Source organism: Gordonia sp. 852002-51296_SCH5728562-b, assembly GCF_001665475.1.
GTDB lineage: Bacteria > Actinomycetota > Actinomycetes > Mycobacteriales > Mycobacteriaceae > Gordonia > Gordonia sputi.
On sequence record NZ_LZMI01000105.1, the window covers coordinates 1 to 57,671 of the forward strand.

52 protein-coding genes, 1 tRNA gene and 1 pseudogene (1 of these 54 running past the window's edge) are annotated in these 57,671 nt (G+C 65.0%); 28 read left to right on the plus strand and 26 right to left on the minus strand.

All coding sequences use genetic code 11. The features are described from left to right. On the minus strand, window positions 1-188 hold a 188-nt coding region (locus A5766_RS24740; protein WP_197501541.1), incomplete at its 3' end, for a hypothetical protein. A 9-nt stretch (window positions 189-197) separates the two neighbouring features. Here A5766_RS24740 and A5766_RS17895 point away from each other — a divergent pair. From A5766_RS17895 to A5766_RS17905, 3 genes and pseudogenes are all read left to right on the plus strand, one after another. Next, window positions 198-1,247: pseudogene (locus A5766_RS17895) on the plus strand (HAD-IC family P-type ATPase); the annotation flags it as partial. A gap of 137 nt (window positions 1,248-1,384) precedes the next feature. Next, entirely contained in the window at window positions 1,385-3,595 is a 2,211-nt protein-coding gene (locus tag A5766_RS17900; protein WP_156527509.1) for an FUSC family protein, read from the plus strand. 77 nt (window positions 3,596-3,672) lie between these two features. Further along, entirely contained in the window at window positions 3,673-4,026 is a 354-nt protein-coding gene (locus tag A5766_RS17905; RefSeq protein ID WP_064905765.1) for a VOC family protein, read from the plus strand. Between the two features lie 106 nt (window positions 4,027-4,132). Here A5766_RS17905 and A5766_RS17910 read toward each other — a convergent pair whose 3' ends face one another. Beyond that, window positions 4,133-4,657, minus strand: coding sequence for an ester cyclase (locus A5766_RS17910; protein WP_064905806.1), 525 nt, complete (start codon window positions 4,655-4,657; stop codon window positions 4,133-4,135). Between the two features lie 59 nt (window positions 4,658-4,716). Between A5766_RS17910 and A5766_RS17915 the strand changes: the two genes are divergently transcribed. After that, a complete protein-coding gene (locus tag A5766_RS17915) occupies window positions 4,717-5,355 on the plus strand; it encodes a TetR/AcrR family transcriptional regulator (protein WP_064905766.1) in 639 nt (212 codons plus the stop codon). A gap of 41 nt (window positions 5,356-5,396) precedes the next feature. Here A5766_RS17915 and A5766_RS17920 read toward each other — a convergent pair. Beyond that, window positions 5,397-5,467: transfer RNA gene (locus tag A5766_RS17920), tRNA-Gly, on the minus strand. 166 nt (window positions 5,468-5,633) lie between these two features. Here A5766_RS17920 and A5766_RS17925 point away from each other — a divergent pair. The 5 genes from A5766_RS17925 (at window position 5,634) to A5766_RS17945 (ending at window position 10,857) form a co-directional block, all read left to right on the plus strand. Continuing rightward, window positions 5,634-6,404 (plus strand): SDR family NAD(P)-dependent oxidoreductase, encoded by a 771-nt coding sequence (locus A5766_RS17925; protein ID WP_064905768.1) that lies wholly within the window; start codon window positions 5,634-5,636, stop codon window positions 6,402-6,404. 54 nt (window positions 6,405-6,458) lie between these two features. Beyond that, window positions 6,459-7,028, plus strand: coding sequence for a hypothetical protein (locus A5766_RS17930; protein WP_156527510.1), 570 nt, complete (start codon window positions 6,459-6,461; stop codon window positions 7,026-7,028). A 99-nt stretch (window positions 7,029-7,127) separates the two neighbouring features. Further along, window positions 7,128-7,706 (plus strand): dCTP deaminase, encoded by a 579-nt coding sequence (gene dcd, locus A5766_RS17935; RefSeq protein ID WP_064905772.1) that lies wholly within the window; start codon window positions 7,128-7,130, stop codon window positions 7,704-7,706. A gap of 160 nt (window positions 7,707-7,866) precedes the next feature. After that, window positions 7,867-9,288, plus strand: a complete 1,422-nt coding sequence (locus A5766_RS17940; protein ID WP_064905774.1) for a UDP-glucose dehydrogenase family protein — start codon at window positions 7,867-7,869, stop codon at window positions 9,286-9,288. A 120-nt stretch (window positions 9,289-9,408) separates the two neighbouring features. After that, on the plus strand, window positions 9,409-10,857 hold the full coding sequence (locus A5766_RS17945) for a hypothetical protein (RefSeq protein WP_231894712.1): 1,449 nt from the start codon (window positions 9,409-9,411) through the stop codon (window positions 10,855-10,857). On the opposite strand, the gene A5766_RS17950 is transcribed toward A5766_RS17945, so the two are convergent. Then, window positions 10,822-11,688: a MerR family transcriptional regulator gene (locus A5766_RS17950; RefSeq protein WP_064863694.1), complete on the minus strand. Its 867-nt coding sequence runs from the start codon at window positions 11,686-11,688 to the stop codon at window positions 10,822-10,824. The genes A5766_RS17945 and A5766_RS17950 overlap by 36 nt on opposite strands. A gap of 16 nt (window positions 11,689-11,704) precedes the next feature. Continuing rightward, entirely contained in the window at window positions 11,705-12,283 is a 579-nt protein-coding gene (locus A5766_RS17955; protein WP_064905776.1) for a TetR/AcrR family transcriptional regulator, read from the minus strand. 87 nt (window positions 12,284-12,370) lie between these two features. On the opposite strand from A5766_RS17955, the gene A5766_RS17960 reads away from it, so the two are divergent. Then, window positions 12,371-13,936 carry an MFS transporter gene (locus tag A5766_RS17960; RefSeq protein WP_064905778.1) on the plus strand — a complete coding sequence of 522 codons (1,566 nt, stop codon included), beginning with the start codon at window positions 12,371-12,373 and terminating at the stop codon, window positions 13,934-13,936. On the opposite strand, the gene A5766_RS17965 is transcribed toward A5766_RS17960, so the two are convergent. The 5 genes from A5766_RS17965 to A5766_RS17985 all read right to left on the minus strand — a co-directional run bounded on the left by A5766_RS17965 (window position 13,898) and on the right by A5766_RS17985 (window position 22,316). Further along, window positions 13,898-15,037 carry a PDR/VanB family oxidoreductase gene (locus A5766_RS17965; protein WP_064863688.1) on the minus strand — a complete coding sequence of 380 codons (1,140 nt, stop codon included), beginning with the start codon at window positions 15,035-15,037 and terminating at the stop codon, window positions 13,898-13,900. The genes A5766_RS17960 and A5766_RS17965 overlap by 39 nt on opposite strands. A gap of 18 nt (window positions 15,038-15,055) precedes the next feature. Further along, a complete protein-coding gene (locus A5766_RS17970; protein WP_064905780.1) occupies window positions 15,056-16,003 on the minus strand; it encodes a metal-dependent hydrolase in 948 nt (315 codons plus the stop codon). A gap of 26 nt (window positions 16,004-16,029) precedes the next feature. Beyond that, window positions 16,030-17,031, minus strand: coding sequence for an alpha/beta fold hydrolase (locus tag A5766_RS17975; RefSeq protein ID WP_064905783.1), 1,002 nt, complete (start codon window positions 17,029-17,031; stop codon window positions 16,030-16,032). Between the two features lie 178 nt (window positions 17,032-17,209). Continuing rightward, window positions 17,210-18,463, minus strand: coding sequence for a pyridoxal phosphate-dependent aminotransferase (locus A5766_RS17980; RefSeq protein ID WP_039854185.1), 1,254 nt, complete (start codon window positions 18,461-18,463; stop codon window positions 17,210-17,212). A 202-nt stretch (window positions 18,464-18,665) separates the two neighbouring features. Next, complete coding sequence (locus A5766_RS17985) at window positions 18,666-22,316, minus strand: (Fe-S)-binding protein (protein ID WP_064905786.1); 3,651 nt, start codon at window positions 22,314-22,316, stop codon at window positions 18,666-18,668. A gap of 764 nt (window positions 22,317-23,080) precedes the next feature. On the opposite strand from A5766_RS17985, the gene A5766_RS17990 reads away from it, so the two are divergent. After that, entirely contained in the window at window positions 23,081-24,742 is a 1,662-nt protein-coding gene (locus A5766_RS17990) for a glycosyltransferase family 2 protein (protein WP_064905788.1), read from the plus strand. A 118-nt stretch (window positions 24,743-24,860) separates the two neighbouring features. Here A5766_RS17990 and A5766_RS24495 read toward each other — a convergent pair whose 3' ends face one another. Together A5766_RS24495 and A5766_RS18000 are read right to left on the minus strand one after the other, a co-directional pair. Beyond that, window positions 24,861-25,019, minus strand: a complete 159-nt coding sequence (locus tag A5766_RS24495; protein WP_156527511.1) for a hypothetical protein — start codon at window positions 25,017-25,019, stop codon at window positions 24,861-24,863. A 646-nt stretch (window positions 25,020-25,665) separates the two neighbouring features. Then, complete coding sequence (locus A5766_RS18000; RefSeq protein WP_231894713.1) at window positions 25,666-26,655, minus strand: glycoside hydrolase family 26 protein; 990 nt, start codon at window positions 26,653-26,655, stop codon at window positions 25,666-25,668. A gap of 49 nt (window positions 26,656-26,704) precedes the next feature. Between A5766_RS18000 and A5766_RS18005 the strand changes: the two genes are divergently transcribed. Continuing rightward, window positions 26,705-27,964 carry a glycoside hydrolase family 26 protein gene (locus tag A5766_RS18005; RefSeq protein WP_231894714.1) on the plus strand — a complete coding sequence of 420 codons (1,260 nt, stop codon included), beginning with the start codon at window positions 26,705-26,707 and terminating at the stop codon, window positions 27,962-27,964. A 51-nt stretch (window positions 27,965-28,015) separates the two neighbouring features. Here the strand turns inward: A5766_RS18005 and A5766_RS18010 are convergent, their stop codons facing one another. Continuing rightward, window positions 28,016-29,410 (minus strand): WS/DGAT/MGAT family O-acyltransferase, encoded by a 1,395-nt coding sequence (locus A5766_RS18010; RefSeq protein ID WP_039854211.1) that lies wholly within the window; start codon window positions 29,408-29,410, stop codon window positions 28,016-28,018. A 198-nt stretch (window positions 29,411-29,608) separates the two neighbouring features. Here A5766_RS18010 and A5766_RS18015 point away from each other — a divergent pair, with 198 nt between their 5' ends. Further along, window positions 29,609-30,181 (plus strand): SanA/YdcF family protein, encoded by a 573-nt coding sequence (locus tag A5766_RS18015; RefSeq protein WP_005201952.1) that lies wholly within the window; start codon window positions 29,609-29,611, stop codon window positions 30,179-30,181. 106 nt (window positions 30,182-30,287) lie between these two features. Here A5766_RS18015 and A5766_RS18020 read toward each other — a convergent pair whose 3' ends face one another. Together A5766_RS18020 and A5766_RS18025 are read right to left on the minus strand one after the other, a co-directional pair. Further along, window positions 30,288-31,529 carry an acyltransferase gene (locus A5766_RS18020; RefSeq protein ID WP_005201951.1) on the minus strand — a complete coding sequence of 414 codons (1,242 nt, stop codon included), beginning with the start codon at window positions 31,527-31,529 and terminating at the stop codon, window positions 30,288-30,290. A gap of 220 nt (window positions 31,530-31,749) precedes the next feature. After that, window positions 31,750-33,918 carry an acyltransferase family protein gene (locus tag A5766_RS18025; RefSeq protein ID WP_005201950.1) on the minus strand — a complete coding sequence of 723 codons (2,169 nt, stop codon included), beginning with the start codon at window positions 33,916-33,918 and terminating at the stop codon, window positions 31,750-31,752. Between the two features lie 150 nt (window positions 33,919-34,068). On the opposite strand from A5766_RS18025, the gene A5766_RS18030 reads away from it, so the two are divergent. Beyond that, complete coding sequence (locus tag A5766_RS18030; RefSeq protein WP_005201949.1) at window positions 34,069-35,439, plus strand: styrene monooxygenase/indole monooxygenase family protein; 1,371 nt, start codon at window positions 34,069-34,071, stop codon at window positions 35,437-35,439. A 98-nt stretch (window positions 35,440-35,537) separates the two neighbouring features. Here the strand turns inward: A5766_RS18030 and A5766_RS18035 are convergent, their stop codons facing one another. Next, window positions 35,538-36,566, minus strand: coding sequence for an alpha/beta hydrolase family protein (locus tag A5766_RS18035; protein ID WP_005201948.1), 1,029 nt, complete (start codon window positions 36,564-36,566; stop codon window positions 35,538-35,540). A 176-nt stretch (window positions 36,567-36,742) separates the two neighbouring features. Here A5766_RS18035 and A5766_RS18040 point away from each other — a divergent pair, with 176 nt between their 5' ends. Then, entirely contained in the window at window positions 36,743-37,735 is a 993-nt protein-coding gene (locus A5766_RS18040) for an oxidoreductase (RefSeq protein WP_005201947.1), read from the plus strand. Here the strand turns inward: A5766_RS18040 and A5766_RS18045 are convergent. From A5766_RS18045 to A5766_RS25365, 3 genes are all read right to left on the minus strand, one after another. After that, on the minus strand, window positions 37,711-38,232 hold the full coding sequence (locus A5766_RS18045) for a hypothetical protein (RefSeq protein ID WP_005201946.1): 522 nt from the start codon (window positions 38,230-38,232) through the stop codon (window positions 37,711-37,713). The two genes, A5766_RS18040 and A5766_RS18045, sit on opposite strands and share 25 nt — an antisense overlap. Window positions 38,233-38,344: 112 nt before the next feature. Beyond that, the gene (locus tag A5766_RS25360; protein WP_269449457.1) at window positions 38,345-39,142 is read right to left on the minus strand and encodes an amidase family protein; all 798 of its coding nucleotides are present in this window, start codon (window positions 39,140-39,142) and stop codon (window positions 38,345-38,347) included. Further along, window positions 39,124-39,810, minus strand: coding sequence for an amidase family protein (locus A5766_RS25365; RefSeq protein ID WP_267626580.1), 687 nt, complete (start codon window positions 39,808-39,810; stop codon window positions 39,124-39,126). The genes A5766_RS25360 and A5766_RS25365 overlap by 19 nt, the downstream gene beginning before the upstream one ends. Before the next feature lie 530 nt (window positions 39,811-40,340). Here A5766_RS25365 and A5766_RS18055 point away from each other — a divergent pair. The 4 genes from A5766_RS18055 (at window position 40,341) to A5766_RS18065 (ending at window position 44,210) form a co-directional block, all read left to right on the plus strand. Then, window positions 40,341-41,318, plus strand: coding sequence for an APC family permease (locus A5766_RS18055; RefSeq protein WP_231894716.1), 978 nt, complete (start codon window positions 40,341-40,343; stop codon window positions 41,316-41,318). Window positions 41,319-41,396: 78 nt separating this feature from the next. Continuing rightward, a complete protein-coding gene (locus tag A5766_RS25155) occupies window positions 41,397-41,795 on the plus strand; it encodes a hypothetical protein (protein ID WP_005201942.1) in 399 nt (132 codons plus the stop codon). 5 nt (window positions 41,796-41,800) lie between these two features. Next, window positions 41,801-42,532 (plus strand): IclR family transcriptional regulator, encoded by a 732-nt coding sequence (locus A5766_RS18060; protein ID WP_231894717.1) that lies wholly within the window; start codon window positions 41,801-41,803, stop codon window positions 42,530-42,532. Between the two features lie 157 nt (window positions 42,533-42,689). Further along, complete coding sequence (locus tag A5766_RS18065) at window positions 42,690-44,210, plus strand: catalase (protein ID WP_064905791.1); 1,521 nt, start codon at window positions 42,690-42,692, stop codon at window positions 44,208-44,210. Window positions 44,211-44,377: 167 nt separating this feature from the next. On the opposite strand, the gene A5766_RS18070 is transcribed toward A5766_RS18065, so the two are convergent. Further along, the gene (locus A5766_RS18070; protein WP_005201939.1) at window positions 44,378-45,424 is read right to left on the minus strand and encodes an alpha/beta fold hydrolase; all 1,047 of its coding nucleotides are present in this window, start codon (window positions 45,422-45,424) and stop codon (window positions 44,378-44,380) included. Between the two features lie 185 nt (window positions 45,425-45,609). On the opposite strand from A5766_RS18070, the gene A5766_RS18075 reads away from it, so the two are divergent. The 3 genes from A5766_RS18075 to A5766_RS18085 are packed head-to-tail and all read left to right on the plus strand — an operon-like array spanning window position 45,610 to window position 47,145. Beyond that, on the plus strand, window positions 45,610-46,266 hold the full coding sequence (locus A5766_RS18075) for a nitroreductase family protein (protein WP_039854205.1): 657 nt from the start codon (window positions 45,610-45,612) through the stop codon (window positions 46,264-46,266). Window positions 46,267-46,312: 46 nt separating this feature from the next. Then, complete coding sequence (locus A5766_RS18080; protein ID WP_005201937.1) at window positions 46,313-46,693, plus strand: DUF427 domain-containing protein; 381 nt, start codon at window positions 46,313-46,315, stop codon at window positions 46,691-46,693. A 17-nt stretch (window positions 46,694-46,710) separates the two neighbouring features. Further along, entirely contained in the window at window positions 46,711-47,145 is a 435-nt protein-coding gene (locus tag A5766_RS18085) for a nuclear transport factor 2 family protein (protein WP_005201936.1), read from the plus strand. Window positions 47,146-47,213: 68 nt separating this feature from the next. Here A5766_RS18085 and A5766_RS18090 read toward each other — a convergent pair whose 3' ends face one another. Further along, entirely contained in the window at window positions 47,214-48,992 is a 1,779-nt protein-coding gene (locus tag A5766_RS18090) for a glycoside hydrolase family 15 protein (protein ID WP_005201935.1), read from the minus strand. On the opposite strand from A5766_RS18090, the gene A5766_RS18095 reads away from it, so the two are divergent. Continuing rightward, complete coding sequence (locus A5766_RS18095; protein ID WP_082933524.1) at window positions 48,991-50,514, plus strand: glucose-6-phosphate dehydrogenase; 1,524 nt, start codon at window positions 48,991-48,993, stop codon at window positions 50,512-50,514. The genes A5766_RS18090 and A5766_RS18095 overlap by 2 nt on opposite strands. A gap of 12 nt (window positions 50,515-50,526) precedes the next feature. Continuing rightward, entirely contained in the window at window positions 50,527-51,015 is a 489-nt protein-coding gene (locus A5766_RS18100; protein WP_005201933.1) for an SRPBCC family protein, read from the plus strand. On the opposite strand, the gene A5766_RS18105 is transcribed toward A5766_RS18100, so the two are convergent. Further along, a complete protein-coding gene (locus tag A5766_RS18105) occupies window positions 51,003-51,380 on the minus strand; it encodes a hypothetical protein (protein WP_005201932.1) in 378 nt (125 codons plus the stop codon). The two genes, A5766_RS18100 and A5766_RS18105, sit on opposite strands and share 13 nt — an antisense overlap. Before the next feature lie 304 nt (window positions 51,381-51,684). On the opposite strand from A5766_RS18105, the gene A5766_RS18110 reads away from it, so the two are divergent. Further along, a complete protein-coding gene (locus A5766_RS18110; RefSeq protein ID WP_005201931.1) occupies window positions 51,685-53,169 on the plus strand; it encodes an MFS transporter in 1,485 nt (494 codons plus the stop codon). A 116-nt stretch (window positions 53,170-53,285) separates the two neighbouring features. Next, complete coding sequence (locus A5766_RS18115) at window positions 53,286-54,161, plus strand: hypothetical protein (RefSeq protein ID WP_156527512.1); 876 nt, start codon at window positions 53,286-53,288, stop codon at window positions 54,159-54,161. Between the two features lie 42 nt (window positions 54,162-54,203). Here the strand turns inward: A5766_RS18115 and A5766_RS18120 are convergent, their stop codons facing one another. Then, the gene (locus A5766_RS18120) at window positions 54,204-54,521 is read right to left on the minus strand and encodes a DoxX family protein (RefSeq protein WP_231894718.1); all 318 of its coding nucleotides are present in this window, start codon (window positions 54,519-54,521) and stop codon (window positions 54,204-54,206) included. A gap of 134 nt (window positions 54,522-54,655) precedes the next feature. Between A5766_RS18120 and A5766_RS18125 the strand changes: the two genes are divergently transcribed. Both A5766_RS18125 and A5766_RS18130 read left to right on the plus strand, forming a co-directional pair. After that, complete coding sequence (locus A5766_RS18125) at window positions 54,656-55,141, plus strand: MarR family winged helix-turn-helix transcriptional regulator (RefSeq protein WP_231894719.1); 486 nt, start codon at window positions 54,656-54,658, stop codon at window positions 55,139-55,141. 70 nt (window positions 55,142-55,211) lie between these two features. Then, window positions 55,212-56,042 (plus strand): SDR family NAD(P)-dependent oxidoreductase, encoded by an 831-nt coding sequence (locus A5766_RS18130; protein WP_064905797.1) that lies wholly within the window; start codon window positions 55,212-55,214, stop codon window positions 56,040-56,042. 128 nt (window positions 56,043-56,170) lie between these two features. Here the strand turns inward: A5766_RS18130 and A5766_RS18135 are convergent, their stop codons facing one another. The 3 genes from A5766_RS18135 to A5766_RS18145 form a co-directional block, all read right to left on the minus strand. Continuing rightward, entirely contained in the window at window positions 56,171-57,040 is an 870-nt protein-coding gene (locus A5766_RS18135) for an immunity 49 family protein (RefSeq protein ID WP_064905799.1), read from the minus strand. A 9-nt stretch (window positions 57,041-57,049) separates the two neighbouring features. Next, window positions 57,050-57,304: a hypothetical protein gene (locus A5766_RS24745; protein ID WP_064905801.1), complete on the minus strand. Its 255-nt coding sequence runs from the start codon at window positions 57,302-57,304 to the stop codon at window positions 57,050-57,052. 115 nt (window positions 57,305-57,419) lie between these two features. Then, window positions 57,420-57,671, minus strand: the 3' portion of a protein-coding gene (locus A5766_RS18145) for a hypothetical protein (RefSeq protein WP_156527513.1). Its footprint extends 810 nt past the window's final position; only the last 252 of its 1,062 coding nucleotides appear in the window; its start codon lies off the right edge, out of view — the gene reads right to left on this strand; its stop codon occupies window positions 57,420-57,422.

The following is a 57,671-nucleotide window of genomic DNA, read 5'->3' on the forward strand; positions in this document are numbered from 1 at the left end:
AACTCTTCGTCGTCGAGTCGGTCGAGTTCGGTCCCGGTGATGCTGCCACCCGACGTCATACCGAGGTCGGCGACGACCTTGTCGGCCACCACCACGTTGTCACCGGTGGCCACCTTGACCGTGATGTGCAGGTTGTCGAGATCTTGAAGTGATTGTGCCGCCGATGTTTTCGGTTGGTCCAGGAACACGAGGAAACCGACAAGGGTCAGCTCACGTTCGTCGTCGTCGCCGACCTCGGTATGACGTCGGGTGGCAGCATCACCGGGACCGAACTCGACCGACTCGACGACGAAGAGTTCACCCGAGCGGCCCGGGAGCGCACAGTGTTCGCTCGAGTCACACCGGAGCAGAAGGCTCGGATCGTCAGTGCGCTGCAGACGCACGGACAGTCCGTCGCCTTCCTCGGCGACGGGGTCAACGACGCCCTGGCCCTGCATCGCGCCGACGTCGGCATCTCGGTCGACAGCGCCACCGATGTCGCCAAGGATTCCGCGGATGTGGTTCTGCTGGAGAAGGACCTCGGGGTGCTCGCGCGGGGTGTTGCCGAGGGACGACGCACCTTCGCCAACACGATCAAGTACGTACAGATGAGCGCGTCGAGCAACTTCGGCAACATGTTCAGCGCGGCGGGCGCCTCTGCGGTGCTGCCGTTCCTGCCGATGATGCCGAGCCAGATCCTGCTGAACAACCTGCTCTACGACTCGAGCCAGCTCGCGATCCCCAGCGACCGGGTCGACGCCGAAGCGCTGCGGTCGCCGTCGCACTGGGATATCGCCGCGATCCGGCGGTTCATGGTGTTCTTCGGTCCGATCAGTTCGCTGTTCGACTTTCTGACCTTTGCCGCGCTGATCAAGATCTTCCACGCTCAGGCCACCGAGTTCCACACCGCATGGTTCGTGGAATCGTTGGCGACTCAGATACTGATCGTGTTCGCGATCCGCACTCGTCGTATTCCTTTCTTCCGCAGCCGTCCGTCGCCGCTGTTGATCGCGGCGGTCGGGATCGTGCTGGTGATCGGGGTTGTGCTGCCGTTCACCCCGTTGGCCAGGCCACTCGGTTTCGTGGCGCTACCGGCGTCGTTCTACGTGTTCCTGCTCGTGATGGTGATCGGTTATCTCATCGTCGTGGAACTCGCGAAACACGTGTACTACTCGACCGCGACGTTCCGACCACAGCTGCCGCCGCGCTGGCGTGGGCTTCAGCACCGCCTGGAACGCCGTTCCTCACGCTTCACCGCTGTGGTCTGACCGAGCGTGGGTGCGACCGGGAGTGGGTGTGAGCGGGAGTGGCACCACGAAAGCACTTGCGAAAGAATGTCATTCGGCGCAGCCCGCGGTTCCCGCAACATAGAATCCGAGAGCAAAAGCAGGACCTCGGAGTGGATGTGCAGAATTCACGATCGTCGATAATCAAATCATTCCGGGTGTACGACCCGGGCCACACCTGGCTGATCTATGCCACGTCGACGACGATCGCGACGGCGTTGGGGATTCTGGTTGCCCACTTCGTCATCGTGGCCACCCACGGACCCGACATTCTGCTGGTGACAGGCGGAATCATCGGCATGGTCGCCTTCGGAGCGACCGGTGACGTCACCGCGAAAGCCCGCTGGCTGACGTCGGTGACCGTCATCGTCCCGGGGCTGGCCGCAGCGGCTCTGGGCGTCGTCCTGACGCATCATTCTCCCGCTGAGATCGTCGTGTCGATACCCATGGCCGGATTCTGTATCTGGGTACGACGATTCGGTTGGCGCGGCCTGGCCGTCGGCGGTGTCACCTTCTTCGCCTACCTGATGGCGATCTTGGCCATGCGAGAACCCGGCGCGAACCTGCAGCAGATTCTTCTTGTCGTCGGAGGTGCACTCATCTGCGGTGTGTTGCTGCGGACTGTGATGCTGATCGCGTTCCCGGCTCGCCGACTCAAGCTGCACCTGCGGCAGTTTCGAGCGTCGTGCGCCGAAGCGCTCGAGCGGTCCCAACGACCCGGAACCGACGCCGAGATCCTCGTGCCGGTGAATCACCTGCCCGACCTCACCCTTGCCATGGCCGGGTGGCTGCAACAGTTCGACGTCGCATCGCTCGGAGTCGACCCGAACACGCTGCGCCGCAGCATGTTCGACGCACAAAGCGCAACCGAGCTGGCATGCGAACAGTTGCAGTCTCTGACGAAATCGGGTGTCGATCCGCATTCGGATCCCGCGCTCGCCGGTGTCCTCGATGCGCTGATGACCGTCGTTCGCGGCAAGCCGTCCAGCAACGACGCCGCGGCCGCGGAACCTACGGCACGCTCGGCGATCACCACGGTCGACCCGTCGACTCCACTAGGCCTTGCAACGCTTTTCGTCTCCCGCGCGCTGCTGGCACAACTCGACCTCGACGACGCCGCGCGCGGGGATGCCGACCGTGATGACCTCAGCCCGCCGGAACCCGACGTGTCCGACGCCGATGTTTCTGATGCCGATGTTTCTGATGCCGAGGTGTCGAATACCGATGCGTCCACTACCGAAGGGGCCTTCACCGACGACCACGTCACCAATAGCACTGCGGCCGTGATGCGTTGGTGGGACCACCTGCGGCCCACCTCGCGGATGGCGATTCAGGTGATGGCGGCGACCGCCATCGCAGCGGGCGTGGGACAGGCGATCGCGGCGGGACGCTGGTACTGGGCGGTGATGACGACGTTCATCGTCTTCATGACTGCCGCCACCCGGGCCGACGTGCTGACCAAATCGTCGTGGCGCGTTGTCGGGACCCTGGTGGGGGTGGCGTTTGGTGCGGTGGTGGCAATCCTGCTGGTCGGTCATCCGCTCCCGCTGTCCATCCTCTTCTTGGTTTGTGTGTTCTTCGGCTATTACTACCAGGGCGCCAACAACGGTATGCCCACCATCTTTTTCACGATCCAGTTCGCGGTCATCTACGCTCTCCTGGGCTTCCACAACTGGACGCTCGCCTTCGTTCGACTCGACGAAACCATCGCGGGTGCGATCGTCGGCGTGGTGTGCGCTTACATCGTCACGTCGCAGCGATCCGACGGTGCTGTGGCCGCCAGCGTCGACAAATACTTTGCGGCACTTGATCATCTGATCGTGTCGTGCGGTGAGGCGCAGACGTCCGCGCATCAGTCGAAGCCCGTCGTCGACGCGGCGATCGCCCTCGACAACGCGCATCACGCGGTCCGCTCGACGCTGTCGAACATGGCGGCGGCGATGCTCGTCGGTCTCGGTGCACGACGCCGCGCTCGTTCACTACAACTCGGGCGCCTCACTCGAAGTGCACACGTGCTGGCGCAGACATCGAGTGCACTGTCGGCTGACCCGTCGCTGGTGTACACCGGGCACGACGCCGAGGTGGTGAGAGCCGCGGTCACCCGGCTGCGAACCGACGCCGAGGACCTCCATCAGATCTTTCTGGAACAACCCGTGACACACGCCGAACGAGGTGAATCGTTGGCGCGGTTGCTCAGTGGCGTCGACGCCCGACCGGATACCGCCCGCGGCGCAGGTGTCGCCGCGTCGGTGCGCCTGGACCATCTCCTCCGTACGCTTCCGGCTACCGTCGCCGCTCCCGTCGCGTCTACTGCTCCGAGCCGACAATGACACCCACACACCGATGACTTCTGCGGCACCACAAGGTCTATCCACGCGTCAGACACAACGACGAACGGACGCAGACCATGAGCATCGCCCATCTACTCGGCGTCGTTCCCGTCAGCGACATCGATCGCGCAGGCGACTGGTACACGCGGCTTTTCGGGACGACTTTCACCAACAACCCCATGCCCTCACTGGTTGAATGGCAGGTGGTCGACGGCGGTTGGGTGCAGGTCCACCTTGACGCCGATCGCGCGGGCAGCGCGCTACTCAACTTTGCGGTCGACGACCTCGACGCACATCGGGTCGAACTGGCCGACCGCGGCTTGGCCACCGGCGACGTCGTCGAGGCAAACAAAGGTGTGCGACTGTCGGAGATCACCGACCCTGATGGCAACACCATCCGGCTCATCGGCGGCTTCCGCGTCGACTACTGACGCAGGGTTCGTGTCGAATCGGGCGACGAGCCCTTCGACACGCTCGCAAGCTCTCTGCCCAGGGACCGCCGAGCGTATCGAGACTCCTGAGCGATGCGGATCTCGTTCAGCGCGAGCTGGATTCGGTGCGCTGCGCTGCGCGCTTCGCTTGGGCGCACTGCCAGAGGTAGCGAGGTGACGGGGGGAACCAGCCCAGTTGCTGTCCCATCCCGAGGTCGTCACGGTTGGCCCAGTGTTCGGCGCACAGCCCGTCGCGCATGCGGAACCAGTGGGTCTGGGTTACCGCGAAGGTCTTGTCGGTCGGCGCGAACACCTGCTCCACGCGGCCGGCGGCGTCGTAGACGACGAACGGTCCGCGGTGTGTGCCGGACATCGTCGCGTGGACGACCACCAATTCGCAGTCGACGACGGCGACATGCGGTTCATGACGCAGATCCGGGAAGGCGGCCCGCAACCAGAGCGCGGACGCCCAGAACGCTTCCGGACCCACGCCGCGACAGTTCGGTGGCTCCGCGTGCGCCTCCCGATTCACCGCATCGGGATGCATCGTCGCGTCGAACGCTGCCCGGTCGCCGGCACCCATGTCGGTCACTGCGCGAACGGCGACCACAGCTGGTTCCTGAATACTCATCACGACCTTCGACTTTCGATACATAATGACTGTATTGAAAACCTAGTATTGATTACAGGGTGACTGGAGTCAATAGAAGGCGAGGCTACGACGCGTCGGGGCGACGCGACCAGGCCCGTGCCCGACGGCGTCAGATCGTTCTGTCCGCCACAGAGTTGTTCGAGCGCAACGGTTTCGGAGTCACGGTCGCCGACATCGCAGACGCCGGCGATGTCTCCCCCGAAACCATCTACAAGTCGTTCGGCGGTAAGGCTGGACTCATCAAGGTCGCCTTCGACCAGGCATTGGCCGGCGACGACCTAGAAGTCGAGGTGGCCGACCGGCCGGAGACCCGGGCCGTCGAGACCGAACCCGACCCCCGCCGCAAGCTCGAGTTGTACGTGGCGGCAGCGGTGCCGCGGATGGTCCGTGCCGGACGCCTGATGCTTGCGATTCGCGACGGCGCGCGCACCGATCCAGCACTACGCGAGCTGTGGACGACTGCGCTACAGCAGCGACTGTTCGGGATGACCAAATTCGCCGAGCACCTCGCCGACTCCGGCAGCCTGCGGGCCGGGGTCACCGTCGAACACGCACGGGACACGCTCTGGACTTTGATCGCGCCGGAACTCTATGAACTGCTTGTTGTGATGCGTGGCTGGACGATCCCCGACTACCGGGACTGGATGGTCCGCGCGATGATCGCCGAACTGGTCTGAGCCCAACTGCTTCGGGCTAAGTGGCATCGCGGGTGTATGAGAGCCGATGACGGGAATCGAACCCGCGTATTCAGCTTGGGAAGCTGATGTTCTGCCATTGAACTACATCGGCGTGCGAGGTCTGCTCGCGAACGACAGCCTAGCAAACCCAGGCCCCGATGACGGTGACCGGCCGCGATGTCGCGGCTATCCTCGCGACCAGGCTCGCGCATGCACCAGCGCGACGCTGCCTGCTACATACAGCTACAACAGTCACACGACGACGGGGGAGACTAGTCATGGAGTACCGCAACCGCACAGCGTTGATCACCGGGGCGAGCGGAGGTATCGGCGAGCAGTTCGCCCGCGCACTCGCGGCGCGTGGTGCCGACCTGATCCTGGTCGCCCGCAGCGAGGACAAGCTGGTCGCGCTCGCCGACGAGTTGGCATCACGCCACGGTGTCCGCGCCGAGGTCATCCCCGCCGACCTCTCCATACCAGGCGCAGCCGACAAGGTGGTCGCCGAAGCCGATGGCCGTGGACTGCGTGTCGACATCCTGGTCAACAACGCGGGCTTCGGCACGTTCGGATACCTTGCCGACGCCGACCCGTCGCGCATCCGCGACGAGGTACAGCTCAACGTCGGCGCACTCACCGACTTCACGACGATCTACCTCAAGCGCATGGCCGACGCAAGCACGGGAGCGATCGTGAACATCGCCAGTAATGCTGCGTTCCAACCGGTTCCGAGCATGGCGGTGTACGCGGCCACCAAGGCATACGTGCTGTCGCTGAGCGAGGCGCTCTGGTCGGAGGGCAAGCGCAAGGGCGTCCACGTCCTCGCCGTCTGTCCCGGAGCCACCGACACCGAGTTCTTCGACGTTGCAGGCGACGGCTCTGCGATGAAGTCGCGGCGCACCACCGAGCAGGTCGTCGACACCGCGTTCAAGGCGCTCGACGCCGGAAAGCCAAGCGTCGTCGACGGTCTCGTCAATCGGATCGGCGCGTACGGTGCACGGTTCGCTCCGCGTCGGCTTGTGCTCGCGATCGCCGAGCGCGCCGTGAGCTGAGCAAGTAGTCCATTACCGGCGCCAACCCGCGGCGGACGGAGTAAACCGATTGCCATGCGATCGATTTGGGGAATGCTGGCCGCGGTGTCTGTTCTCGTCCTCGCGGGCTGCGCCACGGATTCGGGCACCGCGACGACCACCAGCCAGCACAAGTCGAGCGTCTCGGCCGTCACGGTGACGGTAACCTCATCGGCGCAGACGCCCACGGCGACGGTTACCGCACCGCCGCAGACGCCCACGGCTGCCCCGGTCAACGAGGGCGCCCAGTGCGGCCCGATCGGGGCGACGGCAGTATTCGCGGACGGCTCGACGGCCTACTGCTCACGTCTCGCGGGTACCGATAACACGGTGTGGTCCAGTGTTCAGGGCGTCGCACCCAATCCGAACCTGCCTCAAACCACCACTTCAGGGCCGTCGATAGGCGACCAGTGCATCGGGGCGGACGTCGGCCGGACAGCCGTCGACGCCAACGGCAACGCCATCATCTGCACCAACTATCAGTGGCAACTCAACACAGGGCAGACGCCCGAGCATCGCTGGGCCGACGACCAGCGGGCGTGGTCTGACTGCATCCAGACCAAGACAACTGAGGAGTGCCGCGCAGAGCTCAATTCCGGGGGTTGAGGCGCCCTGCGTCGCACGGTCCGTCCGGATGACCCGCTGTAAGACTGCAGAACGCCGTCGTCGTACCTGCACCACACACCGTCCGATACGCTCGCAGGCGTGCTGCTCTCCGATCGCGACATCCGCTCCGAGGTCTCCGACGGCAACCTGTCGATCGACCCGTTCGATCCTGCTCTCGTGCAGCCGTCGAGCGTCGACGTCCGGCTCGACAACCTGTTCCGGGTCTTCAACAACACCCGCTACACCCACATCGACCCCGCACAGCGGCAGGACGAGCTGACGACTCTCGTCGAACCCGCAGACGGAGAGCCGTTCGTGCTGCATCCGGGCGAGTTCGTCCTCGGCTCGACGCTGGAGATCTGCAGCCTGCCCGACTACCTGGCAGGCAGGCTGGAGGGCAAGTCGTCACTCGGCAGGCTCGGCCTGCTGACACATTCGACGGCAGGCTTCATCGATCCGGGCTTCTCCGGCCACATCACGCTCGAACTGTCGAACGTCGCCAATCTGCCGATCACGCTCTGGCCCGGAATGAAGATAGGGCAGCTCTGCCTGTTCCGGCTCAGCAGCCCGTCGGAGAATCCCTACGGCAGCGCCGCGGTCGGATCGAAGTACCAGGGCCAGCGCGGCCCGACGCCGTCGAAGGCGTATCTGAACTTCATCCGCGACGCCGACCGCTAGCCAGCGCCGGATGTGACGCGGTGTTGTCCCGCGATTCGCCCGCAGGGTGACGCGGATTTAGTTGTCGTTCAACACCTGAACACGACGTTCATACGCGCGCCTGCGACTGGTCACGTGCTCGTAGCGAATTGGCAGATCGGCCCACGTAGTCACTTCAGGTATGAAGCTGACAGTGATCGGGTGTGGATACCTGGGGGCGACACACGCAGCGTGTATGGCCGAACTCGGACACGACGTGCTCGGCGTCGACGTCAATCCGGAGAAGGTGGCGCGCCTGTCGTCGGGGGAGGTTCCGTTCTTCGAGCCCGGGCTCGCAGACATCCTGCGCCGCAACATCTCTGCGGGCAGACTTTCGTTCACCACAGAGGCCGACGCCGCTGCTGCGCACGGTTCGGTGCACTTCATCGGGGTGGGTACACCGCAGCGTGCGCGTGGGCATGCGGCCGACACGTCGTTTGTCGAAGGCGCGGTGGACGCACTGGTGCCACATCTGCGTGGTGACCACCTGATCGTCGGGAAATCGACTGTGCCAGTGGGTACTGCCGCGTCGTTGGCGCATCGGATCAGTACGTTGACGGCCCCGGATGCCACGGTCGATCTCGCCTGGAACCCCGAGTTCCTGCGCGAGGGCTACGCCGTCGAAGACACACTGCGTCCTGATCGTCTGGTGATCGGCACCGATCCGGACTCCGACGCGCGGGCCGCACGCGCGGTGCTGCGCGACGTGTACCGCACGATCATCGATACTGGGCTGCCGGTCATCGAAACCGACTGGTCCACAGCAGAGTTGGTGAAGGTCTCCGCGAACGCCTTTCTCGCGACGAAGATCTCATTCATCAATGCGATCAGTGAACTCTGCGAGATCGTCGGTGCGGACGTCTCGACGCTCGCCGACGCGATCGGTCACGACAAGCGGATCGGGCGCCGATTCCTCAACGCGGGCCTCGGATTCGGCGGTGGATGTCTGCCCAAGGACATTCGCGCATTCGAGGCGCGCGCCGAAGAACTCGGAGCGCATGGTGCTCTTCGTTTCTTGCGCGAGGTCGACACGATCAACATGCGACGACGATCCGCGATGGTCGACCTCATCGCGCAGGTATGTCCGCGAGAACTGTTGGGCGCCAACATCGCGGTCCTCGGCGCGGCATTCAAGCCGGAAAGTGACGACGTGCGCGATTCACCCGCACTGAGTGTTGCAGGACAATTGGCGCTGCGCGGGGCGTCGGTCACCGTCTTCGACCCGAAGGCGAACGCCAACTCTCGGCGGATGTATCCGATGCTCGGCTATGCCGATTCGGCTGCCGAGGCCGCCCAGGACGCCGACGTCGTCGCGATTGCCACTGAATGGGCACAATTCGTGCATATGGCGCCATCCGAACTCGATCCCGTTGTGCGGTCACGTGTCATCGTCGACGGTCGCCGCTGCCTGGACCCACAGTCGTGGCGGCGGGCGGGATGGTCGTACGCCGCGCTCGGCGGCGCAACGGCGAGCCACGATGGCAGGTTCGGCGCAGATCAGCGGGCTTCGGTCGGTCTCGGCTGTCTGTCCTTCGAAGATGCGACACAAGTGGTCCACCGCTGACGTCATGCTACGTTGAACACTCAGAACTGCGGGGAGTGGTCAAACGAGCGTGCTCAGGTGCACTGAGCGCGACTCACGAGAATGTGCGTGGGGTTTCTCGATGACGGGGACTACCGAACTATGGACGACGGGGTGATCCCGAACGGGGTGATCAATGACGGGCGGGTTGTCGACGCGTCCGTGATCACTCGTGTCTCCGACCACCTCCGACGCCGTCACTCGACGCTCGTCGACTCCTTCGCTGTGGTGAGCGTCACCGAGGATGGCGTCGAGGTGACACTCGTCGACGTCGAGTCCGGCACGGCCTTCGCGAGCAGACGTGCTTCCGGCACAAGCGGAGCCGACCTCGACGCTCTCATCTCCGATCACCTCGTGCGCGCGGGACGCGTCGACGGCCCTGACTCCGACGAGTGGACAGCGGAACTGCGCCTACTGAGCCATAGGGGCCGATACCGCCTCGCCGAGTCCGACGGCACGTTCATTATGGGCGAGCAGTACGTTCGACTGTTCCGTGTCACACGACGCGACGTCGCACAGTCGACGCTCGCCTGCGCCGAGCACGTGCCCGACGCTGTCGCGCAATGCGCCGACTCGACGGGCCGCACGGTCAGCGCGATGGTGTTCGATTCAACGCACACCGTGTGGCCTGGACTCCCGGAATTGCTCGCGCCGGTCACCGACGTCCCGATCGTGGTTCTCGACGACGTCACGCTGGCGCTGCCCGCTGCCGCCGAGCAGGGGTCCACCGCCGCATGTGAGCCCGAACCCGTGGCCCAGACCACCGACCACGTCGAGATCCACCGCGAGTCGGTCGCGGAGGTGGCTGAAGACTCCGTCGCGGACGTCGCTGCCGACCCGGTCGCAGAAGTTCAGGGCGACGCCGTTGCGGAAGTCCCTGGCGACTCGTTTTCAGAAGCCGGCAGGCAGCAGTCACCGCTCGCCCCGCCGCAGCGATCGGTCGACAACGAGTTCGACGTGACCGATCGGATCGAGCCAATCCGGCTCGCATACTCCGATCAGTCGGCGCCCTCCTATCTGCCGACCGCCGGTCTTCAGCACAACGCCGGTCTTCAGCACAACGTCGAAGACTTTTATCAGGCTGACGGCTTCGTTCCGATATCGCCCAGCATCGAGCCTCGCGGCCACGACGCCGCAGCGGTTGACGAGACGGCAGTTGACGAGACAGCGGTCGGTGGGGCAGCGGTTGATGCGCCGACGGGGCGCGGTCGGAAGAAGATCCTGATCGGTGTCGGAGCGCTCGGCGTCGTCGGAGTTGCGGTGGCTGCCACCGCACTTGGGCTCAGCGGCGGTTCCGCGTCGCCCTCGGCGTCGAACCCGGTCACCACGACGCACAGTTCGACGACAACACAGTTGTACGCAGACCTTGCCGACCTCAACGAGGCCCGCGCACCCGCTGCCACCTACGTGCCGCCGCCTCCTCCACCCGCACAGACCGAGGAATCGCGGCGCGCGGAACAACCGCGCCCGCGCAGCAATGCGCGGCCGAAACCCAAACCGCGAGCGGTCATTCCACTACCCGGAGGATTGCCGCCGATCGTCGTTCCCTGATCGCTTTCGTCCCTTGGCGGGCGGGCTCTGACGTTCTCCCCGGAGGTCGAGCGGATCCTGATCGACGGAGTCGTCGGCGATGGCGAGATAGTCGTCGAGCTGACGAGCCATGTCGCGATCGAGTGCGCGGTCGAGGGCGTTGTGCGCGATCGTCGAACCAGCTCTTCTGAATTCGACGAGAAGGTCACGCACCCAATCTGCTTCGGCTGGGGTCTGCGGTATCCAACCGTCCTTGTACTCCTCGGCGATCGTCCCGCGTCCAGCCGAAATGAGTGCCTCCGCAACCGAATCCATCTGCGTACTGAGGTTCTCATGTACGGAGAGAATCGAATTCAGCGTCAGACCGCGGCGGACGAGGCGAGCATATGCGTCGATGGTGTCCTGATCGAGCACGGTGAACGACGTCGGGGGATCTGCCGTCCCTTCGGGCTTGATCAGGCCGAGGTCGATCAATCGCGTGAAGTACGCGGGGTTGCTGTTGTTGAGCAACTCGCGAAGCTCGTCGGCGCTGACCGAGGTCTTCGTCGTGTTCCCCCACGGGGCGGCAACCACCTCGCGAAGTCCGAGTACGTCGGCGAGGTCGTCGCCGCGCTGGATTCCGGTGAGGAATTCGCCGATGTGCCGAATGGTGAATCCGCGACGGAGCAGATCGTTGATCACTCTGAGGCGATCGAGGTGGAGGTCGGTGTAGATCGCGATCCGTCCCCGGCGCAATGGCCTGGGCAATAGTCCGCGATCCTGATATCCGCGGACGTTGCGTGTGGTGGTCCCGGCAACCCGCGCCAGATCGTCGATCCGGTATTCGTTGGTGGCCTTGTCGTCGCTGCTCATCGCGCTCATTCTCGCATCACGAGCTCAGACCGCGGACCACCATGGCCAACACGTGCTCGTAGTTCTCGGTGGGATCGATCGTCGGGGGATGGGTGCCCGCCAGCTCCAACGACACGGCTCCGTGCACGCAGCTCCACACCTGCATCGTCGCCTGGTACGGATCGATCTTCATGAGTAGTCCCGCGTTCTGGCCGTATCTGATGTGGTCGGTCAGCACCGCGAAGGCGTGGTCGGCGACGTCGGAGTCGGGATGGTGCTCGCGCGAGAACATCAGCGAGTACGCGACCGGGTAGCGCCGTGCGAACTCCCGGTACGCCCTGCCGCTGTGCGCCAACCTCTCTCGGGCGTCGTCGTCTGTCACGTCGATCATGCGCGCGAACTCGACGAAGGCGTCGCTGACCAGGGCGTCGAGGAGCCCTTCCTTGCCGTCGAAGTGGTTGTAGACCCCCATGGGTGCGACGCCGGCGTCGGTGGCGACCGCCCGAACGGTGAGTCCGGCGACACCGTCTTGTTCCAGAATTCGACGCCCCGACGCGATGAGATTCGTGCGTACCTCGGTCGCCGGGGTACGACGCGTACCTCGTGTGGAAGCCATATTGACAACCTACTAGAACGGTGTTCTTCTAGATAAGAACGCTGTTCTACAACAGTAGAACAGCAATCCACTTCGAAGGGAAGTCCCATGCGTTCTCGCTGGTTGGCGTTGTGTGCGCTGTGTTTGGCTGAGCTCTTGGTGATGGTCGACAACACGATCGTCAATGTCGCGTTGCCGACGATGTCGCGCGATCTCGGGGCGGGGATCTCGGGCTTGCAGTGGATCGTCGACGCCTACACGCTCGTCTTCGCCGGGCTGCTTCTCACCGGCGGCTACCTCGGCGACCGGTTCGGGCACCGCCGGATGCTCCTGGTGGGTATCGCGGGCTTCGCCGGGGTGTCGGCCCTGGCGGCGTCGTCGAACACACTGGGTCAACTGATCGCCGCGCGTGCCGGCCTTGGGGTGTTCGCGGCGCTGGTCTTTCCCGCGACGCTTGCTCTGATCGTCGCGATCTTCCCGGAAGGGAAGCAACGCGCCACGGCGGTCGGGATCTGGGGCGCGACGTCGGGAATCGCCGTGGCGATCGGGCCGGTGCTTGGAGGGTGGCTGCTCGAGCACTACTCGTGGGCGTCGGTGTTCTGGGTCAGCCTGCCCATCGCGGCCGTGACCGCTATCGCGGTGGTCGCGGTGGTGCCCGGTACGCGACCGGAATCGGTGTCGCGGTTCGACGTCGTCGGCCTGGTGCTGTCGGTCATCGGACTCGGCCTGCTGACCTATTCGGTGATCGAAGGCCCTCACCACGGGTGGACCGACGCACGAACCATCCTGGGACTCGTTGTGGCGATTGCGGTTATCGGACTCTTCGTGTGGCGTGAACTCGTGGTGGCGCACCCGATCCTCGACGTCGCGCTGTTCGCCAACCGCAGGTTCGCTGCAGCAGCGGGAATGGTGGCTGTCGCGTTCTTCTCGCTGTTCGGTTTCATCTTCCTGATCACCCAGTTCTTCCAGGCGGTGAAGGGGTACGGACCGTTCGAAGCGGGCCTGCGCACACTGCCTTTCGCGCTTGTGACCGCGGTCTGCTCCCCGGTAGCCATGGCGCTGGCACACCGATTCGGGCCCCGCTGGGTGGTGACCTCGGGAGCTGTCCTGATGTCGGCAGGCTTTGCGTTGGTGGAGATCTCGTCACGGATGTCGGGCTACTGGGAACTCATCATCTGGTCGATGGCGCTGATGGCGGCGGGTCTCGCCGCTATCACGGGTCCGTGCACGCACGTGATCATGAGCTCGCTGCGACCGGAGCAGGCGGGTGCCGGTAGTGCCGTCAACGACACGACGCGTGAGATCGGTGGAACACTGGGCGTGGCCGTGCTCGGCTCGGTGCTCACCTCGGTGTATGCGTCGTCCGTATCGGAAAGGATTGGCGCACTGGGACTTCCGCGTCACATTGCCGAGATGGCCGAACAGTCGGTGATGGGCGGAGCGGAGGTCGCCGCCCGCGCCCCTGAGTCGATCTCCGGCCGTATGACCATAGCCGTACAGGAGGTCTTCGTCGAAGGGCTGCACAGCGCGGTCTGGGTGGCGGTTGCGGTGACCGCCGTGGCTGCTGTTGCCGCTGCGGTTCTACTGCGCGGCGAAAGTCACTCGCGCGGCGTCGAACTCACGTCGGTTGCGCACTCAGAGGTCGACGGTCAGGTGATCGCCACCAGCGCGTGACACGCAGGTGAGGATGGAGCCCGCTGCGCGCTCCGGCTCGGTCAGGATGTTGTCGCGATGGTCGATTGCCCCCGACAGCGTCCTGATCTTGCATGTGCCGCAGAAACCCTGGCGGCATGAATACGGCACTGACGGAACCTCTTTGCGGAGCGCGCTCAGCAAGGTCTCGTCTGCCGCGACGTCGATCTCCTGCCCGGTCGACGCGATCCTGACGGTGAACGGACGCCCGTTCTCCACCGGCGGCGGACTGAAACGCTCATAGTGCAGCTCGATGTCGGGGCGGTCGTGTAGATGGCGCCGCAACGATTCCAACATCGGTACCGGGCCGCAGCAGTAGACCGCGAGACCTGATGGGGCCCTTCCGGTCTGAGGGTTGATCGGTCCGAGCAATTCCTCCATGCTCGGCAGACCGTGCTCGTCGTCGGTGCGGATCGTGATCTTGTCTCCGAATCGCGCGACCTCGTCGCGGAACGGGATCGAGTCCATGCTGCGACCCGTGTAGATCATCGACCAGTCGAGACCGAGGCGCTCTGCGGCCGCCAGCATGGGCAGGATCGGCGTGATACCGATGCCAGCGGCGACGAAGCGGAGTGAGCGGGCTTGCGATCCGTAGCCGGGCAATGCGATCGGAAAAGCATTGCGCGGCCCCTTGATCTGGATCGTGTCGCCCACGCGCAGGGTGTCGTGTACCTCGACCGAACCGCCTCCACCGTCGGGGATGCGCCGCACGGCGATTCGGTAGGTGTGTCTATCGGCGGGGTCGCCGCAGAGTGAGTACTCGCGCATCCTGCCCGACGGCAGCAGGAGATCGAGATGCGCTCCGGCATGCCACCTTTCGAGGAGCTGATCGTCGAGTCCTGCGAAGGTCAGTGCGACGACGTTCTCGTCCTGCGCGACGACCTCTCGTCCCACAATGCGCAGCGTGGTGACACCGTCGTTCTCGGCGGTCGACCGCAGTGGCGAGAACGGGCGCCAGAACGGCAGCCACGTCTTGGACAGCACGGTGCCGAAGGTCATCAGGGGATCGTGGCGCCATCGTCCGTAGAGATGTGGCGGCACCGAGGTCATCTCGGTGGTGTGCGGGTGTGCCCGTTGATTCATGGCGTGTTCCAGGTGTACTCAGGAAGCGTTTCGTGCTGCGGGCGAGGACGCCAGGTAGGCGACAGCCTGTGCGGTCGAACCGATTTCGTTGGGATGAAAGCCCGGTCTGAAGTAGCTCGCCGTTGCGAAGAGCACGCTGCGGATCGTCGGGAGAACGCCCGCTCGCACGCCCCGCGCGTAGTGGTACTGGCGGTAGAAGTAGTTGTTGTGCTTGATCGCCGGGTCCTGATGGGTGATGAACCGGAATCCGCGGAACAGTAGGAGCAGCAGGGTGGGCAGTGCGATTAGCATTGCCCGGCCGCGTCGGAGGTAGCTGTCACCGAAGTAGACCGCGACGTCGTGGGCGACCGCCCGGTGCTCGACCTCCTCGGCTCCGTGCCAGGTGAACAGGTCCGACATCGTCGGATCGGCACCGACCTCGGTCCACGTGTTGTTGAGCGCGAAATCGCCCAGGATCGCTGTGTAGTGCTCGATGGCTGCGATGAGCCACAGTCGTTCGATGAGGTGCTTCTGTTTGGCCTCTACACTGCCCTTCTCCAAGGGTTCCAACACCTTTCGGAACACCCACTCCATCTGGCGACAGTACGGCCGTGGATCGATTCCGTGATGGTCGAGGAACTCCCAGAGCACGTGGTCGTGTGCCTCCGCGTGCATGGCTTCCTGGCCGATGAAGCCGCGCATCGTCGCAGCCAGCTCCTCGTCACGAACCAGGGGGAGCGCTTCGTTGTAGGTCTGGACAAACCAGCGCTCTCCCTCGGGGAGAAGCAGATTGAGCACGCTGATGAAGTCAGACGCAATCGGATGACCCGGAATCCAGTGCAGCGGAACGTCGCTCCAGTCGAATGCCACGTTACGTGCGTGAAGCTCGACGTCACCGGGATCGGTGTCGTTGTCCTGTGGCGTGGATGGGTGCGGTGCGAATGCGTGTGCTGAGGTGGTGTCCACCTTCTCGGCGTGTGCGTGCATGGTAGAGACTCCTTCGCGATGGCAGGTCAGCGGATAGCGGCGCGGTCGGGGGTGGTCGCGGTGGATGTTCGGGCGGCGATGCGTCGTACGAAGTCGCGGATCGAGTCGGCAACGTAACCGGGGTTGGTCGTCGGGGCCCAGTGCGGGGTCGGTGACTCGAGACGTGTGAGATCGGGCGCGAATCGGTTCGTGTTGCGCAGCAGGTGAGTTCGCACCGCGAAGTCGCGGGTGTTGACCATCTCCAGAACCGGAACGCGAGTCGTGCGCGGGTTGGGTTTGCCGACCTTGCGCACCATGTTGGCTCGGTAATAGCGTGCGCCGGAACGCATGTCGTTCCGCAGCGTGGGCGCGGTGACGATCTGCTCGGCGGGCGTACCGTCCATGAGCTGCAGGAATCGTCGCCACGCGCCCGGTGAGCCGAGTGTCGCGGAGATCAGCGTCGGACCGAACGGCAGGTGCAGCAGCACGATGTACGTGGAGAAGAACGATTGCAGAACGGTATCGAGCGCTCGACGTGGCGTCGGATGAGAGATGTTCTCGCGCAGGAGCACTCCCACGTGGTCCAGGCACGGGCCGGAGATGGTGGTGAACGACGCGAAGTGATTTGCGGCGTCGGGCCGCGACATCGCCTCCCAGGACTGGATGGAACCCCAGTCGTGCGCTACCACGTGGACTGGCGCGTCGGGGCTCACCGCGGCGGCGACCGCGTACAGGTCGTCCGCGAGCGTTTCGATGCGGTACGCCGACACCCCGCGAGGGTTGTCGGAGACGCCGAGTCCGCGGGTGTCGTACGCGGCGACCCGGACGTCGTCGGAAAGACGCTCCGCGACCTCGGTCCACACGTGATGCGTATCCGGCCAGCCGTGCACGAACAGCACCGTCGGACGGTCGGCTCCATCGGTACCGTCCGGGCCCGCTGGGTTGCCTGCGCCTGCGACGGCCGACGTGTCGCCGGCAGGATCGTCGAACTCGAAAGTCGCGAGCCGTACGCCGTCGACGTCGATGAGTCGTTTGACCCACTGCTTCATTCGTCACCCCTTCGAACCGTGATCTGGTTAACGTAACCGAGCGTCACAGCTATGTCCAGGGACGGTGACAACGAAGAGTGTCACATAACGCGCAGGCAGGGATCAGCGAATCGCGCAGAAGGTGCCGCGCCGCAGGTCATCGGGGGTGTTTCTGCCGGCGAAACTACTGGCGATACGACTATTGGCGATACGACGACAGGAAGTTGCCGATCCGTTCGACGGCGTCCTTGAGATCGCGCGACCAGGGGAGCGTGACGATGCGGAAGTGGTTCTGATCGTCGAGGTTGAACCCGCTGCCCTGCACCACCAGGATCTTCTCCTGCAGCAGCAGGTCCTGGACGAAGAGCTCGTCGTTGTGGATCTCGTAGACCTCAGGATCGAGGCGGGGGAACGCGTAGAGCGCGCCCTTGGGCTTGACGCAGCTGACGCCGGGGATCTCGTTGAGCTTCTCCCACGTCACGTTGCGCTGCTCGTAGAGGCGTCCACCGGGCGCGACGAGCGCCTCGATGCTCTGGTACCCACCGAGGGCCACCTGAATCGCGTGCTGGCCGGGTACGTTCGCGCACAGACGCGTCGACGCCAGGATGCCCAGGCCCTCGATGAAGCCCTTGGCGTGGTCCTTGGGGCCGGTGAGCACCACCCAGCCAGCCCGATAGCCACAGACCCGGTACGCCTTCGAGAGCCCGTTGAACGTCAGGCAGAACAGGTCGGGGGCAAGCGACGCGATGTTGATGTGCTCAGCGTCGTCGTAGAGGATCTTGTCGTATATCTCGTCGGCGAGGATGAGCAGCGAGTGGCGTCGGGCGACGTCTACGAGTTGCTCGAGCACCTCGCGCGAGTAGACAGCTCCCGTGGGGTTGTTGGGATTGATGACGACGATCGCCTTGGTGCGGTCGGTGATCTTCGCCTCGATGTCGGCGATGTCGGGGTTCCAGTCGTTGTCCTCGTCGCAGCGATAATGCACGGCCGTGCCGCCGGAGAGGGCCGTCATGGCCGTCCAGAGGGGATAGTCGGGCGCGGGGATCAGCACCTCGTCGCCGTTGTTGAGAAGCGCCTGCATCGTCATGGTGATGAGCTCGGAGACACCGTTGCCGAGGATCACGTCGTCGACGTCGAAGTACGGGAAGTCGGGGAGGAGCTCATAGCGGGTGACCACCGCGCGTCGGGCCGAGAGCACGCCGGCCGATTCCGAATAGCCCTGCGAGTACGGCAGCGCGTGGATCATGTCGCGCATGATCACGTCTGGCGCCTCGAAGCCGAACAGCGCCGGGTTGCCGATGTTCAGCTTCATGATCCGATGGCCCTCGGCCTCGAGTCGCGCCGCATGCGCGTGCACAGGCCCACGGATCTCGTAGCAGACGTTCTGCAGCTTCTCGGACTGCTCCAACGGCTTGAGGTTCTGGTTCAGGTGCGATACATACGGCCTACTCACGGGTTCAATTGTCTCAGCCGCAGGCAAATCGATTTTTTCGGGCCGTCGGAAATGCAGAAACACGCGCCTGCGACACCTGCGAGGAAAACTTCACTCGCAGGCGTCAGAAACGCGTGTTTCTGACGGACGGTCGATCAGTGCTGGCCGATCAGTGCGGGCCGTAGCCCTGGCCGATCAGCCCTGGCCGATCAGCCCTGGCCGATCAGCGCTGGCCGGGTCGCTTCTTGCCCGCGGCCATGCCGAAGCCCTTGGCCTTCGACGCTCCGGTCTCGGCGATCGTGCGGCCGCCATCGGCTGCACCGGCTTCTGCTGTACCGGTTTCTGCTGCGCCGGTTTCTGCTGCACTGCCGTTCGACGACACTGCCTCGCCCTCGCCCGCGGCGTTCGTGGACGCCTCGGCCGACTCTGCCGGTGCTTCCGCCGGAGTCTCCGACGCTGCGTCGGCCGATCCAGCTTCCGGCACCTCGGCTTCCGCTGCAGCAGCGGCTTCCGGCTCGGGAGTCGACGCTGCGGGAGCTGCGGCGTTGGGTGCCGACGCCCCGCCCGGCCGCTTCTTGCCTGCGGCCATGCCGAAGCCCTTGGCCTTGGCGGGCTTCTCCTCCGTCACCGCTGCGGCCGAGGCCGTAGCAGTCGACGTCGTCGAGGCAGTTGTCTCTTCCGGAGCGCTGGCCTCGCCACCGGTCTCGGGCTGTGTCGGAGCGGATTCCGCCGCCGTGCTCTCAGCCGGAGCGGACTCAGCTGCCGCAGGTGCCGACGCCTCTGCAGCCGGGGCGGCAGGCTTCGCAGCCCCCGACCCGGTGCCTCCCGGGCGCTTCTTGCCCGCGGCCATGCCGAAGCCCTTCGCCTTGGCGGGCTTGTCCTCGGTCACTGCGGCTGCGGAAGTGCTTGCAGCCGTGGCCGATTCGGTGTCGGCGGTCGGAGCGGCGTCGGGTGCGGATTCGGTCTCTGCCACCTTGTTCTCCGCGGCGGCTGTGACTCCGGCGTCGGCTGCGGCCGCATTCGCGGTGCTCGCTGCGCCGGGCTTCTTCGCCCCGGGCCGCTTGCCCGCAGCCATGCCGAATCCCTTGGCCTTGGCCGGTTTCGGCGCATCGGCCGTGGCGCTTGCCGCGCCTGCATCACTTGCCGCTGCGGTATCACTCGCCGCGTCCTCGACTGCCGCCGACGACTCGGCCTGCGCAGGAGCGGGCTGCGCGGACGCAGGCTTGGCCGCCGCGCCCGGCTTCTTCATGCCGCCCTTCATGCCGAAGCCCTTGGAGGCAGGCTTCTTTTCGGTCGTCTCCGCCGATGCAGCAGGTGCCGACGCTGTCTCCGTCGACGCTGCGGGAGCCGACGCTGCCGGGGCCTTGGTCGCTGCGCTGCCTGCGCCGGGCTTCTTGCCGCCCTTCATCCCCAACCCGACCTTGGGCTTGGGCTTGGCGTCGGTAGCAGCGCCCGCGGCAGCTGCGGCGGGCGCGGCGGCAGCCACCTTTTCCTTCTCGGGCTCGGGTTCCGGCTCGGGCGCGGGCTTGGAGACCGGTCCGAGGAAACGTCCGCCCCGCTTGACCTCTGGCAGACCACGCTTGACCGAATCGAGCAGCATCTGCGAGACGTCGACGACCTCGATCTTGCCTTCGTTCTCGGTGCCGGACGTCCGTGCGGTCACGCCGTCGGTCAGCATCACGCGGCAGAACGGGCAGCCCGTCGCGATCTTCTGCGGTGCCTCGTCGTTGCTGCCACCTGCACCCTTCGCGGATGCCAGGGTGTCGAGAGCCTCGTCGACGCGGTCGATGTTGATCCGCTTGCCGATCTGCTCTTCCATCCACATGCGCGCACCACCGGCGCCACAGCACATGGACCGTTCGCCGTGGCGAGGCATCTCCCGCAGCGTCGAACCGGATGCTTCCATCAGCTCGCGTGGAGCGTCGTAGACCTTGTTGTGGCGTCCCAGGTAGCAGGGGTCGTGGTAGGTGACGCCCTCGCCCATCGGTGCCACCGGCACCAGGCGCTTCTCCCGCACCAGGCGGTTGAGGAGCTGCGTGTGGTGCACCACCTCGTACTTCGCGCCGAGCTGCGGGTACTCGTTGGACAGCGTGTTGAAGCAGTGCGCACAGGTCACGACGACCTTCTTGCGCTGCGTCGGCGCCGTCTCGAAAACCCCGTTGATGGTCTCGATGTTCTGCTGCGCCAGCATCTGGAACAGGAACTCGTTGCCTGCACGTCGTGCCGAATCGCCGGTACAGGTCTCGCCCTCGCCGAGAACCATGAAGTTCACCGCGGCGATGTCGAGGAGCTCGGCGACCGCCTTGGTGGTCTTCTTCGCGCGATCCTCGTATGCGCCTGCGCAACCGACCCAGAAGAGGTACTCGAAACCCTCGAACGATTCGACGTCGGCACCGAAGACCGGGATCTCGATGTCCATCTCGTCGATCCAGTTGGTGCGCGCCGACGCGTTCTGACCCCAGGGGTTGCCCTTGTTCTCGAGGTTCTTGAACATGCCCGCGAGCTCGGTCGGGAAGTCGGACTCGATGAGCACCTGGTAGCGGCGCATGTCGATGATGTGGTCGACATGCTCGATGTCGACGGGACACTGCTCGACGCACGCACCGCAGGTGGTGCAGCTCCACAGGGTTTCGGTGTCGATAACCGCACCGAGCTGCTCGGGGTCGAATTCGCCCTCTTCAGAGATGATGCCCTCGCCGCCGCCCATCGCGCCCTTCGACTCACCGACCAACTTGCGCGACGCCTCAGCGCGCGCGGCCTCGGGAATCTTGGCGAGCTTCGCCTCGTCGACGTTGCCCTCGGCGTCGACGAGTCCGACCTCGTCGCCGCCCATGTCCTTGCGGCCACCGGCGATCAGATACGGCGCCTTGGCCTGTGCGTGATCGCGTAGCGACATGATGAGCAGCTTGGGGCTCAACGGCTTTCCGGTGTTCCACGCCGGGCACTGACTCTGGCAGCGACCACACTCGGTACACGTCGTGAAGTCGAGCCAGCCCTTCCACGAGAAGTCCTCGACCTTGCCTGCACCGAACGCGTCGACGTCGGGGTCGGCGGTCTCCATGTCGAGGACCTTGCCCTGGCTCATCATCGGCTTGGCAGCACCGAGTGCGACGCCGCCGTCCTGCTCACGCTTGAGATAGATATTGAAGAATGCCGCGAAGCGGTGCCACGCGACGCCCCAGTCGATGTTCGCGCCCACGACTGCCAGCCAGATCATGCCGCTCATCAGCTTGACGACAGCGGCGGCGGTGACCCAGTAGACCGACGACCCCTCGAAGAGCTGCGCGAAGTAGTGGGTGAAGAACGATGTCCAGATCGGCGGATCCTCGATGCCCGACGAGATCTTGAACGTCTTCACGAAGATCATGCCGAGGCCCTCGATCAGGACCACGAGCTCGACGAAGTATGCGGCGCCGAAGCGTGAACCCGAGAAGCGGGACAGACGCGCGGGCATCCGCGGGTGGTTGAGCTGACGGATGATGATCAGCGCCATGATGCCGATCACGGTGCCGAGGCCGAGCACCTCGTCGGCGAAGATGTAGACGTTCCACGCGCCGATCACCGGCCAGTGGAATTCGGGGTCGAAGATCTGGCCGTATGCCTCGAACCAGAAGATCGCACCGATCAGGAAGCCGAACATCACCAGCCAGTGCGCCCAGCCGACGGTCCGGAACTTCACCATGCGCGTGTGGCCGACGAACTCCTTGAGCATCGTCCACAGTCGTGGGCCGACGGGCCAGTAACGCGAGCTGTCGACCTTCTGGCCCTGGGCGATCGCGCGAACCATGGTCCACACGCCGCGTAGGAAACTGGCCCAACAGAACAAGCTGATGACCGCGGCAATAGTGCCGATGGTGATCGTCGTGGCATTCACGGCGTCCCGGCCCCTCTCATATTGATCATCGACCTAGTCGCGCAGGGCTGACGTGCGCGGGGTCGGACGTCTACTACAGGTAACCGTAATTCTTCCCCGGTACCTCGCGCTGCCAAGGTTGCCCTTACCTGGAGCTGGTACCTGGCGTTACGATATAGGAATAATACTCACGAGTAACTGACTATCCAGTCAGTTCTGAGTGACGCGAACCCCTCCCGCTGCCCAGTCGCTGCCATTCTGATGAACCGGGCGACTCGCCGTGCGCGGGCGCCGCGTACATCGCAGAACAAGTGACGCGTGTCACTAGTGAACGATAAAGCGTCGGGCATCTCAAGGGAAAACCGAAAATCATGACCCGAAAACCGGGGGCACTAATCTCTTTGTATTGCGCACGAATTTGGTTTTAGGGCGAGAAATTCAATATGTACATCAGATGGACTACAACGACTGTGGCGGGTTGCGGCCGTAGGTCAACTGGGCAAGAATAGTAGGTGAGCTGCGACGGGGCGGGTCGATGTTGTGGGATCGATGCCAACTCGGAGGTGGGGGCTGTGGGGCCAGTGCGGTTGTTTGCTGTCAGAATCATTGCCGTTCTTGTGGTTTCATTCGGCTGCGCTTACATTTTCTGGCGATGGAGCGACACCATCGCATGGTCCGCATGGTGGATTGCTATTCCATTGGTTATTGCGGAAACATATTCGCTTTCCGAGTCCATTCTCTTCGCATTTATGATGTGGAATGCGCGCGAGCGAACTTTACCGCCAGTGGCGCGACCCGGTCTGACGGTCGATGTATTCATCACCACATATAACGAGCCGCTCGAGCTGGTGGTGCGCACCGCGATCGGCGCGCGCGAGATCTCCTACCCCCACAACACCTGGATCCTTGACGACGGTGATCGCGAGGAGTTCCGGATCGCGGCCGCTCGGCTGGGTGTCGGATACCTCACTCGCGGTGAGGAGTGGAACGGGCGTCAGCGACACGCCAAGGCAGGCAACATCAACAACGCGCTGTTTTTGACGGACGCGGAGTTCGTGGCGATCCTCGACGCCGACCAGGTCCCCAAGCCGGAGTTTCTCGACGCCGTCCTCGGCTACTTTGACGACGACGCGGTGGCCTTCGTGCAGACCCCGCAGTACTTCTGGAATGTTCCTGATTCCGATCCGCTAGGTAGTCAGGCCGAACTGTTCTATGGCCCCATCCAGCAGGGTAAAGACGGCTGGGGTGCTGCATTCTTCTGCGGCTCGAACGCTGTCCTGCGGCGCGAGGCCCTGATGGCACTCGGCTTGCGCACGTACTCGCGCGGCGCTGATCCGCAGGTCAGAAGGGCTATTCGAGACGAATGGGCTCGTCTTGAGGGCCTGATCAACGACGTCGGGCATGGATTGGGACTGCGCATTCCACTCGAGGATGCGCTCGACGTGGTGCGTGGCGCTCGACGCAGTTTGCGGCGTGGCGCGCCGGTGGGCGAGGTCGCCTTCGAATTGCGTGCCGGTATCCACGACATCCTCGATTCACACCCGTGGCTACCCGAGGAGGTCGTCGAAGAACTGCACAAGACGATGGACTCGGTTGAAGTGTCCCGGATCGACCAGGCCTTGGCGATCCAGCCCATCAACACCGCCACGGTCACCGAGGACATGGCGACCGCGATGCATCTGCACGCCATGGGCTGGGAGAGCGTCTACCACCACGAGGTGTTGGTGGAGGGGCTTGCACCCGACGACCTCGCGACAATGCTCGGCCAGCGTCAGCGATGGGCCACCGGGTCGATGCAGGTATTTTTCGCCAACAACCCGCTCTTCCAATCCGGGCTGACGTTTGCGCAACGGCTGATGTACCTGGCCACCATGACCTCGTATCTCAACGGGTTCGCGGCGGTGGTCTACATCGCAGCGCCGATCATCTACTTCACGCTCGGTGTGTTCCCGATGAACGCTTACCCACTGGACTTCTTCGCACGGTTCATTCCCTTCTTCGTCTGTTGCCAGTTGCTGTTCCAAGTGGCCGGGTACCGGTCCGGTGGGCTGTGGCGTGGGCAGCAGATATCGTTCGCACTGTTCCCGGTCTGGATATCGGCCACCCTCTCGGCTGCCGCGGCGGTCTTCTTCCGCCGGCACATCTCCTTCTCGGTGACCTCCAAGGAGCAGATCGACGCGCGGGTCGACTACCGGCCGATCATTCCGCAGCTGGTCGCGATCGTCGCACTTGTCGCATCGTCCGGAGTGGGCATCCTTCGCTGGCTTCAGGGCGACGCCGAGACCTTCCCGACCTTCCTGTCGCTCGGGTGGGTCGGACTGGATCTCCTCTTGCTTTCGTCTGTCGTCCGTGCCGCCCACTATCGCCCGACACCCAGCGGATCGGTCGACGACTACATCGAGGGCTCTGTGTTAGCCGAAAGCCCCGCGCCACAGCGTTCCACCTGACCTACGACTCCCAGCCCGCCAAACCCTGGAGAAGAACATGTCACTGGCCCACGAAACATTTGCAGAGTTCGACGACCAGACTGCCGACGTCCGGGTGTCCGGCCGGCTCGATGTGACATCACGTCTGTGTGACGACGTCGCCGGTGCCTGTGCGGCCGGAGCGCGTCTCGTGCTCGTCGACGTCGGCGACGTCAGCGGTGTCACGCCGTCCGGAATGGCTGAGCTGATGCACGCTGTGCGGTGGGCAAGGTCGCGACGCGCCGATCTGCGAGCCCATGGAAAATCCGTGGCATTGCTCGATGCGCTGGACGCACTTGATCTCGGCAGGGTGATGGTTCTCTACACCGACCGCACCGCAGCGATTGACCGCGATCAGCGACGGATCGAAACCGTCACGCGTACAACGCGGTTCAAGCTCCGGAGGCGTCTCCCTCCGGTCGCTCGCGCGACGCCGGATGCGTCGGTTTCGCCCAGTAGCGCTCCGGATGAAACGGTTCCTGTGCCAGCAGAGGCGGTGAGACAGCTCGACGCGGATCGCTCGATTCACTCGGATCACTCTGCCGCCGTTGATGTTCGCGAGGCCGTCGGCGCTGTTGATGTCGGCGCATCGGACATCGCCGATGTCGCCGTTACTGGCCTGTGGGGTGTGTCTTCGAGTGTCCACCACCAAGTGGGCCGGTTGTGCGCCTCGGGTGCGAAGCTGGTGCTGGTGGACGTTGGTGGTGTCTCTTCCGTGACGCCGTCGGGCATGGCCGATCTCATGCATGCGGTTCGGTGGGCGCGGAGACTCCGCGCCGACCTACGGATCTTCGGGCACTCACCCGCTGTAGCCGATGCCTTTGACGCGCTCGAGTTGGGCAAAATTCTTGTGCTCTATCCGGATAGAAGCGCGGCGCTGATCTGTGATCGACGCGTGCCCGACACTAGGTCGCGGGGACTGCGTCTAATGCGGACCGGAAAGCGTTCTCGCTCTGAGGGTTCGAATTGAAGCGCCAGTCTCGCTCCTTGTTCGCCTGGAACCACACGAACCCGTCGACGCCTGCCTCACGGCTGACGAGCGAGACGAAATCATGGATCCACGTGGCTTTCCGTGTCGGATCCGGGTCGTCGGCGGATGCGACCTCGGTGACGAGAATCGGCTTGTCGCCGAGTCGACGGAGGCCGGCGAATGCGTTCGAGAAGATGAATCCAGGTGAGGCCCAGCCATGTTGGCCGTCGTTGCCCCAGTTGTAGCCGTCGATCCCCAGGTAGTCGACCTCGTTGTCGCCGGGGTAGGCCGCGTCGAATCCAGGGATGCCCGAAATCGCCGCCATTGGCGCCCAAACCATCGAGATATTATGCGGATCAATCGAATTCAGGATCGATCGGACATGACGCCAGGCGTCGATGTAGGACTGCGGAGTGTTGCCGTTCACGTGCACCCCCCACGGGTACCAATCGCCGTTCATTTCGTGGGCGAATCGCACGATCACCGGCCGGCCGAATTCCTTCAGGCCGTTCGCCCACCGTCGGAGGTCGTTATCGAAGGCGCCGTCGGCGATGCGCGACAGCCGATAGTCCGGCTGGTTGACACCGCCGGATGGGTTCCACGGTTCGATACTCACGATCGGAACAGCGCCGGTCTCGGCGATTCTGGTCAGATCCGCGTGTGGTACCGGTTCGCGGAGTCCGCTGAAGGTGAGGATCAGATCCAACGGGCGATCAGCGAGGGTAGTGACCCCGACTACTCCGGCATCGGAGTCGACGTCACTCCCCTTCAGGTCGGGAAGATAAGCGCCCCAACGAATATGGTGCGGACCGGCGGAGTCGCCACCGTCGCTGCACGCGCCAAGCGTGAGCACCAGGATCAGTGCAACGAGCGGCATGGCGATACGCGCGACGTCGACATTGTCTGTCTGTATTCGTGGTCCCACAACAGTTCCGTTTCGCTCGGTAGCACTGGTGAGGAAAGTGTGGCATGACATGAGCAGCCCGCCAATCGATAGCAAGACAACGAGTCCGGATGACATCGCGGAACCAGGATTCGCGGAGCGGTGGTCGCGGCGCAGGCGCCGTCGGCCGTCGGCGCTGATCCCGGTCATCGCGATGCTGATCGGTGTCGGGACCGCGGGCGCACTGTTCCAGCACTACTTGCCCGAGCCCACGCCGCCCTGTGCGGTCACCGACTTCCATCGGGCCGTTCCGAACTCAGGGATCCTGTTCGGCGTCAACCTCGACTGGCAGTCCGAGAGCCTGCGAGAACATCACGACAACCTTGGGCACGCTCCCGCGGTCGCAGTGCAGTTCTCCGACATCCCGTACAACAATCAGACGTGGTCACACACAGTCGCGGCTGCCAATCAGGTGCGTGATGAACGCGGCATCATGGTGCTGACTTTGGAGCCGCACGCTGGATTGGCCACGATCACGGAGGGTGTCGTCGGCCGTCTGGGTGACGACCTGCGCAAGCTGAACGATTCGGGCGTACCGGTTATCCTGCGATTCGCACACGAGATGAACGGTTCCTGGTACGCATGGGGCCAGCAACCCCGAGCCTACGTCGAGACATTCCGCCGAGTGGCTGCGATGGTCCATCGGAAAGCGCCGGGGACGGCGATGATGTGGGCGCCGAACTACGGCGGCGGGTATCCGTTCGAAGGCGGAAAGTACGTGGCGCGCAGAGGAACAGACAACTACCGGTTGGCCGACACCAATCACGACGGAAAGCTCACAGCATCCGACGACTCATATGCGCCGTACTATCCGGGCGACGACGCGGTCGATTGGGTGGGGATTTCGTTGTATCACTGGGGAAATCGCCGTCCGTGGGGCAACAACGATGTGAGCGAACCCGGAAAGTTCACGGCGATGCTCGAGGGTCGCTATAACGGGACTGCCGGCCACGACCTCACGGTGCCGAACTTTTATCAGATCTACGGCACGCAGCACCAGAAGCCAGTGGCGATTGTCGAGACGGCCGCGATCTACACCCCGGCGCGTGCGGCTCAGGGCGCCTCAGAGCTCGCGGTGAAGTCGACGTGGTGGCGGCAGGTCTTCGCCGCCGACATACCGTCGCGTTACCCGATGCTCAAGATGATCAACTGGTTCGAGTGGCGCAAGTACGAGATCGAGATCAAAGATGTCGTCGACTGGCGTGCCGCCGGTTCACCGGATACCAGGAGCGCATTCGTTAGCAGCCTACCGAAGTGGCTCGACTATGCCGACTCGGTGCATCCGTGCTGAAAAACATTGCCCTGCAACCTATGTGGTACGCCAACCTACCCGGCGCAGGGATTATGTCTGCACGTCCGCGACCTTCTCGAGCTCCTCGAGCGAGGTGTCGAGGTGGGTGAGTAGCCGCTGCAGGCTCGGCACTTCCTTGCGGGCGCCCGTCAGCCCGAAGTTGATATGGTCGGCAGTGGTGGCGACGGTGATGTTGATCGCCTGCCCGCCCAGCGGAATCGATGCCGGGTAGACGCCGTCGAGTTTGGCCCCGTTCCAATACAAGTCGGTTTTCGGGCCGGGAACGTTGCTGATGATCAGGTTGAACTGCGGAGGCGTGTACCGCACGAATCCCGGAACGGTGGCGAGAGCCAGCGGCGCAAAGTTGGCCGCGCCCAACGCCATTGACTGCACCGGAGACAAGCTCCGCACCAGTTCTTTGCTCTTGCGCGTCGACGCGATGATCGTGGCCAGGCGTCGTTCCGGATCCGGCTGATCGGTAGCAAGATTCACCATGATCGCGGTGATGTTGTTGCCGTCGGCGTCGTTGTCGGTGTGCAGCGAGACCGGCATCGCAGCGATGAGTGGTGCGTCGGGAAGGGCGTCCTGGTCGATCAGGTAGGCGCGCATCGCACCCGAGCACATCGCGACCATGACGTCATTGATCGTGATCTGCATTGCGTCGGCGATCGCACGTAGGCGTGTGAGCTCCCACCGCTGTGCGGCGAACCGCCGGGCACTGCCGATGGGGACGTCGAGAATTGTCTTCGGTGCGGCATGCAGTGGCGGGACGAAGGCATCATCGGTGAACGCGGTGTATGCGACCTTTGCCGCGGCCGCGCCCAGTCCGACGACCTCACCCGCGAGTCCCGTTGCGGTGCCTGCGATGTCGCCGATTCGCGACAGCAGCCCCTTGGCGGGCGCCGTCGGTTTGGGGCGTCGTCGCATCAAGGACGGATTCCACGGCGCGGTACCCGATCGGTCGTCGGGGTCCTCGCTCAGTGTTCGTTCCAGTAGCCGCAGAGCCGATACGCCGTCGACGATCGAATGGTGAATCCTGGTGTACAGCGCGACGCGACCGTCTTCAAGACCGTCGATGACGTGGACCTCCCACATCGGACGGTTCCGGTCGAGCAGTGTGCCGTGATGGAGCGAGACATAGCGGAACAGTTCGCGGATGCGCCCGGGACGGGGCAGGACGGCACGGCGGACGTGATAGTCGAAGTCGATCTCGTCGTCGAACGACCACATCAACGACCCGACGAGGCTGACAGGTTGGGCCGGCCGCTTGCGGAACAGCGGATGCACGTCGGTGCAGGAGTAGAAGGTCTCGAAGATCTCCTCGGCCAGTTCGGTAGATGACTGGCCCTCGCGAGGAATGAACAGTTGCAGTCCGCCGACGTGGATCGGTTGATCGCGGGTCTCTGCCAGCAGAAACATCGACGCGGTAACGGGCATGTATGACATGAGGCCCCCTGGGTTCTCTTCGACGACGATGATGGTCACAACGATTGATGATGGTCACAACGACCAGAGCAGCAGTCGTCGATCACACCAGTATCCACCGTGCCGTATGGACCACACGTCAGATCGCCCCGATCGCTGTTGATTAGCGTGTGAGCGGTGAACACCGGATCGCGGATCAGCAGCGTTGCGGGTCGATTGTTGCTTGTGCTCCTCGTGCTCGGCGAACTCATCGTGACGGTAGCCGCGACCTGGGTGTTCGTGGCGTCGTCGGGCCGAATCGTCGACGCGCAGGGCATCCCGAACCGGTCGACCCTGCTCGTCCTCGGCTCCCTGGTCTCCGACGGCGAGCCGGGTTCGTATGTGCGGGGACGCCTCGACACGGCGCTCGATCTGTACCGGACGGGCGCCGTCGCCCGCGTCGTCGTCTCCGGCAACGGCGATGCGGATGCCGGCGACGAGCCGGCCGTGATGCGTGACTACCTCGAGGCGCACGGCGTGCCCGCGTCAGTGATCGTCGACGACCCCGCCGGGTACGACACCGAACGCAGTTGCCGACGGCTACCCGAGGTGATCGGCGGGGCGGCGTCGAATCCGGTGGTGATCGTCACGCAGGACTTTCACGTCTCGCGCGCCATCGCACTGTGTCGTGCACGTGGGATCGACGCGCTCGGCGTCGAGGCGCAGTGCCCGTGCTCGTGGTGGACGTTGGCGCGCAACCACATTCGGGAGACGTTCCTCGCTCGACCCCGAGCGTTGCTCAGTGTTCTCTGACGCCGCGCCTGCCCGCCAAACGCCGCCCGATTCGGCAGACGCGTCTGGTGTACCGACCGCGTTCACCAGAACGAGCCGCGTCTACGAAACCCCTACGACGACGCCCCTACGACGACGCCCCTACGACGGCAGGTGCACTCGGCGCGGAGTCGGCGCGCGGGCTACGGAACGGAATCCGCGGGCGGCCGGTCAGGTACAGCGCGCCGGGGAGTCGGCGCAGAATCTCGACGAGCAGTAGCGACCCGGCCAATGTGGCCAGGTAGACGACGATGGTCGACCACGGCTGGCCCATGGCTTCACGCACCCACGATGTGCCGTTGCGCTGCGGGTACATGATCATCGTCAGCACCAGCACATGGACGAGGAACACCGGGAACGAGCGATTGGACGCGTACTTCACGGCCCGCGCGAACCGCGGGGTGAACTCACGTCGGTTCTCGGCCCAGTGCAGGGCAACCGCGTATAGGCAGGTCATCGCGACGACCAGGAACGGAACCAAGGCGGGGTAGAACGCGGAGTTGTTGTCGTGCACCGGTTTGCCCGCGAACCAGACGCCCCCGATGTACGAGCCGACGGCGATCGCCGCGGTCACGAGCAGCGCACCGAACAACCACCAGCCCTTGCCCTGCAGCCATGCGCCGATCTGCTTGCGGTGCACCGCGGCGACAGCGCCGTACAGGATGAAGAACTGATAGGGGACGAACGTGGCGTAGTTGTGCCACCAGCGGGCCGCGACGGTCGCGGGCGGATTCCAATGCGTGATGGTCGCGGCGACGGCGAACTGCAGCACCAGGCTGACACCCAGTAGCGCCAGGTGATGCCCGGTGGTTGCGCGCAGCAGCCAGACCACCAGCGGGAAGATCAGGTAGACCTGCAGCATCACGAACAGGAAGTACATCTGGAACCCGGAGAGGCCCCAACTGAGCTGGTAGAAGAAGTTGGTCAGGCTCGTCGGGATCTCGGTGAGCTTGCCCGCCAGCCACATGTTGACCACCCAGTAGACGGCCGACCAGATCACGTACGGATAGATCACCAGCTTGATTCGACGCTTCCAGAACGTCGGCGCACTGAAGTCTTGCTTGTCGAAGTTCTGGTACATCAACACAAAGCCGGTGAGGGCGAAGAACGTGTTGCGCGTGAAGTGCAGCAGCAGCGACGTGGTGTTGACCGGCATGCTGGTGAACTCGTTGGTGGTCTGCGTGAGGCAGTGCACGAAGATGACCAGTGAGAATGTCACCGTTCGGATCAGGTCGACCTGGTGTAGATAGGGGCGGCGAGTCGGTCGCGTAATCGAGGCGTCGGCGTCGGCCGTCGACTCGTTTGCACGCGAAACCAACGTCGTCGACATACTCAGACTCAGCCCCTGACAGTTCTCGTGGACGGTGTTCGTGGCCGGATCTCGTCACGTCGACCGGGTACCCGAGCCTCGATGCCCGCCCCTTGCGTCAACGTTGCGGCACCATCGCGTTGATGGGCCGTGATCCTCCCGTTATCGACTATGAGCTTATCAGTGCAGTCTGGACGCCCCCTGAGACGTGGCTGTCAGGGAGTCTCACCGCTATACAGACTCACCACCACCGCAGCGCACGGCCCAGATCGGCGTCGACCGCGGGGATGAGGCTGCGCACGAACGTCGCCGACAGGTGGTGGTAGTCGTGCCAGACCAGGATGTTGCCGACGACAGCCGGGCAGTAGGTCGGGCTGCACATCGCGTCGGTGTAGTCGAGAAATGACATGTTCGGATACTGCGATGCGATGGCCTGCGCGGGGTCTGCCTCCGCCATCGCCACATCCCGGTCGACCCCGCAGACCTGCGGTTTCTTGCCCTGTGCGAGGCATTCCGGGGGCTTGAGTTTGCCGTGCGCCCAGGGGTTGTCGCGCACCGCGACGACCCGCTGTCCCCGGTCACGGAACTGCGTGAAGATGTCGGTGTAGTCCTTGGGAACGGTGTCGCCGGGACCGTTCTCGACGGGCCGTGTGCTGTTGGTGAACACGACGTCGGGTTTGTCGACGGCCAACCGGCCCATCACGCGTCGTGACCAGTCGTTGCACTGGTAGTACTTCTGCCCGAACCAGGTGAATACGTGGGAGGTGGTCAACGCGCAGCCGACCTTCAGGTAGGTGGTGACCCGGAATCCGCGCTGCTTGCCGACGGCGTCGAGCGCGGTGATCCACTGTTCCGCGTGCGATCCGCCGACCAGCGCGACGGTGCGTGTGGCGGCGGGATCGCCGTAGACGCCGACCTTGATCGCCGGATCCTTCCAGCCGCTGATCATCGAGTCGTACGAGGTGATCGGCCAGTCCTTGTCGACGACCTCCGGGCTGGGCTGCGGGTCGACGCGGGGCGTCGGCGCGCCGTCGAGGTACGCGCGCGCACCGGGGTAGAGCCGGGGGTCGAGGTTGTCGGTGTTGACCGTCGCGTTCGCTGCGTTCCGCTGCCAGACGACGGCCGTCGTGCCTGCGATGATCGTCGCGATTACGAGCAGGGCGGTGAGCGCGACACGATACGAGCGGCCGAAACCGGTGTTCCGTCCGGATCGCAGCGGAGCCTCGATGTACCGGGTCGTCAGCCACGCGAGCAGCAGCGATACGGCGAGAATCGCAGTGCCCTCGTACCAGCTCACGTCGTCCTGGAAGCGCCACGCGAGGTAGAAGATGAGCAGCGGCCAATGCCACAGGTAGAGCGCGTAGGCCACCGAACCGAGCCACACCAGACGCGGGTGCGCGAGCGCTCGGCTGATCAGTCCTGCGTCGTTCGACGCCGCGTCGCGGGCGGCGGGTGAACCCGTCCAGATCAGCGCGAGCGTTGCGCCGACGGGAATCCACGTCCAGACGCCCGGATACTCCGACACCCCGCTGATCCACCAGCCGCAGCTCACGATGAGCGCGAGGGCCCCAACACCGACGACGTCGCGCAGCCAACCGGGCACCGCCAGTCGGTTGCGATGTACCTGCGTGAGTCGTTGAGGGATGGCGACGGCCAACAGCCCGCCTGCGAGCGGCTCCCACAGCCTCGCGACCGTGTCGTAGTAGTTGAACGGCTGATTGACGCCGTGGCGGTACACCGCCCAGGCGAACGAGACGACTGCGACGGCCAGCAATGCGACGCCGACGATGCCACGAATGACGCGGGCCTCGCCGAACACCGAGGTGCGACGCGCGAGCAACTTCAGGACGCCGCCGAGCGCGAGCATGCACACGAGCGTGAGCACGAAGAACTGGCCCTGCATCGACATCGACCACAGATGCTGCATCGGACTGTTCGCCGAATCCGCGGCGGCGTAGTCCTGTGAGTCGAACGCGAGGTGCCAGTTCTGGTAATAGAGCGCACTCGCCTGGATTTCCGAACCCAAAGGGCCCCAACGGGTTCTGGGCATGATCAGTGCGATCAGGGCGGTGATGACAGCCAGTACGACGAGCAGCGCGGGCAAGAGGCGACGTACCAGCCGCCAGAAGCGGGGCCACGGATTCACCGCCCGTCGCCACGACACGTTCGGCGGGTTGGTCGCGATGACGTGCTTGAGCAATGAGGCGATGAAGAAGTAGCCGGACAGGGTGAGGAACACGTCGACGCCGCCGGACACCCGGCCGAACCACACATGGAAGATCGCGACGAGCGCGATCGCGATACCCCGCAGACCGTCGAGGTCGAGGCGGTACCCCGAGGTGTTGCCGGTGGCGGCGTCCTCGTTCGGGGTGCCGGCGGCGATCCCGGCGTCGGAAAGCGTGGAACTCACAGGCAGCGATGGTAGCGCGGCGAACGACCCGGTCTGCGGACCCCGTCGGCGCGGGAGGTTTGCGCCTTCGTGCTTCTAAATCTTTTCCCACCACAGTGCATCGCGCACGCTGTGTCCATCGTCGAAAAGTCCAGACCCAAAGGAGCACACATGGCAGACCAGAAACGTCGATCCGTTGCGATCGTCGGCGCGGGAGTAACCGGTACGAGCGCTGCGCTCGGCTTCCTCGACGCGGGATTCGACGTCACTCTCTACAGCGACCGCGATCGAGAGTCGTTGCGAGACAAGGTCCCACCGACCGGCGTCGGCGTGCTGTTCGGCAGCTCACGCGACTGGGACGCGCAGATCATCGACGACCTCTACGAGGTGGGCAACACCACCGGAATCAGCGTCCGGCTGTCGTCTGGTGAGGGTGCCGAGCGTGTGGACGTCCTCGAGTTCAATCCCGACTACGGCTATGTCGCACAGGCCGTCGACCTACGGCTGCGCGCCGACGACAGGCTCGGCCGGTTCCTCGAGCGCGGCGGACGCTTCGAGGTCGAGGCCGTCGACCCCGACCGTCTCGACGAGATCGCGGCCGACAACGACCTGACCCTCGTCGCCACGGGCAAGGGTGGGCTGGCCTCGTTCTTCCCCGTCGACGACGAGCGCACCCACTACCGTGAGCCGCAACGTCGGCTGTTGCAGGTCACGCTGACCGGGCTCGACCACGGTCCCGACACGTTCGCCTACCGTGCGGCCGACGGCGGACGTCAGTCGCTGTTCAACCTCGACAGTGACAACGGTGAGATCTTCGTCGGACCCTTCCTGCACAAGGATGCGGGCGCCACATGGTCGTTCATCGTCTTCGCCAAGCCCGACGGCGCGTGGGCGCCGAAGATCGACGAGGTGACCGACGCCGCGTCGGCGCGCCAGGCGATCGTCGACATCTTCGACGAGTGGTTCCCCGCGGATGCTCCCGCGATCCGCGAGCTCGCCGTCATCGAGTCCGACCCCTACTCATGGTTGAAGGGTGGTGTCACCCCGACCGTCCGCAAGCCCGTCGGCACGACGAAGAGCGGGCACGTCGTCGCGGCGATCGGCGACACCGCGATCGCCGTCGATCCGGTTGCCGGGCAGGGTGCGCAGAACTCACTGATCCAAGTCGCCGAACTGGTGCAGGCCGCCAAGGCGCGCCTCGACGACGACCCGTCGGCTGAGTTCTCCGCGCAGTGGCTGGTCGACGAGTTCGAGAAGCATTGGGAGAGAAGAGGACACGCGTCCGTCGAGGTGACGAGGCTCTACCTCGGCGACCCCGATTACGCGACCCACCTCGAACTGGCCTTCCCGGCCGCAGCGGTCAACGTCGACGTCGCCTCGGCGCTGTTCGGCCTGCTGTCCGATCCCAATCCGCTTCTCACACTTGGTGATCGCGACGACGTGCTCGGCTTCATCTCGGCCGTGTCGGGCGAGCCTGCCGACGACGTGCTCGGCCGGTTCGAACCGGTGGGAAGCTTCAGCTCGCGCGCAGTTCCCGCCTGATCAACTCGCAACACTTCTCTGACGCAACGGGTTCCGGCCACACATCTGTGGTCGGGGCCCGTTGTTCGTGTCCGTGGAGCCGGCCGGTGCGGGGGGCCTCAGGAACCGTTGGCGTGCGCGTCGTTGGTGACGCGGGTGATCAGCTCGAGGATCTGCTCGAATGCCTTTGATTTCGGATCGACCAGCGACGAATGTGTTTGTCCCGGCATGATAATCGCCTGTGCGCGCCCACCCGCCTTCGCATCCGCCGCGACGTAATCCTGCGAGAGTACGTGCGGCACCACATGATCCGATGTTCCGGCGATCGCTATGACCGGTGTCTGCGGATCGAGATTCTGGATCGGGTCGACCGATGCGTATCGGTCCGGAACCTGGGCAGGAGTGCCGCCGAGTACGCGCACGATGCGCTTGTCGCCCATCGCGACGGCTCGACGCATGTCGAGTGGACCCGCGAGCGAGACGACGGTCGTCGGACGGAACGTCGGGGATGCGCCGACCTCGCCTGGACGCAGATCCTGTCGCGTACTCGCCCACACAGCGAGCTGCGCGCCCGCCGAGTGTCCGACGGCGACGGCGTTGCTGAGGTTGAGTTGGGGATAGGCCTTCGCGAGGTCGGGGATGGCATCCATTGCCGACGCGACGTCGACGAAGGTCGTCGGCCAGCCGCCGCCATTGCCGACCCGGCGGTACTCGACGTTGACCACGGCGAGTCCGCGTTCGGCCAGGCGTCGCGCGAAGGTGGCGAACGTGCCCGCCCCGATCTTGGCCTGCCATGCCCCGCCGTGGATGAGCACGACCAGCGGGACCTTGCCCTGCCGAGGCGGAAGGTAGAGGTCCATCCAGTTCTGTCGAGGATCGGCCTGCCCGGTCGATACCGCGTAGAAGTAGCGATGCAGCGCGATCTTCGACCCGGTCGCCTGATTGTTTATGTCCTTGGCTGCTGCGCCTCGGGGAACAGCGGCCGACACCTTGGCGGTCGCGGGTACGGCACCTGAGGGAGCAGGAGTCGAGGCACCGACCGACTCGTGCGACGGCGTCGAGCACGCCGCGGCCACCGTGCACGCGAAAGCCAGCGCCGCGATCGTCAGGGCGCGGCGGGGTGACGGCACGGTGCGGGGGGTGGCCACGTGAGACAAGGTCCTCGGCATTGGTGTCGGGTGGGGGGTGTCGGGGTGTCGGGTCAAGGCGGGCGGGCACATGGCTCGGCGAAGAGTTCGCGTGTCCATTGTGCCCGCAGGACTGCGCCCGATCCTTACGTGAGCGTGTGAGATCGTACGAATATCCGACGTGGGAGGAGTCAGCGATGGGTGAATCGCGGTGGTCGTTGTCCGATGCGCCGGATCTGTCCGGACGTACCGCCGTGGTCACGGGTGCGAATTCGGGCGTTGGTCTGGCGACAGCGGGCCACCTGGCAGGTCTCGGAGCGAGGGTCGTACTGGCGTGCCGCAACGTCGAGGCCGCACAAGGCGCGCGGGATGCGATCGTCGCGGAGGGCGGTTCCGGTGGCCCAATCGCTCCTGACAACCACATCGCTCGCAACATCGAGATCGTCCAGGTCGACCTGAGTGAGCTGGTTTCGGTGCGCCGCGCCGCCGACGAGTTGGCCGAGCGTTTTCCGGCGATCGACATTCTCGTCAACAACGCCGGGGTGATGCGCGCGGAGCGTGAACTGACGAAAGACGGCGTGGAGCTGGACTTCGCCACCAACTTCCTCGGACACTTCGCGCTCACCGGGCTGCTGCTCGGCCCGCTGTGTGCAGCTCGTAACGCCCGCATCGTGTCGGTGTGCTCGAAGTTGTCGTCGGTGGGGCGACTCGACCCCGACGACCTCGCGATGGACGTCGGCTACAGCGCCGCGGCCGCGTACTCGCGGTCGAAACTGGCGCAGGCGATCTTCGCTATCGCGCTGCAGCGTCGGCTCGCGTTGCTCGGCGACGGTGCGCCGTCGTCGGTCCTGGCGCATCCGGGTGCCACCCATAGCGGCGTGATGCGCGATCAGGGCATGCTGAGCTGGCTGTTCACCACACCGACCCTGCGGTGGGTGCGACGCACGTTCATCATGGACCCCGCCGAGGGCGCGCTGTCGAGTGTGCGTGCCGCCACCGATCCCGGATTGCTCGGTGGTCAGTACATCGGCCCGGGAGGATTCCTGGAACTGTCTGGCGCGCCGGTATTGGTCGCGCCACCGGAGGAGACCGACGACCTCCGCCTCGCCCGCGCACTCTGGGAAGCTGCGGAGAAGGCGACGGGCGTCGGTTTCGACCTACCGGGCTATCCGGTCAACCCCCAGTCCTGATTCCACGGATGGACGGTGCAGACGAGCGGCGTCGAGACTCCCAGTGCGCGCAGCGTCACGGAGATCGCCCGCGGTGAGTACGTCATCACGGAGTGCCCCGAGACATCGACCGGACAGCCGTCCTGGAGCAGGACGTTGTTGACCCTCGCGCCGGGACCGGCAGTCAGGAACGTGGCGGTATACGGAGTCGAGAACTGGTCGAAGCGGGTGGCGATCACCGTGTAGTCGACACCCGCGAAAGTCTCACCGCCACGGTTGAGTTCGGTGATCATCGACGACCCGACGAGTTGCTCGTACCCCGCACTTCCCGCAATGGCCGTGATGGATGGTTCGACGTTGACGCCTGCGTCGCGCAGCACCGCGGCGAGCGCGCCCGGGCCACTCAGTGTTGTCCCGTGATTGGTGGCGCCGAGTGTCACCACGTGCGCGATCACGTTGTGCGCGGGGTCGGCGGGATCGGCACCGCCCATGTACTTGAGGTAACGACGGATGAGCACGCCGCCCGCAGCGGCGGTGGGTGTCGCGGGCGCCCGTCGCTGCCAGTGCGGCGACGGTCGCGATCGCGACGGTGAACAGCGTTGTGAGGTAACGGCGCATGGAGTCCCGGCCTCAGCTGTTCGGCGGCGTCTGGTCGGGCCAGCGCCGAGCCTTTTGCAGCTGCGCCGCGACCTGACAGATCAGGGGTTCGCTGTTGTTGGGGCCGACGACCTGCACGCTCAACGGCAGGCCTCCGGAGAAGCCTGCGGGTACCGCTGCTGCCGGGTTGCCCACGACGTTCCACACGGAGGTGTATGCCGCGACCGGTGACGCCTTGGACGATGCCTCGACGAACCCCGCGCCGTCGAGTTGTCCTATGGGATAAGCCTTTCCGGGCGTTGTCGGACAGATCAGCAGATCGTAGGCGGGAAACACCGACGCCAGGATCTGCTTTCCGACGGTCTTGCTGAGTTCGATGGCCTTGGCCACTGCGATATCCGACGCCAGGCCGGTGCTGCGCCCGATGTCGACGCCTTCGCGGGTGCGTCGCTCGAGCAGCTCGTAGTGGTCGGCGCGGCGGGCTTCGGTGCTGAATCCGCCGAGAACCTGCGGTTGGAACGCTGCGGTGAGTGTCGCAGGGTAGACCGGATCGTGTGCGACGACGCGGTGGCCCAGCTTGCCAAGTATGGCGCCGGTCTGCAGCACGGCGCGACGTGTGTCGTCGTCGAGGTGCGTGCCGGCGGGCTGCGCGGTGGAGATCGCAATCCGTAGTGACCGAACAGGTTTCGTCAACGCCTCGGTGAGTGTGTACGGCCACGGATCGGCCTTGTAGAGATCCACCCCGGCGACACTGCCGTGGATGCAGTCGAGAATCAGCGCGGTGTCTTCGACCTTCCGGCACAGCGGGCCGATCACACGAGAGACTTCCACAGGTCGACGTTGGGTGCTGCCGACACTCGCCCACGCTGGAGTTTCAGCCCGTACAAGCCGCACCAGGACGACGGCAGGCGAATCGATCCGCCACCGTCGCCACCGATCGCTGCGGGAACCATGCCCGACGCCACCGCCGACGCGGTCCCTCCCGACGACCCTGCGGTGGAGTGCAGGATGTTCCACGGGTTTCGGGTGTATCCATGTGCCGACGTCTCTGTGAACGGCCAGATGCCGAACTCCGGCATGGCCGTGATCCCGAGGATGACCGCACCCGCCGCGCGCAGGCGCTTCACCACCTCGGCGTCGTCGGTCGAGGGTTTGGTGAACGCCGCGCCGCCGTAGGTCGTCGGGACGCCTTTGACGTGATTTTCGGCTTTGATCCCGATCGGCACGCCGTGCAGTGGACCGAGGCGTGCGCCGCTGGCCTTCTTCGCGTCGAGAGCGTCGGCCTCGGCGCGGGCGCGCTCGTGAAGCGGAATTGTCCACGCGCGCAACGTCGGATTGAGCATGTCGATCCGAGCCAGGAAGAAGTCGGTGATCTGTCGTGCGGTGAACTCGCCTGCCGCAATGCGTTTGGCGATCTCGACGACACCTGCGAACGCGATGTCTTTGTCGTGTGGGTCGAGGTCGCGGCCCGCAGCCGCAGCGGGTGCGGCCCCCGTCACGCCTTGCAGCGCAACCGCACCCACCGCCGCCGCGGCAACTCCCCCGACGAGGACGGAACGTCTGCGGAAGCCTGAGCGCTGGACGCTCCCAGGCGTGTCATGTGATCCTGTCCCCGTTGAGTGCTCGTGTGGATGGGGGGCACTTCCAACGCCCCGTACCGCCTGTGATGCCGACATGGTTCCCCTTTGCCCCGGCCGTCGTGATTCGTCACCGCCACCGCGATCCGGCAGCGATGGCATGACTCTAGGAGGCAGGTGTGACCGGCGGATCGCCTCAACGTTGCACTGGTTGCGAAGATCGTCAGCGGCCGCTCGCGAGTGGATTTACCTGTCTGTCACACGCGGGTCCGGAGAGTGACGTCCGAGTGGCGTGGCTCTCGTGACCTGGATCTATTGCTCACTGCCGGGTAGTACGTATCTCACTCCGGTTAACGCGGCCGTGACCTCGAGTAGCCGCGACGCAACGTCGGGGGTCCACTGTGAACGCGATCATGACCTCGACTTCCTCCTCATCGGTTCCCTCGCCGCCCGTGCCTTCGGTACCACTGATCGCCGACGAGTCGCCGGTAGGCGGGCTCACCCGCAGGCAGCTCCCGTTCGTAGCGGTTGTCGCGCAGTCTGTCGCGGCGATCGCGCCTGCCGGTACGTCCGCCGTGACGCCACTCTTCGTGATCGTGGCGGCAGGTGGGGTGAGAAGTATTGCGGCATTCCTGACCGCGCTCGTGGTGATCATGTTCGTCTCACTCTGCATCCGGCCGATGGCGCAACGCGTTGCTGTGGTCGGTGGTCTCTATTCCTATGTGGCTCAGGCGTATGGCGCGAGGACGGCGATGGTGACGGCATGGTCGGCGGTCGTCGGCTACACCGCCGTGAGTATCGCCGGTCTCATGGCCGTCGGCCTGTACACGAATCATCTCGCGATCAGCGTCGGTGTGACACAACAGGTATCGCACGTCACGATGAGCGTGATCGTTGTTCTCGCCGCCGTGGCCATGGCCTTCGTCATGATCAGAGGGGTGAAGGTCTCGGCGGTGGTGACCCTCTGCATCGAGCTGCTCGCGGTGGTCGTGATGGCCGGTCTGATGGTGTGGCTCGGCTACACCCATCGTGACCAACCATGGCGGCTATCCAGTGCGCACCCGAATCCTGATGGCTCGCTGGCGCTGAGTGTGGTTGTCGCAGTGAGTGCATTCGTCGGATTCGAGAGTTCGACGACGCTGTCCGCCGAGGCGCGTCGAACCTTCCGGTCGGTACCGCGTGCACTGCTGTGGACACCGTTGTTCGCAGGCGTGATCTATCTGCTTGCCGTGTCGAGTCAGTCGGCGGCGATGGCGGGAGCGCCGGATTCGGTACGGGAGAGCAGCACACCGCTCGCGGCGCTCTTCCTCGCGGACGGAAGTCCCTTCGCCGCAGTGATTCTCGACGTCGGTATCGCGACGTCGTTCCTGGCGTGCGCGCTTGCGTCGGTGAATGCGCTTGTGCGCGTGCTGTTCACGCTGGGGCGCTAGCACATCATCCCGCGTCAGTTCGGCGACACGCATCGTCGACTTCACACACCTGCGGTCGCCACCGCGATCGCGACATCGGTGGTGGCTCTCGGCCCGTTGGTGTTCCTGTGGTGCGGTGGCGATCCCGAGGAAGGCGTCCGTGACTTCCTCACCCTCAGCGCACTGGGCTACATGGGTAGTTATGTCGCGGCATGCCTCGCGGCGCCACGGTTGTTGCGACGCATGGGGGAGCCGACCCGCCCCCTGCTGGTGGCGAGTTGGGGAACGGCGTCGTGCCTGGTGATCCTTCTCGGTTTGGGCGCAACGATGTCGGACACCGGTGATCGCGTGATGTTCCTGTGCTTCTTCGGCTCGGTGGCGGTCGTGGCCGTCGCGGTGGTCATGATCTATGCGCGGTGGCCCGCACGGTTCGCGCGGGTCGGGGTGTTCGACGAGACGAGCCGCGACGACGTGCTGGCGTTACCGGGAATGCGCTGATGGGGATGGGACGTCCCGGCGCAGGGGAGTCGATAGCGCGGGCAATGCAGATCATCGAGGCGGTCGGCGATCTCGGGCCGGGAGCGACGAGCCGCGAGATCGCGGACCGCCTGGATCTGCCGCCCGCTAACATCTATCGCCTGTTGAACACGTTGGCCGTCGAGGAGTACCTCGTGCGGACCGCGGATCTGCGGGGTTTCGCGCTGGGCAACAGATTGAACACCATGGTGCACTCCGCGGTTACCCCGTACATGTCCAGTCGCGCACAAGAACTCTGCGAGAAGTTCCGCGCATCAGTGCGTTTCGGTGTGTACGTCATGCACTTTCGGCCCGCGACCCTGCGGATCGTCGACATGGACCCCGACCATCCGTTGGCCGCCGAGCACGAGATGATCCGGTCGCTACACGCATCGGCCGCGGGAAAGCTTCTGCTCGCAGCGGATTCGCAGTGGCGCGAGCTCCTGCCACCAACGCTTCCCGCGCTGACACAGTCGACCGTCGTCGAGATGCGTGAACTCGCAGCACAGGTAGAGGAGACCCGCCAACGTGGCTACGCGGTCTCGGTCGACGAGATGCTCGACGGCGAGGCGTCGATCGCCGTACCGATCCTCGACGTCGAGGGCGTGGTCCGTGGCGCGGTCACGGTGAAGGGGTTCTCTGCGCGTCTGGATGCCATCACCTCCCTCGTGCCCCGCTGTCGTGAACTCGCCGCCGAACTCGGCCCCCTGCTGTACTGACTCCTGCTGTACTGATTTTGCCGTCCAGCCCCTTCTTGCTGGTCAGTGAAAGTTTCTGCGCCATATCGGCCCGGCGTCTAGTGTCGAGGGCACGGCGTTGAAACAGCCCGACGCCTCGTTGACAACTTTTCGCCCGCACCAGCCCCTTGGAGGCGATATGTCGGATCAGAACGATTTCTACACAACCAGAGACTCCGGAGCTCCTGCCGGAAGCGATGAGCATTCGCTCACCGTCGGTGCCGGTGGTCCCATCGTCCTGCACGATCACTACCTGATCGAGCAGATGGCCCAGTTCAACCGCGAACGCATTCCCGAGCGTCAGCCCCACGCCAAGGGGAGCGGTGCATTCGGCACGTTCGAGACAACCGAAGACGTCTCGGCGTACACCTGCGCGGCACTGTTCCAGCCGGGCGTGAAGACGGAGATGGTCGCGAGATTCTCGACCGTCGCCGGAGAGCGGGGCAGTCCGGACACCTGGCGCGACCCGCGCGGCTTCGCGTTGAAGTTCTATACCTCAGAGGGCATCTACGACATGGTCGGCAACAACACGCCGGTCTTCTTCATCAAGGATCCGCTGAAGTTCCAGCACTTCATCCGGTCGCAGAAACGCCGCGCCGACAACAACCTTCGCGACCACGACATGCAGTGGGACTTCTGGACGTTGTCTCCGGAGTCGGCGCACCAGGTCACCTGGCTCATGGGCGACCGCGGCATTCCGAAGACCTGGCGCCACATGAACGGCTACAGCTCGCACACCTATCTGTGGGTGAATGCCCAGGGCGTCAAGCACTGGGTGAGGTATCACTTCATTTCCGATCAGGGCGTCGAGTTCTTCACCCAGGACGAAGCCGACCAAATGGCTTCTGCCGACACCGATTTCCACACCCGCGACCTCTTCGAGAACATCGCTGGCGGAGGTCGGCCGAGCTGGACGCTCAAGGTGCAACTGATGCCATACGACGACGCGGTCTCGTATCGGTTCAATCCCTTTGACCTGACCAAGGTGTGGCCGCACGGCGACTACCCGCTGCACGAGGTCGGGAAGATGACGTTGCACACCAACCCGACCGACAACCATGCACAGATCGAGCAGGCGGCATTCGAGCCGAACAACGTCGTGCCCGGTATCGGATTCAGCCCCGACCGCATGCTGCTCGGCCGCGTGTTCGCCTACGCCGACGCGCACCGTGCCCGACTCGGCGTGAACTACAAGCAGATCCCGGTCAACGCGCCTCGTAACGACGTCCACACCTACTCCAAAGACGGTGCGATGCGGATCAATCCGGTGACCGACCCGGTCTATGCACCGAACTCGAAAGGTGGTCCCGCCGCGACGTTCTCGGGTCAGCCGGAGCCTCAGTGGGCAGCCGACGGCGAGATCATCCGCAGCGCCTATGTCGACCATCCCGAGGACGACGACTGGAGTCAGGCGGGCACCCTGGTCCGTGAGGTACTCGACGACGCTGCGCGAGATCGATTGGTGGACAACGTCGTCGGCCATCTACTCGACGGAGTGACCGAGCCGGTGCTGGCCCGAGCGTTCGACTACTGGAGCCGCGTCGACACCGACCTCGGCGCCAAGATCAAGAAGGGCGTCACGGAGAAGGCCGACGAGCCCGACCCCAAGGCCGCCGACCAGGGCAACCCAGCCCGATCGTCGATGCAGCAGAAGGTCTGAGACGCCCACTCGCCTGCCTCGAGCGCACAGTGGGCTGAATACGGCGCACAGTGGGCTGAATAAGGCGCACAGTCGACGGGAACTCCCGCCGACTGTGCGCCTTATTTCGTCGAGTGGGCGCTCTGTCAGGCCGAGTGGGCGCTCTGTCCGGCCGACTGTGCGTCCGCTCAACCCTGCGCGGGCAGGATGCGGTGGAGGAACGCCAGGAGGTACATGAGGCCGGCCCCGTCGCGGACGTCGTCGTGGCCCGCGTTGACGGCGTGGAACTCGAAGCGCGTGCCCGCTCGCCGGAACTGTCGGAGCAGACGTAGCGTCAGCGGCAGTGGTACGCGAGAGTCCTTCCAGCCGTGCACGATCAACACCGGAGCGCCGTAGTCGCCGGTGGGCACGGCCATGTATTCGGCGAGGGAGCGTCGAAAATCGCTGTCGCCCAGGGGTTTCGCCACTACCGAACCCGTGGATACACCCGCAACCAGTTGCGGCCACGCGGCGCTGCACACACCGGTCATCTCGTCGGAGATTCGCTGGCCGGCAGGGGTGAGGTAGGCGCGGACGTCCACCTTGGTCGGCGTCGCCGTCATCCCGGTCAGCACCGCGAGCAGGCTGCCCACGGGAAAGCCGGGGATTGAGGGCATCCCGGGTCGGGCCATCGCGAAGACGTGCTCGATGTTCGACGCCGGGGCCAGGGCCGCGGTGCCGTGGAAGATCAGGTCGGGTGCATACGTCGCCGCGCGGTGCCCCGCCGCGAGTGCCGCGTGACCGCCCTGCGACTGACCGGCGACGGCCCAGTGCCGCGACAGCTCATGGATGCCCGCGCGTGCTGCGGCCACTGCGTCGATCGTCGCGGTCGATTCGGTGTCGGTGTGCAGATACGGATGCGGTCCGATGGTGCCGGGCCCGAGGCCGAGGTAGTCCGGGGCGACGACGGCGTACCCGGCGGCGTTGAGACGGCCGATCACCTCGCCGGTCCCGGCCTCGAGATCTGGCGAGCCGGTCAACCCACAATGCTCCGACAACCCCGACGTCCCGTGGGTCCACGCGACCACCCGCCATCCCTCGGCGGGGGCCGGACCATCTGGGAGGCACACCAATCCCGTTGCGGTGACCGACGTTCCATCCGGTCCAGGAGTGGAGTAGACGAGTCGACTCACGGTGTGCAGCCCGCCCCACGAACCGATCGGGTCGAGTCGCTGCAGCGTCGAACGTCGGCTCACGCCTCACCCCCGCATTCTGTCCGCATCGACCGTCGAATGGCCGTCGCGTCTCGACAGCCATTCAATCAGCACGGGCGCGCGAGTGCGCCGGATCGTCGAGTACCGCTCCCGCCGGTTGACCGGATTGGCATAGTGAAGAGGTGGACTCCGACACGAGCACGAGCGGCTTCGACCTGAGCGAGGCGATGCGCACGACGTTCGCATCGCGGTCGTACACCGACGACCCACTTCCCGACGACGTGCTCTTCGACATCCTCGACGTCGCGCGCTTCGCCCCGAGCGGCGGTAACCGTCAGGGCGCGCACGTGACCGTGGTCCGCGACGCCGAGACGAAACGTCGGATCGCTGACCTCAGCAAACCGGCGGCCCGGCGCTATCTCGCACAAAAGGCGGCAGGCGAGAGTCCGTGGAATCCGGTCAACCCGACGTCGGTCACCGAGGCCGACCTCGAAGCCGTCGACGGTGTCGACGCATTCGTCTCGCCACTCATCAACGCTCCGGTTGTGCTCGTCGTGTCGGTCGACCTCGCCGTCGTCGCGGCGACCGACCAGGATCTCGACCGTATCGGCGTCATCAGCGGTGCGTCGATCTATCCGCTGGTGTGGAACATCCTGCTACAGGCTCGTGCCCACGGCTTCGGCGGCACGGTCACGACGATGGCCGCGGCGAGCGAGCCTGCCGTCCAAGAACTTCTCGGGTTGCCGACGACGCACGCGGTCGCCGCCGTGTTGCCCATCGGCAAGCCGGTCAAACAGCTCACGAAGCTGCGCAGGCAACCCGTCGACGAGTTCGTCACGATCGAGAGATTCGACGGTCCGCCGCTGCGGGCCACACAGGACTGACACACAAGCAGGACCGACACACAAGCAGGACCGACACAGGAGACTCATGAGCGAACGCCAGGTGCTATTGCCGACCGAAGACCACCCGATCACCGTCGAACCCACCGCAGAACATGTGCGAGTACGCGTCGGCGATCGCGTCATTGCCGAGACCGACGCCGCGCTCATTCTGCGTGAGGCGTCGTATCCGCCGGTCTACTACATACCGCGCCACGACCTCGACGCCGACGTCCTCACTCCGAGCACGCATCAGACCTACTGTCCCTACAAGGGGGAGGCCGGATACCACGGGATAGTCGGTGCCGACGGTGCGACTCTCGCCGACAAGGTGTGGTTCTACGACCAGCCGTACCCCGCGGTCGGCGAGATCGCAGGCCACGTCGCGTTCTATCCCGACGCGGTGACCATCGAGATCACACCGAATTGAGCAGGGGGAGGAGCGAAGTGGACACCCAGACCCTCGGGGACACGCTTGAGATCCGGCAGTTGCTGACTCGGTACGCAACCGCGGTCGACGCAAGGGATTGGTCGCTCTATCGTACGGTTTTCACCGACGACGCCGAAATCGACTACACGGCATCGCCGTTCGGAATCGTCGGCGGCGTCGGCGATGTTGTCGATTGGCTCGAGCGGGGGCTGTCGTCGTTGGAGATGACGATGCACTACGTGATGAACATCGACGCCGAGATCAGCGGCGACAAGGCTACCGTCCGCGCACAGTTCTTCAACCCCATGCAGATACCGGGGCTCGGCGAGCAGAGTTCGTGTGGCGGCTACTACCACCATGAACTCGTCCGCACCGAAGATGGCTGGCGCAGTCGGTCGATGCGCGAGGAGATCGTGTGGTTTGTGAACTCCCCGTTGGGGTCTCACCGCTGAGGCTGCTCGCGGGGCGGCGGGGGCAATTGTCCGGTTAGGACGGGGCCAGTTGTCCGTTTAGGACGGACTCAGTTGTCCGGATAGTCGGCGAACGCATCCGCGGCGCGCACAAATGCCAAGTGCGACAGCGCCTGTGGCGTGTTTCCGACCTGCCTACGCGCGTCGACGTCGTACTCCTCGGAGAACAGTCCGACATCGTTGGCCGTCGCCATACCCTGGGCCATCACTTTCTCGGCGTCGCCGCGCCTGCCGCTGCGGGCGTATTGCTCGGCAAGCCAGAAAGTACACGCCATGAAGGGGTGCTCGGTGCCGTCGAGCCCGTCGACGTGCGACGACGTCCGGTAGCGCAGCACCAATCCGCCCTGCATCAGGGTTTGTTCGATGCCCTCGACCGTGGCGAGCATGCGCGGATCGTCGAAGTCGCAGAAGCCGACCTGGGGGAGTTGCAGGAGCGAGGCGTCGACCTCCGTGGTGCCCGGGTACTGGACGAACCGACCGGTGTCCGGGTCGACCATGGTCTCCTCGATCTCGGCACGAATCTTGTCGCGCAACGCTTTCCAATGGTTGGCAGGCCCCTTGAGTCCGTGTTCTTCGACGGCTCGGACGCCGCGGTCGAACGCCGCCCACACCATCGCCCGCGAGTGTGTGAACTTGCGTAGCGGTCCGCGGATCTCCCAGATGCCGTTGTCGGGCTTGTCGATGTTCTCCTCGGCCCGTTTGAGTAGTTCGCGTTGCAGCGACCACGAGATTTTGTTCTCCGGTAGCCCTGCCGCGCGGGCGGCGTCGAGCGCGACGAGCACCTCTCCGATGGTGTCGGCCTGGAACTGATCGACGGCCCCGTTGCCGACCCGCACCGGTGCGGAGCCCTCGTATCCGGGGAACTGGGGCATCTCGATTTCGGGCAGTTCACGCTCGCCCGCGATACCGTACATGATCTGCAGTTGACTGGGATCTCCGGCGATGGCGCGCAGCAACCACATCCGCCAGTGCTCGGCGACGCGGACGAATCCGTGACAGACGAGGACGTCGAGTGTCAGTGCGGCGTCGCGTAGCCACACGTAGCGGTAGTCCCAATTACGTGATCCACCAATGGATTCGGGGAGCGACGTGGTTGCTGCGGCAACGATCCCGCCGGTGTCGAGGTTACTCAACGCGCGCAACGTGATCAGCGATCGCACGATCGCCGCGTCGCGCGATCCGGTGTGGTCGATACGTCCGGCCCACTCCGTCCACCAGTCGCGTGTTTCGCGCAGCGCCTTGTCGACGTCGAGTGGTTCGGGCTCTTCGCGGTACGAGTGATACCAGGTCAACACCAAGTCGAGCGTCTGGCCCTCACGCACTGTCGTCGTCGCGCGGTGTACATGGTCGGTGGCCTTCAACGCGATACCTCGGACGATCACGGCGTCCGGGCCTGCGACAGCCCTCAGCGCCGGGTGCTCGTCGTCGCCGTGCTGCAGCACCCACGGGACGACCCGCGAATAGTCGAAGCGCATGCGGAGTTCGGTGTCGATCTCGACGTGGCCGCTGATCCCGACCACTCGCCGGACGAGATCGACGCGCCCGCCGTCGATCGGCATGAACTCGTGGACCTCGACGACCCCCGTCGCGGTCTGCCACCGCGTCACGAGGATCAGCGTCTCGTCGTCGTAGCGTCGGCTCACCGTCGCGTCGAGGTCGGTTGGCGCCAGATGCCACGATCCGTGGTCGGGTTTGCCGAGGAGACTGCCGAAGATGGAGGCGCTGTCGAAGCGCGGAACGCACAACCAGTCGACGTCACCGGTGCGGGAGATCAGCGCTCCGGTGCGGCAATCGCCGACGAGTGCGTAGTCTTCGATATAGGCGGCCATGCACTCGATTCTGCCTGTGATCGCAGTTGTCCGACGAAACTTCGCGAGTCGGGCACACGCCAATAGAGCCCGCACCGACGGGCTCATCGTCGAGGAGGACTACGTGACCGGACCGGCGTCGGACAACACCTCGAGCGCTGATGACCAGACGTCACCGCAGGTGACGACGTTGATCATCTTCGGCGCGACGGGCGACCTGACCAAGCGGCTGCTCCTGCCTGCGCTCGGCCAGTTGCTCGGTCTCGAACCAGATCTGAATGTGCGTCTGATCGGCGTCGGTAGACACGACCTGACCGACGATCAGTGGCGGGACAAGGTTCGCGAGGCCTTCGCCGACGAGCGGTCGGACGCAGGCGACCGGGTGGCCGAGCAGACCGTGTACCGCCGGGGCGACCCGACTGACGCCGACGATCTCAGAAGTGTTCTCAGCGATATCGACGGTCGTCCCGTGCTGTACTTCGCGGTGCCGCCGTCGGTGACGCGCAAGGCGTGCGAGGCGCTGCGCGACGTCGACCTTCCGCCCGGCACCACTCTTGCCCCCGAGAAGCCCTTCGGGAGCGACCAGAAGTCGGCTCGCGAACTCAACGAGCTCCTGCTGGAGCTGGTACCCGAGAACCAGATCTACCGCGTCGATCACTTCCTCGGCCAGTCGGTGTTGCTCGACCTGCTCGGTGTGCGCCTGGCCAACCGCGTCTTCGAGCCGGTCTGGTCGGGAACGCATATCGAGTCGGTCGTCATCCGATACGACGAGAGCCTCGGATTAGAAGGCCGCGCAGGCTATTACGACGGGGTCGGCGCGCTGCAGGACATGATCCAGAGTCACCTGCTGCAACTGGTTGCCGTGGTCGCGATGGAACCGCCTGCGACACTTGGCGAACGCGATCTGCGTGATGCGATCGGTGCTGCCCTGCGTGCGGTGCACATCTGGGACGACGACGCCGTGGCATCGTCGCGGCGAGCCCGCTACACGGCGGGCGAAGCGGGCGGCGAGCAGTTGCCCAACTACGTCGACGAAGACGGCGTCGACGCGTCGAACAACACCGAGACGCTGGCGGAAGCCACGTTCGAGGTGCGCACCAACAGATGGCAGGGGGTGCCGTTCACGCTGCGCTCGGGCAAGGCGCTCGACCCGGAGGCGAAGGAGATCGTGCTGACCTTCCGTCCGCTGCGGCATGTCCCCGAGCAATTCGAGGACCAGGTCGAGCCCAACGTCCTGCGTTTCACGTTCGGTCATGACGCGATGTCGGTGCGGCTCAACGTCCACCGTGGCTCACATCCCTTCGCGCTCAAGACTGTTGACCTCGATGCCGATTTCGGCAACGCGTCGATGCGCGCATACGCCGAGGTGCTGTCGGGGATCATCAAAGGCGATGAGACACTTGCTGTTCGCGGCGACGCCGCCGAAGAGTGTTGGCGCATCGTCGATCCCATCGTCGACGCGTGGCGTGCCAACAAGGTGCCGATCGACGGCTACGCCGCGGGCAGTGCCGGACCCGACGCCTGGCCGACGTTGCCGCTGTAGACGGTGGCACCCATGCGTATTCCGTCGACCGTTCGCCGCGCCGTCGCCGACGTGTCAGTCGCCTTCGACGCCCCGCCCGACGAGGTCTTCGACTACCTCGTCGACCCGGCGAATCGTCCACAGTGGCAAGCCAGCCTCCGGGCAATCGCCGATCTGATGCCGCTGGGCGATCGCCCCGGCGACGTCGGGACGTCGTGGACAGACGTCACCGTCGTGCCGGGTGTTCGTCCGCGGATGGAGGTCGTGCGAAGTGCGCGACCGCAGCGTTGGGTCGAGATCGGGCAGTGGAGATTTGTCGACGCCGCGCTCGTGCTCACCGTCGACCGCGCAACCGACGGCTCGACGACCGTCGGGGCGCGGGCCGTGCTCACGCTGCCGATCGTGCTCGCGCCGGTCTTCATCCCTCTGGCAGTGGTCGTCCCGCCTGCCGTTCGCCTAGACCTCCGCAGTGCGGCGTCGGCGATCACGGCACGGCGCAACCATGCCGATCAGGGCAGTTGAATCGCGTTCACGCCTGGGATCACGCTGATCACCTGTGGTGCGGCATTCGGCTGCTCACGCAGCACGCTGACCGTCGCGACGACGGGTCCCGACCCGGTCACAGCGACCGCCGACGTCTTCAGCGTCGACGGGTAGCCGCTCACCGGATAACTCGGCAGCTGCCAGTGACGCAGAGACACCACGCCGTGCTTGCCGGTCCGCAGGTTGTTCCACGAGATCGACAGGTACCGATACGAGCACTGGTAGTGATACTGCGCAGGCGACGGCACCGAGAAGGTGACGGCGGAAGGCGGTGGCGGGAACTGCAGGGTGCGCGGCGCCGGTTGCGCGACGACAGTGACCGGACGAAGCGATCCGCCGGGCACGCCGGCCGGACCGGCCTCGACGCCGCCGATCGCGGGGATCGAGAATGTCAGCCGTCTGATCGCGCGGGTGCCGTCGGCGCGGCATTCGCCAGGGCCGGTCCGCTGACCAGGGCCAATGCGACGAGAACGAACGCGGTCAGTAAGCGTCTAGCGGCGGTGGTCATCGTCGGCTCCTGTGGTGGTCAACACTGGCTGACTGGCGTTCATTGGCGAGTTGCGTGCATTCGGAGCATCGTGGGGACAACGAGCGGCTCCGAATGCCGCCGACACCACTGCACCACGACTGTGAGAGACGGGCAACGACATGCACACGTCTGCGCCGAACGATGGCATGCCGGGAGTCAGCGCATCGTCGGCGAAGGGGCGATGGCTGATCGCCTCGGCTGTGCTCGGTTCGGGGGTCGCCTTCCTCGACGGCACCGTCGTGAACGTCGCGTTGCCGACCATCGCGCGTGACCTCGATACCGGGCTCGCCGGACAGCAGTGGGTCGTCGACGGGTACATGCTCACGCTCAGCGCGCTGCTGCTGACCGGCGGTGTCGCGGGGGATCGGTACGGCCGCAGAGCCGTATTCGTCGGCGGACTGATCGTGTTCGCTATCGCCTCGATCGCGTGTGGTCTCGCACCGACCATCGAGTGGTTGGTGGTGGCGCGTCTCGTGCAGGGCGTCGCGGCGGCAGCACTCGTGCCGGGCAGCCTTGCACTGGTCAACGCCGGTATCCGTGAAGAGGAGCGAGGACAGGCAGTCGGGCTGTGGGCGGGGATGTCCGGGGCGACGAGTGCACTCGGGCCGTTCGTCGGCGGATGGCTTGTCGACGCCGCGTCGTGGCGGTGGGTCTTCTTCCTCAGCGTCCCGATCGCGCTCGTTGCGGTGGCAATCACGTTGCGGCACATAGACGAATCGAAAGAGCCGGGCGTGGCTGGGCGTCCCGACATACCCGGTGCCGTCACCATCATGCTGGGACTTGCGGGCGTGATCGTTGCGCTGATCGAGGGGCCGTCGCGCGGGTGGACGCCGTGGATCATCGCCATAGGAATCGCAGGAGTTGTGCTTCTGGTGGTGTTCGTGCTGATCGAACTACGCACGCCTGCACCGCTTCTCGAGTTGTCGATGTTCCGCTCGGCCCAGTTCACCGGAGCAAATGCGACGACGCTGCTCGTCTATGCCGCGCTCGGCGGAGCGCTGTTTCTTGTTGCGCTGCAACTGCAACAAAGCCTGGGGTACTCGGCATTGGAAGCCGGCGCTGCGATGGTGCCGAACACCGTCGTGATGCTCTTCGGGTCATCCCTGTCGGGGCGGGTTGCGCAGAAGACTGGTCCTCGCATTCCGATGACCGTGGGTCCGGTCATCGCGGGCATCGGGCTGGCGTTGATGGCGCGGATCGTCCCGGGGGCAAGCTATCTCGGTGCGGTGTTCCCCGCGGTGATCCTGTTCGGCGTGGGTATGACCATCACGGTCGCGCCCCTGACCGCCGCGGCGCTCGCTGCGGTCGACGACGCGCACGCCGGCGCGGCGTCGGGCGTCAACAACGCCGTGTCGAGGATTGCGGGACTGCTCGCCGTCGCGGTTCTTCCTGCTGTTGCGGGAATCAGCGCGGGACCGGGCCAGCCGCTCGGTCCCGGCTTCACGACGGCGATGCTCATCTCCGCGGTCTTCTGCGCCCTCGGCGGACTGGTCGCGGCCTTCACGATCCGGTCGGGTACCGGCTTCCGACCACAGGTGACGCCGACGGTGAACGCCGCGTGTCAGGACCCCGCGACGCGGGTGCGTTCGTCGACGTCGGGCTGACGGGTCAGGAAAGCGTCGACACACATTCAGGGCGTGGCGCGCACGTCGAGGTCTCGCGATCCGCTCATCTCGTCGGGCAAGGCCATGGCCGCGTACGCGGCGCTACTGTCGACCGGGTGACGTCAACATCATCGGGTAAGTGGGCCGGAACGTATGCGGGGATACTCGCGGTGCTCGGCATCGCCTTCGTGTTCGCGCCCGCCTACCTCGCGGGTGGCCACTACGGCGGATACGGCGACAACGCGCGCCTTGTGCAGTCGATGCGCGTCGCATTCATCGACTATTCGAGCTCGGGGAGCGCAGTTCTGCCGGACAGCCTCAAGACCGTCGTCGACTACTGGGCGCGCTATCACGTCGCGAAAGCGGTGATCGCCGCCTTGGCGCTGCTCGTGATGTGCTCGGCGTGCCGACGGCTCTGGGCGTCGTATCAGGATAAGTCGTATCAGGGCACGTCGTATCAGGGCACGTCGTATCAGGGGCGCCAGGCTGATGGGCGCGGGCGGACGGTGGCTTACGTGGTCGCCGGCTTGACTGCTTCGCTCGGAACGATCACTGCCGCTGCGTTGCTGATGGCCAACATCCAGGGCGCGATTGCGCCGCTGTCATCGGCGGTGTCATTGCTGCCTGCGCAACGTGATTCGTCCCTCGCGGCGGCAGTTGACGCTGTGCGTCACGGGATCGACACACCGGGTGCGTCGCCGGTTGCCGATCACCTCGTCGCCGACTTCGCGCGCTACCACGTCGTGGTGGCGGTGCTGTCCGCGGTATTCGCGGCGCTACTCGGCGTGCTCGCGGTTCGTCTGTGGCGCGGCCGTCATCCTGGTTTGAATGGCGGTGGCGCACTGAGCTATTCGGTGCGTGGCCGTTCGGCAACCGCAACCGCCGCAGCCACGTTGACGGTGGCCGCGGCGGTGCTGGTGCTCTGCGTCGCCAACATATCGAGCGCACTGGAGCCAGCGCGGGCGCTGAGCTTGTTCTTCGCGGGCGGCTGAGGCGCGTTCGCTGCGGTCAGGCGCCCGCTTCGGGGGTACCTGTCAGATGCTCAGCACACGCAGGACGATGTAGGCGATCGAGACGAGCATCAGCACGATGACGGGCGCGATGTTCTTGTCGCCTACGCGAAGGTGGAAGATCGCTGCGCCGAGGAAGTAGAGGAAGGTTCCGATCGCTGCTGCGACGCCGATCGGCCACCAGAACAGGCCGACGATGAGGCCGATTGCTCCCGCGAACTCGGCGAGTGCGAGGAGGCCCACCTTGTCCTCGGGGAATCCGACCTCGGTCATCACACCCATCTGCTTGGGGTCGTGGCGCAGTTTGCCCACTCCCGAGAAGACGAGCATCAGTGCGAACACGATGGCGAGGACGACGGTGGCGATGAACGTGACAGCTCCTGAGTAAACCGCTGCAGTGGCAGACAGGTTATTGAATGTTCAACCAAAGCTACACGCGGTTACTTGAATGTTCAAGTCGGCGTATGCTGAGCGTCATGTCTGATGCACCATGGCTCGACGACGCGCAGCTCAGGGAGTGGAAATCGGTGATGGCACTCCTGACGACGCTGCCTGCCGCGCTCGACTCACAACTCAAGCGCGACGCCGGGCTGAACATGTTCGAGTACCACGTCCTGGTCCGTCTCGAGTCATCTCCCGACCACACCCGTCCGCTGTCCGACCTCGCTTTGCTGACGCAGAGCTCACTGTCGCGGCTGTCGCATGCGATGACGAGACTCGAACGTTCGGGCTGGGTGGCACGCATTGCCAATCCCGGCGGCGGGAGGCACACGCTGGCGCAGATCACCGATGACGGCGTGCGCAAGCTTACCGAGTGCGCCCCCGGCCATGCGGCCGAAGTGCGTCGGGCGGTCGTCGACCCGCTCAGTCCCGACGACCTCGCCGCACTCGGGAGGTCTGCGCGCTGCATCCTTCGCGAGATTGCACCCGACGTCGCCGACGTTCTCGAGCGCGAAGGCTAGGTTTCAGGGGTAGGCACGAGGACGATGTGTACGTCGCGCACGCAGATGTGCCGCCTGATAGGGGGAATCGATGTCCATTCAGCGCAGGGTTCAGGCTCTGGTTCAACGTCGTAGTTTCGTCCCGGGATTCGTCGACGCCGCGCTGGCGGGACGCGGCCGCGACGTCGCAGGTCTCACCGTCGTGATCACCGGGGCGTCGGCGGGGATCGGTCGGGAGTCGGCGCGCCAGCTCGCCGCGCGCGGAGCACGTGTGATCGGTGTGGCGCGCGGCGAGGAGAAGCTGCGCGAGCTGGCGGCCGAGACCGGCTGCGAGTACCGGGTGTGCGATCTCTCCGACGAGGCGTCGAACGACCAACTCATCGCCGACCTCGCCGACGAATTTGTGGACGTTCTGGTCAACAACGCAGGCCACTCGATTCGACGCACCATCGTCGACTCGACCGAACGATTCCACGACTATCAGCGCACAGCACGACTCAACTACCTTGCCGCCGTGCAGCTCTCACTCGGACTGTTGCCGGGCATGGTCGAACGCGGTGAGGGGCAGTTCGTCAATGTGTGCACCTGGGCGCTGCACGCCAACACGTTTCCGCGGTTCTCGGCCTACGCGGGGTCGAAGAGTGCATTGGCGATTTTCGGTCGCAGCCTGAACGCTGAACGGCCAGAGGGAGTTACGGCGACCAACGTCTACTTCCCGCTGGTGCGTACCGAGATGATCGCTCCCACAGCCGAATACGACGACGTCGGCGCGCTGGAGGTCGACGAGGCGGCGAGCTGGATCGTCCGCGCGATCACCCACCGACCCGAAGAGGTGTCGCCGGCCGTCGTGCGCTACCTGCTGCCTGCGATCGACCTCGTGTCACCACGGATGTCGGATAGGACCATCGCTGCGATCACGTGAGATCGGGCTCCGGGTGCGCCCTGAATGTGTGTCTAATCGAAGGATGTGGGTGCTGCAGCACCCACATCCTCCAATACGACACATATTCAGCTGGCGGGTTGGCGCGGAAGGCGATGCTTCGGAGCGCTCTAGTCCAGCTCGAACATCCAGGGCGGGTTCTGAATGAGTTCGACGGGGAGATAGTCGGATTCGACGTCGATCGTCATGCCCTCGTCGAATGCCATCGCGCACAGGCCGAACAGTGGAAGCGAGAAGAAGCCACGGGGAGTGTCGCTGCGTGCTTCGTTCGCACTCCAGTACGTCCGGTGGTCGGTCAGGGCGTCGGTCAGCTGCTCGGTGAAGTTGGCCTGGTCGTCGGGTTCATTGCCGATGGTGCCCAGCACGCCGAACAGGTCCAGCTGCAGCAGCCGAGCCTCCTCCTTCGTCGAGACTGTTGGCGAGTTGACGTGGGAAACAGCAGATTTCAGTGTCTCAGCCCACTCGGGGTCTTTGCGGTCGCGTGCCTGCAGCGCCTCGACGAGTCCGAGCAGCGCACGGTCGTTGCGGCTGCCCTGCGTCAACAGTGCGGGGTCGACGGCGTCGAGCGTCTCGCGTGCCGTCCCGTTGCGTGTGGCGCGTGCCCACCAGTACGCGTCGAGCCAGGTCTGTGCGTTCACCGCGCGGGGATTGTGCCCGGTGCCGTGACTGGCTAGACCCGCAGAGTCCATCTCGAGGACGAATGGTTGGCCAGGCGGGAGCGCTGCGAGTTGGTACATCCCGAGGTAGATCTGCTCGGCCCGACGGGCCGCGACGCGGGTCTCGGCGCGTGATCCGGACGGGTCCGATCCGAAGTGGAGTGCTGCGGCGCTGGTGGCCGCGAGTGCCGCGGTCGGCATCGTCGACTCCGGGTACAGGCTGATGTCCTCGAAGTGCGACACCAGCGCGTCGTCGGATTCGGTTGCCAGTTCGCGCAATTCGTCGATCGATCGGCCAAGTTCGTGCCTGGTTACAGAGTGCATCGTGTGGTCCTATCCGATGTCGAAGTTACGAACGCTATAGCCTGCCCACTCGTCACCCGACACGCGCGCCTTCACGAGACGGTAGCTGAGTGCACCGCGGTTGAGCGCGCTCCGCATGCTCAATGCGCGTGGGTCGCCGTTTCGGGCCATCTCGTCGATGAGTGAATCCAGGTAGCCACGGGTTCCCTGTTCGTACCGCTGGCCGTCGAGGCCGATCCGAGACCCCGACTTGGCCGACGGCCCCTTGACCTCCTGAACCACCATTCGCTCGGAGCCTCCGGTTTTGGCTCGCACCACGAATACCTGGTCCGGGTCACCCGGACCGGATCGGCCACGGGGGCTCGTCAGCTCACGGACGTCGTACTTCGACGCCGGATAGTCACGTGCGATGGCCTGTCGGCCGGCCGCCTCGCCGAGCCCCTCGCCCTGTGCGGTTTGCCGAACATAGGCGTCCTTCAGCTCGGACTCGGTCCGTGGATCGACCTTGCCACCCGTCGTCTGCTGGGCCCGCACTTTCGGCCTTGAGTCGCTGCACGTCGCGGACAGCTTGATTGCGGGCCACGACGTTCTCGCGCATCTGCGACGATTCGGCACTGGTCGGCGCGCGCTGCTGAGCGGGACCGTCGTATGT

What these genes read in the sequence shown, in the direction of transcription:
- A5766_RS17960 (WP_064905778.1), top strand. Translation starts at nt 12,371, where the DNA reads ATGCGTTCTCGCTGGTTGGCGTTGTGTGCGCTGTGTTTGGCTGAGCTC.
- A5766_RS17910 (WP_064905806.1), bottom strand. Translation starts at nt 4,657, where the DNA reads ATGAGTATTCAGGAACCAGCTGTGGTCGCCGTTCGCGCAGTGACCGAC.
- A5766_RS18110 (WP_005201931.1), top strand. Translation starts at nt 51,685, where the DNA reads ATGCACACGTCTGCGCCGAACGATGGCATGCCGGGAGTCAGCGCATCG.
- A5766_RS17930 (WP_156527510.1), top strand. Translation starts at nt 6,459, where the DNA reads ATGCGATCGATTTGGGGAATGCTGGCCGCGGTGTCTGTTCTCGTCCTC.
- A5766_RS18100 (WP_005201933.1), top strand. Translation starts at nt 50,527, where the DNA reads ATGCGTATTCCGTCGACCGTTCGCCGCGCCGTCGCCGACGTGTCAGTC.
- A5766_RS18060 (WP_231894717.1), top strand. Translation starts at nt 41,801, where the DNA reads ATGGGACGTCCCGGCGCAGGGGAGTCGATAGCGCGGGCAATGCAGATC.
- A5766_RS24745 (WP_064905801.1), bottom strand. Translation starts at nt 57,304, where the DNA reads ATGGTGGTTCAGGAGGTCAAGGGGCCGTCGGCCAAGTCGGGGTCTCGG.
- A5766_RS17940 (WP_064905774.1), top strand. Translation starts at nt 7,867, where the DNA reads ATGAAGCTGACAGTGATCGGGTGTGGATACCTGGGGGCGACACACGCA.
- A5766_RS18020 (WP_005201951.1), bottom strand. Translation starts at nt 31,529, where the DNA reads ATGTCGACGACGTTGGTTTCGCGTGCAAACGAGTCGACGGCCGACGCC.
- A5766_RS17965 (WP_064863688.1), bottom strand. Translation starts at nt 15,037, where the DNA reads ATGAATCAACGGGCACACCCGCACACCACCGAGATGACCTCGGTGCCG.
- A5766_RS18030 (WP_005201949.1), top strand. Translation starts at nt 34,069, where the DNA reads ATGGCAGACCAGAAACGTCGATCCGTTGCGATCGTCGGCGCGGGAGTA.
- A5766_RS24495 (WP_156527511.1), bottom strand. Translation starts at nt 25,019, where the DNA reads ATGGGCTCGCAGATCGGCGCGTCGCGACCTTGCCCACCGCACAGCGTG.
- A5766_RS18040 (WP_005201947.1), top strand. Translation starts at nt 36,743, where the DNA reads ATGGGTGAATCGCGGTGGTCGTTGTCCGATGCGCCGGATCTGTCCGGA.
- A5766_RS18095 (WP_082933524.1), top strand. Translation starts at nt 48,991, where the DNA reads ATGCACTCGATTCTGCCTGTGATCGCAGTTGTCCGACGAAACTTCGCG.
- A5766_RS17970 (WP_064905780.1), bottom strand. Translation starts at nt 16,003, where the DNA reads ATGCACGCACACGCCGAGAAGGTGGACACCACCTCAGCACACGCATTC.
- A5766_RS17945 (WP_231894712.1), top strand. Translation starts at nt 9,409, where the DNA reads ATGGACGACGGGGTGATCCCGAACGGGGTGATCAATGACGGGCGGGTT.
- A5766_RS17975 (WP_064905783.1), bottom strand. Translation starts at nt 17,031, where the DNA reads ATGAAGCAGTGGGTCAAACGACTCATCGACGTCGACGGCGTACGGCTC.
- A5766_RS18090 (WP_005201935.1), bottom strand. Translation starts at nt 48,992, where the DNA reads ATGGCCGCCTATATCGAAGACTACGCACTCGTCGGCGATTGCCGCACC.
- A5766_RS18125 (WP_231894719.1), top strand. Translation starts at nt 54,656, where the DNA reads ATGTCTGATGCACCATGGCTCGACGACGCGCAGCTCAGGGAGTGGAAA.
- A5766_RS18130 (WP_064905797.1), top strand. Translation starts at nt 55,212, where the DNA reads ATGTCCATTCAGCGCAGGGTTCAGGCTCTGGTTCAACGTCGTAGTTTC.
- A5766_RS17925 (WP_064905768.1), top strand. Translation starts at nt 5,634, where the DNA reads ATGGAGTACCGCAACCGCACAGCGTTGATCACCGGGGCGAGCGGAGGT.
- A5766_RS17955 (WP_064905776.1), bottom strand. Translation starts at nt 12,283, where the DNA reads ATGGCTTCCACACGAGGTACGCGTCGTACCCCGGCGACCGAGGTACGC.
- A5766_RS18080 (WP_005201937.1), top strand. Translation starts at nt 46,313, where the DNA reads ATGAGCGAACGCCAGGTGCTATTGCCGACCGAAGACCACCCGATCACC.
- A5766_RS18075 (WP_039854205.1), top strand. Translation starts at nt 45,610, where the DNA reads ATGCGCACGACGTTCGCATCGCGGTCGTACACCGACGACCCACTTCCC.
- A5766_RS18135 (WP_064905799.1), bottom strand. Translation starts at nt 57,040, where the DNA reads ATGCACTCTGTAACCAGGCACGAACTTGGCCGATCGATCGACGAATTG.
- A5766_RS17950 (WP_064863694.1), bottom strand. Translation starts at nt 11,688, where the DNA reads ATGAGCAGCGACGACAAGGCCACCAACGAATACCGGATCGACGATCTG.
- A5766_RS18010 (WP_039854211.1), bottom strand. Translation starts at nt 29,410, where the DNA reads ATGTCATACATGCCCGTTACCGCGTCGATGTTTCTGCTGGCAGAGACC.
- A5766_RS18065 (WP_064905791.1), top strand. Translation starts at nt 42,690, where the DNA reads ATGTCGGATCAGAACGATTTCTACACAACCAGAGACTCCGGAGCTCCT.
- A5766_RS18005 (WP_231894714.1), top strand. Translation starts at nt 26,705, where the DNA reads ATGAGCAGCCCGCCAATCGATAGCAAGACAACGAGTCCGGATGACATC.
- A5766_RS17905 (WP_064905765.1), top strand. Translation starts at nt 3,673, where the DNA reads ATGAGCATCGCCCATCTACTCGGCGTCGTTCCCGTCAGCGACATCGAT.